51 protein-coding genes and 2 pseudogenes (1 of these 53 only partly in view) are annotated in these 55,935 nt (G+C 64.1%); 28 read left to right on the forward strand and 25 right to left on the reverse strand.

Annotation, left to right across the window (positions count from 1 at the left end; translation table 11 throughout):
- The first annotated feature begins 63 nt into the window (after positions 1–63).
- Positions 64–1,074 (forward strand): IS30 family transposase, encoded by a 1,011-nt coding sequence (locus tag ACP15K_RS16215; protein ID WP_424990000.1) that lies wholly within the window; start codon positions 64–66, stop codon positions 1,072–1,074.
- A 103-nt stretch (positions 1,075–1,177) separates the two neighbouring features.
- Here the strand turns inward: ACP15K_RS16215 and ACP15K_RS16220 are convergent, their stop codons facing one another.
- Positions 1,178–1,639 (reverse strand): Lrp/AsnC family transcriptional regulator, encoded by a 462-nt coding sequence (locus ACP15K_RS16220; RefSeq protein WP_193142941.1) that lies wholly within the window; start codon positions 1,637–1,639, stop codon positions 1,178–1,180.
- Between the two features lie 173 nt (positions 1,640–1,812).
- Between ACP15K_RS16220 and ACP15K_RS16225 the strand changes: the two genes are divergently transcribed.
- Genes ACP15K_RS16225 through lpdA form a run of 4 tightly spaced genes read left to right on the forward strand, consistent with a single transcriptional unit; the run spans position 1,813 to position 6,763 of the window.
- Positions 1,813–3,048, forward strand: coding sequence for a thiamine pyrophosphate-dependent dehydrogenase E1 component subunit alpha (locus ACP15K_RS16225; RefSeq protein ID WP_193142940.1), 1,236 nt, complete (start codon positions 1,813–1,815; stop codon positions 3,046–3,048).
- 1 nt (position 3,049) lies between these two features.
- On the forward strand, positions 3,050–4,063 hold the full coding sequence (locus ACP15K_RS16230; RefSeq protein ID WP_424991002.1) for an alpha-ketoacid dehydrogenase subunit beta: 1,014 nt from the start codon (positions 3,050–3,052) through the stop codon (positions 4,061–4,063).
- Positions 4,064–5,380: a dihydrolipoamide acetyltransferase family protein gene (locus ACP15K_RS16235; protein ID WP_193142938.1), complete on the forward strand. Its 1,317-nt coding sequence runs from the start codon at positions 4,064–4,066 to the stop codon at positions 5,378–5,380. It abuts the gene before it with no gap.
- Between the two features lie 3 nt (positions 5,381–5,383).
- Positions 5,384–6,763 carry a dihydrolipoyl dehydrogenase gene (gene lpdA, locus ACP15K_RS16240; protein WP_424991003.1) on the forward strand — a complete coding sequence of 460 codons (1,380 nt, stop codon included), beginning with the start codon at positions 5,384–5,386 and terminating at the stop codon, positions 6,761–6,763.
- Between the two features lie 8 nt (positions 6,764–6,771).
- Here lpdA and ACP15K_RS16245 read toward each other — a convergent pair whose 3' ends face one another.
- From ACP15K_RS16245 to urtA, 7 genes and pseudogenes are all read right to left on the reverse strand, one after another.
- Positions 6,772–7,791 carry an NAD(P)-dependent oxidoreductase gene (locus ACP15K_RS16245; protein WP_424991004.1) on the reverse strand — a complete coding sequence of 340 codons (1,020 nt, stop codon included), beginning with the start codon at positions 7,789–7,791 and terminating at the stop codon, positions 6,772–6,774.
- A gap of 200 nt (positions 7,792–7,991) precedes the next feature.
- A pseudogene (locus tag ACP15K_RS16250) lies at positions 7,992–8,112 on the reverse strand (molybdopterin-dependent oxidoreductase); the annotation flags it as partial.
- A 162-nt stretch (positions 8,113–8,274) separates the two neighbouring features.
- Positions 8,275–8,970 carry an urea ABC transporter ATP-binding subunit UrtE gene (gene urtE / locus ACP15K_RS16255; protein ID WP_193142935.1) on the reverse strand — a complete coding sequence of 232 codons (696 nt, stop codon included), beginning with the start codon at positions 8,968–8,970 and terminating at the stop codon, positions 8,275–8,277.
- 3 nt (positions 8,971–8,973) lie between these two features.
- The gene (gene urtD, locus ACP15K_RS16260; RefSeq protein ID WP_193142934.1) at positions 8,974–9,720 is read right to left on the reverse strand and encodes an urea ABC transporter ATP-binding protein UrtD; all 747 of its coding nucleotides are present in this window, start codon (positions 9,718–9,720) and stop codon (positions 8,974–8,976) included.
- Positions 9,717–10,949, reverse strand: coding sequence for an urea ABC transporter permease subunit UrtC (gene urtC, locus ACP15K_RS16265; RefSeq protein WP_193142933.1), 1,233 nt, complete (start codon positions 10,947–10,949; stop codon positions 9,717–9,719). The genes urtD and urtC overlap by 4 nt, the downstream gene beginning before the upstream one ends.
- 3 nt (positions 10,950–10,952) lie before the next feature.
- Positions 10,953–12,908 (reverse strand): urea ABC transporter permease subunit UrtB, encoded by a 1,956-nt coding sequence (urtB, locus tag ACP15K_RS16270; RefSeq protein ID WP_424991005.1) that lies wholly within the window; start codon positions 12,906–12,908, stop codon positions 10,953–10,955.
- 57 nt (positions 12,909–12,965) lie between these two features.
- Complete coding sequence (gene urtA / locus ACP15K_RS16275; protein WP_424991006.1) at positions 12,966–14,246, reverse strand: urea ABC transporter substrate-binding protein; 1,281 nt, start codon at positions 14,244–14,246, stop codon at positions 12,966–12,968.
- Positions 14,247–14,694: 448 nt separating this feature from the next.
- Here urtA and ACP15K_RS16280 point away from each other — a divergent pair, with 448 nt between their 5' ends.
- Genes ACP15K_RS16280 through crcB form a run of 9 tightly spaced genes read left to right on the forward strand, consistent with a single transcriptional unit; the run spans position 14,695 to position 20,249 of the window.
- Positions 14,695–15,462 carry an urease accessory protein UreD gene (locus ACP15K_RS16280; RefSeq protein WP_424991007.1) on the forward strand — a complete coding sequence of 256 codons (768 nt, stop codon included), beginning with the start codon at positions 14,695–14,697 and terminating at the stop codon, positions 15,460–15,462.
- Between the two features lies 1 nt (position 15,463).
- Complete coding sequence (locus ACP15K_RS16285; RefSeq protein ID WP_424991008.1) at positions 15,464–15,766, forward strand: urease subunit gamma; 303 nt, start codon at positions 15,464–15,466, stop codon at positions 15,764–15,766.
- Between the two features lie 9 nt (positions 15,767–15,775).
- Entirely contained in the window at positions 15,776–16,081 is a 306-nt protein-coding gene (locus tag ACP15K_RS16290) for an urease subunit beta (protein ID WP_193142929.1), read from the forward strand.
- A complete protein-coding gene (ureC, locus tag ACP15K_RS16295) occupies positions 16,081–17,790 on the forward strand; it encodes an urease subunit alpha (RefSeq protein WP_193142928.1) in 1,710 nt (569 codons plus the stop codon). Before ACP15K_RS16290 ends, ureC begins: the two co-directional genes overlap by 1 nt.
- Before the next feature lie 8 nt (positions 17,791–17,798).
- On the forward strand, positions 17,799–18,242 hold the full coding sequence (locus tag ACP15K_RS16300) for an urease accessory protein UreE (RefSeq protein WP_193142927.1): 444 nt from the start codon (positions 17,799–17,801) through the stop codon (positions 18,240–18,242).
- Positions 18,232–18,879 (forward strand): urease accessory protein UreF, encoded by a 648-nt coding sequence (locus ACP15K_RS16305; RefSeq protein ID WP_424991009.1) that lies wholly within the window; start codon positions 18,232–18,234, stop codon positions 18,877–18,879. Before ACP15K_RS16300 ends, ACP15K_RS16305 begins: the two co-directional genes overlap by 11 nt.
- Positions 18,876–19,487 (forward strand): urease accessory protein UreG, encoded by a 612-nt coding sequence (gene ureG / locus ACP15K_RS16310; RefSeq protein WP_424991010.1) that lies wholly within the window; start codon positions 18,876–18,878, stop codon positions 19,485–19,487. The genes ACP15K_RS16305 and ureG overlap by 4 nt, the downstream gene beginning before the upstream one ends.
- A 25-nt stretch (positions 19,488–19,512) precedes the next feature.
- Positions 19,513–19,893, forward strand: a complete 381-nt coding sequence (locus ACP15K_RS16315) for a fluoride efflux transporter FluC (RefSeq protein ID WP_424991011.1) — start codon at positions 19,513–19,515, stop codon at positions 19,891–19,893.
- A complete protein-coding gene (gene crcB, locus ACP15K_RS16320; protein ID WP_424991012.1) occupies positions 19,890–20,249 on the forward strand; it encodes a fluoride efflux transporter CrcB in 360 nt (119 codons plus the stop codon). Before ACP15K_RS16315 ends, crcB begins: the two co-directional genes overlap by 4 nt.
- Here the strand turns inward: crcB and ACP15K_RS16325 are convergent.
- Positions 20,246–21,499, reverse strand: a complete 1,254-nt coding sequence (locus ACP15K_RS16325; protein ID WP_424991013.1) for an Hsp70 family protein — start codon at positions 21,497–21,499, stop codon at positions 20,246–20,248. The genes crcB and ACP15K_RS16325 overlap by 4 nt on opposite strands.
- A gap of 134 nt (positions 21,500–21,633) precedes the next feature.
- Between ACP15K_RS16325 and ACP15K_RS16330 the strand changes: the two genes are divergently transcribed.
- Positions 21,634–22,014 carry a nuclear transport factor 2 family protein gene (locus tag ACP15K_RS16330; protein ID WP_424991014.1) on the forward strand — a complete coding sequence of 127 codons (381 nt, stop codon included), beginning with the start codon at positions 21,634–21,636 and terminating at the stop codon, positions 22,012–22,014.
- A 276-nt stretch (positions 22,015–22,290) separates the two neighbouring features.
- Here the strand turns inward: ACP15K_RS16330 and ACP15K_RS16335 are convergent, their stop codons facing one another.
- Genes ACP15K_RS16335 through ACP15K_RS16355 form a run of 5 tightly spaced genes read right to left on the reverse strand, consistent with a single transcriptional unit; the run spans position 22,291 to position 26,029 of the window.
- Positions 22,291–23,124 (reverse strand): amidohydrolase family protein, encoded by an 834-nt coding sequence (locus ACP15K_RS16335; RefSeq protein WP_193142922.1) that lies wholly within the window; start codon positions 23,122–23,124, stop codon positions 22,291–22,293.
- A complete protein-coding gene (locus ACP15K_RS16340; RefSeq protein ID WP_193142921.1) occupies positions 23,121–23,549 on the reverse strand; it encodes an RbsD/FucU family protein in 429 nt (142 codons plus the stop codon). The genes ACP15K_RS16335 and ACP15K_RS16340 overlap by 4 nt, the downstream gene beginning before the upstream one ends.
- Positions 23,539–24,585: an aldo/keto reductase gene (locus ACP15K_RS16345; protein WP_193142920.1), complete on the reverse strand. Its 1,047-nt coding sequence runs from the start codon at positions 24,583–24,585 to the stop codon at positions 23,539–23,541. The genes ACP15K_RS16340 and ACP15K_RS16345 overlap by 11 nt, the downstream gene beginning before the upstream one ends.
- Before the next feature lie 8 nt (positions 24,586–24,593).
- Positions 24,594–25,304, reverse strand: a complete 711-nt coding sequence (locus tag ACP15K_RS16350) for a GntR family transcriptional regulator (protein WP_424991015.1) — start codon at positions 25,302–25,304, stop codon at positions 24,594–24,596.
- 2 nt (positions 25,305–25,306) lie between these two features.
- Positions 25,307–26,029, reverse strand: a complete 723-nt coding sequence (locus tag ACP15K_RS16355; protein ID WP_424991016.1) for a GntR family transcriptional regulator — start codon at positions 26,027–26,029, stop codon at positions 25,307–25,309.
- 131 nt (positions 26,030–26,160) lie between these two features.
- On the opposite strand from ACP15K_RS16355, the gene ACP15K_RS16360 reads away from it, so the two are divergent.
- The 8 genes from ACP15K_RS16360 to adh all read left to right on the forward strand — a co-directional run bounded on the left by ACP15K_RS16360 (position 26,161) and on the right by adh (position 36,382).
- Positions 26,161–27,684: a UxaA family hydrolase gene (locus ACP15K_RS16360; protein WP_193142918.1), complete on the forward strand. Its 1,524-nt coding sequence runs from the start codon at positions 26,161–26,163 to the stop codon at positions 27,682–27,684.
- Positions 27,685–27,709: 25 nt separating this feature from the next.
- A complete protein-coding gene (locus ACP15K_RS16365; protein ID WP_193142917.1) occupies positions 27,710–28,456 on the forward strand; it encodes an SDR family oxidoreductase in 747 nt (248 codons plus the stop codon).
- A gap of 30 nt (positions 28,457–28,486) precedes the next feature.
- Positions 28,487–30,007 carry a sugar ABC transporter ATP-binding protein gene (locus ACP15K_RS16370; RefSeq protein WP_193142916.1) on the forward strand — a complete coding sequence of 507 codons (1,521 nt, stop codon included), beginning with the start codon at positions 28,487–28,489 and terminating at the stop codon, positions 30,005–30,007.
- 1 nt (position 30,008) lies between these two features.
- A complete protein-coding gene (locus ACP15K_RS16375; RefSeq protein WP_193142915.1) occupies positions 30,009–31,019 on the forward strand; it encodes an ABC transporter permease in 1,011 nt (336 codons plus the stop codon).
- 62 nt (positions 31,020–31,081) lie between these two features.
- Positions 31,082–32,020, forward strand: a complete 939-nt coding sequence (locus tag ACP15K_RS16380) for an ABC transporter substrate-binding protein (protein WP_193142914.1) — start codon at positions 31,082–31,084, stop codon at positions 32,018–32,020.
- A 180-nt stretch (positions 32,021–32,200) separates the two neighbouring features.
- Positions 32,201–33,385: a M24 family metallopeptidase gene (locus ACP15K_RS16385; RefSeq protein WP_193142913.1), complete on the forward strand. Its 1,185-nt coding sequence runs from the start codon at positions 32,201–32,203 to the stop codon at positions 33,383–33,385.
- A 4-nt stretch (positions 33,386–33,389) separates the two neighbouring features.
- Positions 33,390–34,550 carry an acetylornithine deacetylase gene (gene argE / locus ACP15K_RS16390; protein ID WP_424991017.1) on the forward strand — a complete coding sequence of 387 codons (1,161 nt, stop codon included), beginning with the start codon at positions 33,390–33,392 and terminating at the stop codon, positions 34,548–34,550.
- 308 nt (positions 34,551–34,858) lie between these two features.
- Positions 34,859–36,382, forward strand: coding sequence for an aldehyde dehydrogenase (adh, locus tag ACP15K_RS16395; RefSeq protein ID WP_193142911.1), 1,524 nt, complete (start codon positions 34,859–34,861; stop codon positions 36,380–36,382).
- Positions 36,383–36,549: 167 nt separating this feature from the next.
- Here the strand turns inward: adh and kduD are convergent, their stop codons facing one another.
- Genes kduD through ACP15K_RS16410 form a run of 3 tightly spaced genes read right to left on the reverse strand, consistent with a single transcriptional unit; the run spans position 36,550 to position 38,419 of the window.
- The gene (gene kduD / locus ACP15K_RS16400; protein ID WP_193142910.1) at positions 36,550–37,278 is read right to left on the reverse strand and encodes a 2-dehydro-3-deoxy-D-gluconate 5-dehydrogenase KduD; all 729 of its coding nucleotides are present in this window, start codon (positions 37,276–37,278) and stop codon (positions 36,550–36,552) included.
- Positions 37,275–38,099, reverse strand: a complete 825-nt coding sequence (kduI, locus tag ACP15K_RS16405) for a 5-dehydro-4-deoxy-D-glucuronate isomerase (RefSeq protein ID WP_424991018.1) — start codon at positions 38,097–38,099, stop codon at positions 37,275–37,277. The genes kduD and kduI overlap by 4 nt, the downstream gene beginning before the upstream one ends.
- Positions 38,100–38,107: 8 nt before the next feature.
- Complete coding sequence (locus tag ACP15K_RS16410) at positions 38,108–38,419, reverse strand: cupin domain-containing protein (protein WP_193142908.1); 312 nt, start codon at positions 38,417–38,419, stop codon at positions 38,108–38,110.
- A gap of 302 nt (positions 38,420–38,721) precedes the next feature.
- On the opposite strand from ACP15K_RS16410, the gene ACP15K_RS16415 reads away from it, so the two are divergent.
- Both ACP15K_RS16415 and ACP15K_RS16420 read left to right on the forward strand, forming a co-directional pair.
- Complete coding sequence (locus ACP15K_RS16415) at positions 38,722–39,426, forward strand: GntR family transcriptional regulator (protein WP_193142907.1); 705 nt, start codon at positions 38,722–38,724, stop codon at positions 39,424–39,426.
- Positions 39,423–40,331, forward strand: a complete 909-nt coding sequence (locus ACP15K_RS16420) for a sugar kinase (RefSeq protein WP_424991019.1) — start codon at positions 39,423–39,425, stop codon at positions 40,329–40,331. Before ACP15K_RS16415 ends, ACP15K_RS16420 begins: the two co-directional genes overlap by 4 nt.
- A 477-nt stretch (positions 40,332–40,808) precedes the next feature.
- Here ACP15K_RS16420 and ACP15K_RS16425 read toward each other — a convergent pair whose 3' ends face one another.
- Together ACP15K_RS16425 and ACP15K_RS16430 are read right to left on the reverse strand one after the other, a co-directional pair.
- Positions 40,809–42,881, reverse strand: coding sequence for a hypothetical protein (locus ACP15K_RS16425; RefSeq protein ID WP_424991020.1), 2,073 nt, complete (start codon positions 42,879–42,881; stop codon positions 40,809–40,811).
- Positions 42,882–43,083: 202 nt separating this feature from the next.
- Positions 43,084–44,685: a DUF1254 domain-containing protein gene (locus tag ACP15K_RS16430; RefSeq protein ID WP_193142904.1), complete on the reverse strand. Its 1,602-nt coding sequence runs from the start codon at positions 44,683–44,685 to the stop codon at positions 43,084–43,086.
- 369 nt (positions 44,686–45,054) lie between these two features.
- On the opposite strand from ACP15K_RS16430, the gene ACP15K_RS16435 reads away from it, so the two are divergent.
- A complete protein-coding gene (locus tag ACP15K_RS16435; protein WP_193142903.1) occupies positions 45,055–46,098 on the forward strand; it encodes a helix-turn-helix transcriptional regulator in 1,044 nt (347 codons plus the stop codon).
- A 33-nt stretch (positions 46,099–46,131) separates the two neighbouring features.
- On the opposite strand, the gene ACP15K_RS16440 is transcribed toward ACP15K_RS16435, so the two are convergent.
- Complete coding sequence (locus tag ACP15K_RS16440; RefSeq protein ID WP_319022495.1) at positions 46,132–46,680, reverse strand: class I SAM-dependent methyltransferase; 549 nt, start codon at positions 46,678–46,680, stop codon at positions 46,132–46,134.
- A 613-nt stretch (positions 46,681–47,293) separates the two neighbouring features.
- Between ACP15K_RS16440 and ACP15K_RS16445 the strand changes: the two are divergent.
- Positions 47,294–48,688 (forward strand): annotated as a pseudogene (locus tag ACP15K_RS16445) (NCS1 family nucleobase:cation symporter-1).
- Positions 48,689–48,799: 111 nt separating this feature from the next.
- On the opposite strand, the gene ACP15K_RS16450 reads toward ACP15K_RS16445, so the two are convergent.
- On the reverse strand, positions 48,800–49,942 hold the full coding sequence (locus tag ACP15K_RS16450; protein WP_424991021.1) for an alanine racemase: 1,143 nt from the start codon (positions 49,940–49,942) through the stop codon (positions 48,800–48,802).
- Between the two features lie 124 nt (positions 49,943–50,066).
- Here ACP15K_RS16450 and ACP15K_RS16455 point away from each other — a divergent pair, with 124 nt between their 5' ends.
- Complete coding sequence (locus ACP15K_RS16455) at positions 50,067–50,984, forward strand: pseudouridine-5'-phosphate glycosidase (RefSeq protein WP_193142900.1); 918 nt, start codon at positions 50,067–50,069, stop codon at positions 50,982–50,984.
- A 114-nt stretch (positions 50,985–51,098) separates the two neighbouring features.
- On the opposite strand, the gene ACP15K_RS16460 is transcribed toward ACP15K_RS16455, so the two are convergent.
- The 4 genes from ACP15K_RS16460 to glyA form a co-directional block, all read right to left on the reverse strand.
- Positions 51,099–52,256: an MFS transporter gene (locus ACP15K_RS16460; protein ID WP_424991022.1), complete on the reverse strand. Its 1,158-nt coding sequence runs from the start codon at positions 52,254–52,256 to the stop codon at positions 51,099–51,101.
- Positions 52,257–52,515: 259 nt separating this feature from the next.
- The gene (gene purU / locus ACP15K_RS16465; RefSeq protein ID WP_193142898.1) at positions 52,516–53,367 is read right to left on the reverse strand and encodes a formyltetrahydrofolate deformylase; all 852 of its coding nucleotides are present in this window, start codon (positions 53,365–53,367) and stop codon (positions 52,516–52,518) included.
- 22 nt (positions 53,368–53,389) lie between these two features.
- Complete coding sequence (locus ACP15K_RS16470; RefSeq protein ID WP_193142897.1) at positions 53,390–54,811, reverse strand: L-serine ammonia-lyase; 1,422 nt, start codon at positions 54,809–54,811, stop codon at positions 53,390–53,392.
- A 3-nt stretch (positions 54,812–54,814) separates the two neighbouring features.
- Positions 54,815–55,935, reverse strand: partial view of a serine hydroxymethyltransferase gene (glyA, locus tag ACP15K_RS16475; protein WP_193142896.1) — the 3' portion only. It continues 154 nt past the right edge of the window; 1,121 of the gene's 1,275 nt are visible here — the last part of the coding sequence; its start codon lies off the right edge, out of view — the gene reads right to left on this strand; its stop codon occupies positions 54,815–54,817.

The raw sequence follows: 55,935 nt of genomic DNA on the forward strand, positions 1-55,935 counted from the left end.
GGTGGATTCACAAACGAAGTGCAAATTTTGTACGAATACAGAGAGTTGCATGGAGTATGAAGAATGGGAACCCACTATTGTCACCTGAAGCTGGACGAACGGCGCAAGCTCGCAAAGTGGCTGGAAGCCAAAATGCCGGTCTCAGAGATTGCGGATAGATTGTGCCGCGACCCCTCGACGATCTACCGGGACATTAAGCGGAACCGATATACTGACGAAGAAATACCGGAGCTGAACGGCTATCACGCTCTCGTCGCTCAAGACAAATACGAGCAGCGCCGTGCTGTCCATCGCAAGATGATCGCTCATCCTGAACTCAAGGCCGCCATCGAGGATCGGCTGAAGGCTGGCTGGTCGCCAGAGCAGATAGCCGGTCGCATGCGATTGGAACGTCATCCGATCCGCGTGAGCCACGAGACGATCTATCGCTTCGCCTATTCCAAGGACGGTCGCGAGGAGCAGTTTTATCGGCACCTTCCCGAACATCGCCGCCGCCGCAGGCCGCGTGGCTATCGCAAGCATAACCGGACCCACATCTTCGACGTTCAAAGCCTGTCCCACAGGCCTGAGCGCATCTCTGAGCGTGCCGAGTTCGGCCATTGGGAGTGCGACCTGATGATGTTCCGCAAGGAGCATGGAAAGGTGAACGTGACGTCTCTGGTCGAGCGCGTCAGTCGTTTCGCCGTTGTCATGCGCAATGAGGATCGCCAATCCAAACCGATCATGGAGGCGCTGATCCAGGGGCTAGCTCCCCTGCCCGCCGATGCACGCCAGTCGATCACCTTTGATCGCGGCACCGAGTTCTCCGCCTGGCGGCACCTGAAAGCCGGGATAGGTGCAGATGCATGGTTTTGTGACCCACAAGCTCCGTACCAGAAAGGCACAGTCGAGAACACGAACAACAGGCTGCGGAAGTATCTCCCCAGATCCACCGAACCGACGGCGCTGACAAATCGATACTTGAGGTCGATTTGCCACCGCGTCAATTCCACGCCGCGCAAGTGCCTCGGCTACCGAACGCCCGCTGAGGTGTTTCAAAGCGAGCTGATGGAGTTACAGAACCGGCTGGAGTAAAACGACATATCAGGAACTGCACTTCACCGTGAGCTCACATCAGAGCCGTCCTGTGCGCCCACCACAACGTCGCCCCTGATCTTGCGCTGCGCCGCGCCGCGCGTCACAGCGGCAGCGCGGTGGTGTTTTTCACCACCTCCAGAATGACCGAGCTTTGCATTTCCTGAACGCCGGGCAAGCTCACGAGGCGATCCTGCATCAGCGTCTGGTAGTGATCGATATCCCGCACCACCAGCCGCATGTGGAAGTCGAACTCGCCCAGCAACAGCACGGCGGACTGGATTTCGGGGATCGCGCGGATCTCGCGTTTGAAGGCCTCCAGCGCCTTGCGATCATGGCGCTTCAGCTTCACCCGCGTCACGACCACGGCGTTGAACCCCAGCTTGCGGCGATCCAGTTCCACATGGCGGCGCAGGATCACGCCGGCTTCCTGCATCTGGTTGATGCGGCGGGAACAGGGCGACTGCGAAATGCCGGCGATCTCGGCGATCTGGGTGACGGTCAGACTGCCATCACGCTGCATCGCCCGCAGGATTCTCAGATCGGTTTCGTCGAGATTGAGCATGAATTCCCTAAATTACCGCGTTTCTTGGCTGAAGTATGCGCACACCCTAGGGATCCCGGCCCAATCGGGCAAGAATGCACCGGAAAATCGGCTATCATGGGGAAAGGCGGCGATTCTCGTGGGAGGAGACATGAGATCCCGCACCCCGGCCGTCGTTCAGGGAGGACGCAACCATGACCGAAACCCCCAAGCTGACCTTCCCGCATCCCCCGGCGCGCCCGGATCAAAGCCCGGATTTCTCGGCGATCGAGGTGCCAGAGGCCGGGATTCTGGACGTGCCGCCGCTCGACCTGACCTCCATCGACGCCCGCCCCTATGCCAATGGGATGGTGCGGGTGCTGAACGATGCGGGCGAGGCCGTGGGCCCCTGGGCCGACTATATCGCCGACATCGACGCCGAGGCCCTGTTGCAGGGTCTGCGGGACATGATGACCATGCGGGTGATCGACCAGCGGCTTCTGAACGCGCAGCGGCAGGGCAAGACCTCGTTCTACCTGCAATGCACCGGGGAAGAGGCCATCGGCTGCGGCTTCCAACGCCAGTTGTCCAAGGGCGACATGAACTTCCCCACCTACCGCCAGCAAAGCCTGCTGATTGCGGCGGGCTATCCGCTGGAAGTGCTCATGGGGCAGGTCTATTCCAACCAGCTTGACCCGCTGGAGGGGCGTCAACTGCCGGTGCTGCATTCGTCGCGCGACTATGGCTATTTCAGCATCTCGGGCAACCTGGGCACGCAGTACATCCAGGCGGTGGGATGGGCGATGGCCAATGCCCTGTCGGGCGATGGCACCATCGCGGCGGCCTGGATCGGCGACGGGGCAACGGCGTCGAACGATTTCCACTCGGCGCTGCTGTGTGCCTCGGTCTATCAGCCGCCGGTGATCCTGAACATCGTCAACAATCAGTGGGCGATCTCTACTTATACCGGCGTCGCCTCGGGCATGGCCCGCACCTATGCCGCCCGTGCGCGTGGTTATGGCGTGCCGGCGTTGCGGGTGGATGGCAACGACTATCTGGCGGTGGCGGCGGTGTCGCGATGGGCGGTGGCGCGCACGCGGGCCGGTCACGGACCCGTGGCCATCGAATGGTTCACCTACCGGGTGGCGGCGCATTCCACCTCGGACGACCCTTCGGCCTACCGGCCCAAGGACGAAGCCCTGGCCTGGCCGCTGGGCGATCCGATCACCCGCCTGAAGGATCATCTGGTCCTGACCGGTCAATGGTCCGAGGAACGTCACACGCAGGCAGAGGCCCAGATCCGCGACGAGATCATCGCGCTGCAACGCAAGGTCGAGGCCGAGGGCACCTTCGTGAACCCCAAGCCGATCTCGCCCGCCACCATCTTCAAGGGGGTCTATGCCGAGATGCCCCCGCATCTGCGCCGCCAGCGGCAGGAAATGGGGTACTGACATGGCCCGGATGTCGATGATCGAGGCGCTGCGCGACGCCATGGACGTGATGCTGGACCGTGACCCGAAGGTTCTGATCTTTGGCGAGGACGTCGGTTATTTCGGCGGCGTCTTCCGCTGCACCGCCGGATTGCAGAAGAAATACGGCGAGGAACGGGTGTTCGACACACCGATCAACGAAAGCGCCATCGTCGGCATGGCGGTGGGCATGGCGGCGCAAGGGATGCGCCCCTGCGTCGAGGTGCAATTCGCCGATTACGTCTTTCCCGCCTACGACCAGATCACCCAGGAAGCCGCGCGCATCCGCCATCGGTCGAACCAGATGTTCTCTTGCCCGCTGGTGGTGCGGATGCCCACCGGCGGCGGCATCTTCGGCGGTCAGACCCACAGCCAGAGCCCCGAGTCGCTGTTCACTCATGTGGCCGGGCTGAAGGTGGTGCTGCCCTCGACACCTTATGACGCCAAGGGCCTGCTGATCGCCGCCATCGAGGATCCCGATCCGGTGATTTTCCTGGAGCCAAAGCGCATCTACAACGGCCCGTTCTATGGCAATCACACCGGCAAATCGGTGACCTGGGCCGGCCATCCCGGCGGCGAGGTGCCCGAGGGGCATTATTCGATCCCCATCGGCAAGGCCGACATCCGCCGCGAGGGCACCGCCGTGACCGTGCTGGCCTATGGCACCATGGTCTACGTGGCCGACGCGGCGGTGGAACAGACCGGGATCGACGCCGAGATCATCGACCTGCGCAGCCTGCTGCCGCTGGACGTGGACACCATCCGCGCCTCGGTCGAGAAAACCGGACGTTGCCTGGTGGTGCATGAAGCCACCCGCACCAGCGGTCTGGGAGCAGAATTGATCGCCGAGGTGCAGGAAAGCTGCTTTTGGCACCTGCACGCGCCGATCCTGCGGGTGACGGGCTGGGACGCGCCCTATCCGCATGCCGCCGAATGGGATTATTTCCCAAGTCCCGCGCGCATCACCCGCGCCCTGCACCAAGTGATGGAGGCTTGAATGAAGGTTCTCCCGGTAAAACTTCCTGACGTGGGCGAAGGCGTGACCGAGGCCGAACTGGTCGAATGGCACGTCAAGGTCGGCGACATCGTGCGCGAGGATGACGTGATCGCGGCGGTGATGACCGACAAGGCGACGGTCGAGATCCCCTCGCTCTATTCCGGCAAGATCACCGAACTGGCGGGCGAGATCGGGCAGGTTCTGCCCATTGGCACCGATCTGGTGATGATCGAAACCGAGGCCGATGCGGTCGAGGATCAGACCTTGGCCGCCGATCCTGGCGAGCCAGCAGCAGACAAGGGAGCGGTCAATCCCGAGACCACTAAATCGGCTGAATCCAAGCCACCTGCTCAAACCGAAAAGGCGGCGAAACCCGTCCAACAGACCCGCCCCCGTCCGGTTGCCGGAACCAGCGCCAGCGCCCCCCGCACCGAAGGCGCGTTGCCCTTGGCGGCCCCGTCCGTCCGCGCCCGGGCGCGGGATGGCGGCATCGATCTGCGGCAGGTGCCCGGCACCGGACCGGCGGGTCGCATCACCCATCAGGATCTGGACGCGGTGTTCAGCCGGGCCGATCACCCGGCAGCCAGCAGCGGGCCGGGCCTGCCACGCAGTCCCCGCATCGGCAGCGAGGATATCCCGGTGGTCGGGATGCGCCGCAAGATTGCCGAGCGCATGGCGCTGGCCAACGCCCGCATCCCCCATATCACCGTGGTCGAAGAGGTGGATGTGACTGCCCTGGAAGACCTGCGTGCCAAGTTGAACGACAGCCGGGGCGAGCGGCCCAAGCTGACCCTCCTGCCCTTTCTGGCCGCCGTACTGGCCCGCGCCCTGCCCGACCATCCCGAGATGAACGCCCATTACGACGACGAGGCCGGGGTCATCACCCGGCACGCGGGCGTCAATCTGGGCATGGCCACCATGACCGACGCCGGGCTGGTGGTGCCGGTCCTGCGCCACGTGGAAGCCCTGGGCCTGTACGACATCGCCACCGAGATCGCGCGGCTGTCCGAAGCCGCCCGCACCTCGAAAGCGCGGCGCGAGGAACTGACCGGCTCGACCATCACCGTGACCTCGCTGGGGCCTCTGGGGGCGCTGGCCACGACCCCGATCATCAACCCCCCCGAGGTGGCCATTCTGGGTGTCAACAAGATCGCCACGCGGCCCATGTGGGACGGCACCCAGTTCGTGCCCCGAAAGATGATGAACATCTCGGCCAGCTTCGACCACCGGGTCATCGACGGCTGGAATGCGGCGGTCTTCGTGCAGAAGATCAAGTCCCTGCTGGAAACCCCGGCCCTGATTTTCGTGGAGGTGTGAGGCATGAGACAGGACAGTTGCAAACTGCTGATCCTTGGCGCCGGTCCCGGCGGCTATGTCTGCGGCATCCGCGCGGGCCAACTGGGCGTGGACACCATCGTCGTCGCGGCCGACAAGCCCGGCGGCACCTGCCTGAACGTGGGCTGCATCCCCTCCAAGGCGCTGATCCATGCAGCGGATGAATTCCACGCCGCACGCAGCCTTGTGGGCGGCAATGCTCTTGGCATTTCGGCAGGCGCCCCCAGCATCGACCTGGCCCGCACCATGGCGTGGAAGGACGGGATCGTGAGCCGTCTGACCGGCGGCGTCGCCTCGCTGCTGAAGAAGGCCGGAACGCGCCATGTGCAAGGCTACGCCCGCGTTCTGGACGGCAAATCGGTCGAGGTCACGACCCCCGAAGGCCCCCTGCGCATCGACGCCGAGAACATCGTCATCGCCACCGGCGCGCGGCCCTTTGAACTGCCGTTCCTGCCCTTCGGCGGCCCGGTGATCTCTTCGACCGAGGCGCTGGCGCTGCCCGAACTGCCGAAACGGCTGTCGGTGGTGGGCGCGGGCTATATCGGGCTGGAAATCGGGATGGCCATGGCCAAGCTGGGGGTGCGGGTCACCCTTGTGGAAGCCGCCAAAAGCATCCTGCCGCAATACGATGCCGAGTTGAGCAAACCGGTGCTGGCCCGGCTGCAGGCGCTGGACGTGGCCCTGCATCTGGATGCCAAGGCGCAAGGTCTGACCGAGGACGGCACCGCATTGCGGGTGGAAACGCTGGGCGGGCCGCAGGAAATCCCGTCGGACAAGATTCTGGTGACCGTGGGCCGCGCGCCCGTGACCACCGGCTTCGGGCTGGAGGATCTGGGGCTGTCGATGACCGGTCCCTTTATCGCCGTCGATCGCTTCGGTGCCACCTCGATGCGCGGGGTGTTTGCCATCGGCGATGTGACCGGAGAGCCGATGCTGGCCCATCGCGCCATGGCGCAGGGCGTGGTGGTGGCCGAGCATCTGGCCGGCCTGCCCACGGTCTGGGACAAGCGCGCCATCCCGGCGGTCTGCTTCACCGATCCCGAGATTGTCACCGTCGGTGCCCTGCCCGATGCGCAGGAGGGGTTGGCCGTCACGAAGTTCCCGCTGGCCGGCAATGGCCGGTCAATGACGCTGGGCCGCAGCGATGGCTTCGTGCGCATCGTGCATGATCCTGACAGCGGGTTGATTGCGGGCATTCAGGCGGTGGGTGCCGGGATCGCGGAAATGGCCGGCGAGTTCTCGTTGGCGATCGAGATGGGCGCGACCCTGACCGACATCGCCGCCACGATCCACGCCCATCCGACACTGGGCGAAACCACGCAGGAGGCCGCCTTGAAGGGCCTCGGTCAAGCGCTGCACATCTGAGACCGGGCTCAGGCCGGCTGGCTGCGCGCCGGGGCGTCGTGGCCCCCCGAAACCCCCGGCACCTTTTCGACCGACAGTCCCTGGCCCTGGGCGGCCTCGGCCAGCGCGTTGGCCGTCGCGCCACCGGTCAGCCACACAACGTGGTGGCCTTGGTGGGCCTCGGACAGGATCACATCGGCAATGCGCGCCTCGGGCCATGCGATGGCACCGGGGCGCGGGCCGACGCAGACCCGCTCGGCATCGCGGCGGGCCAGTTCCAGCACCGCATCCATCCCGGCATCATGGAATATCACATCGCATTCCTGCAGCTTGCGCACCGCCCGCAGGGTCATCAGATCGGCGATCCCGCCGCTGGCCGCGATCACGGCTATGCTGCCCAGCCCGGTGTCATCCGGCGCTTGTCCCTGCGCGATGGCCTCTTTCAACGCCTGCGCGGCCTCGCGTTCATTGCCGATGGCGTGCAGCTGGCGCGGAGGGCCGTCGAACACCCATCGCCAGAAGGCACGCCGACGCGCACGGTCGACCCCGCGCGCCACCGCCGGGCGCATCCGTCCCGCAAGGCTGGCCAGATGACCAAGGCGTGGCTCCAGCATCTGTTCGATGGCGGTCTTGACCTGGCGGCCCAGAACCGGCGCGGTGCCCTCGGTGCCGATGGCCACGACCAGCGGGTCGCGATCCACGATGGACGGCGTGAAGGCGTCGCAAAGCTCGGGCTGATCGACCACGTTCGCCGGCACCCTTGCCACGCGCACCAGATCGGCAAGTGCGGCATCCATGCCGGGACAGCCCGTCGCCACGAACGCCAGTGCGGCTCCGTCGATCAGATCGGGTGTGATGGCCCCGTCATGGTGCTGAACACGGCCTTCGCGCACCAGTTCGACCAGTTCATCGTCCAGATGCGGGGCGCAGAGCACCACCTCGGCCTCGGACTTCAGGATCAGGCGCGACTTCTGCGCGGCCTGTTCGCCGCCGCCCAGAACCATCACGCGGCGCCCGGCCACTTTCAGAAACATCGGAAAAGTCTTCATGGCGGTCGCCTCCCTGCTGCGCTCAACCTAGCGCAAGACTGTTCCGCCGCAAGATCATGTCGCAGCCCTTCCAGAAGCGCCTGCATCTCCGGCCGACAGGAGCCGCAATTGCTGCCCGCGCCCAGACGGTCCGGGATCAAAATCCGTAACAGGGCGCTACCGCGCGGCCTGTCCACCTGCGCCAGACCGGTGGGCTGCGGACCCAAGCGGGCGGCATCCGAGATGATCCGCCAGTCGGGCCGCGCTTTCCCCCGGTGCAGGCAGGAATTTGCGCTGGCGGCTGATGGTCCGGGCGAAACTGGTGAAGGTGCCGTCCTTCTCAACTCAGCCGGCAGCACGCAGCGATTCCATGATGAGAAGGGCCCGTTCCCGGTCCTTCTCGACAGCAACGTTGGTCAATCGATCTTTCATGTTTCGATCCGGGCCCCTAACATGCCCCAAACCCCCTGCCCGGTTCCACGGCAATTCATTGCGCCGGTCCCGTCAGACGGACACCAGCGCCTGCACTTCGTCGCGCGGCGAGTCTGCCTTGGTGCCGGAATGCACGACCTCGCCCCGGCGCAGTACGACGATGCGGTCGGCCAGTTCGTAGGCGAAGTCGAAATACTGCTCGACCAGCACGATCGCCATGTCTCCGCGAGCGCGCAGCTGCTTCAACACCTCGCCGATCTGCTTGATGATGTTGGGCTGGATGCCCTCGGTCGGCTCGTCCAGCAGCAACAGCTTGGGCCGGGTGATCAGCGCCCGCGCGATGGCCAGTTGCTGTTGTTGCCCGCCCGACAGGTCGCCGCCGCGCCGATGCTTCATCTGGTCCAGCACCGGGAACATCTCGTAGGTTTCAGGCGGGATCCTGTGTTCGGAGCGCGGCAGGCAGGAAAACCCGGTTTCCAGGTTCTCGCGCACCGTCAGCAGCGGGAAGATCTCGCGCCCCTGCGACACCAGCCCGACGCCCTTGTGCGCCATGCCATGCGCCGGCAGCACGCCCAGATCCTCGCCATCCAGCGCGACCTTGCCGCCCGATCTTGCGTGCCGCCCGGCGATGGCGCGGATCAGGCTGGTCTTGCCGACGCCGTTGGTGCCCATGACGCAGGTGATCTCGCCCTTCTCGGCGGCCATCGAGACATCGTACAAGATTTGCGAATGCCCGTAGTGCAGGGTCAGGTTTTCGACGTTCAGCATGGTCTAGCGCCCCAGATAGACGTCGATAACCTGCTGGTTCGACGTGACGTGATCGAGACTCCCCTCGGCAAGGACCGAGCCTTCGTGCAGGACCGTGACGCGGCAGTTCAGCCGTCGCACGAAATCCATATCGTGTTCCACCACCACGACCGCGCGGGTCTTGGCCGCTTCAACCAGCAGCGCCGTGGTGCGTTCGCGTTCGGCCAGCGTCATCCCGGCGGCCGGTTCATCCACCAGCAGCAGACGCGGTTCCTGCGCCAGCAACATGCCGATTTCCAGCCACTGCTTCTGGCCGTGCGACAACTCCCCCGACTTGCGGGCCAGTTCGTCGGTCAGCCCGATGGTGGCGGCAAGCTCGTTCACCCGGTCCAGATCCTTGCCGCCAGCCCGGTAGAACAGCACCGCCAGCGGCCCGCGCTTGTTGCGCTGCGCCATCAGCAGGTTCTGGTGCACGGTCTGGTCTTCGAACACCGTTGGCTTCTGGAACTTGCGGCCGATGCCTTCGCGGGCGATGCGCGCCTCGGACATGCCCCGCAGCGAGATGTTCTTTTCGCCCCAGGTGATGCGGCCGTCGTCCGGCTTGGTCTTGCCGGTGACGATGTCCATGAAGGTGGTCTTGCCCGCGCCATTGGGCCCGATGATCGCCCGCAGCCCGTGGCTGGGCATGGTGAAGGACAGGTTGTTGATGGCCCGGAAGCCGTCAAACGAGACGGAAACGCCGGAAACCTCGAGAAGGCGGGTGCTGCTCATTCCTGCGCCTCCTTCTCCTGAAGCGCGCCCATGTCCGGCCCAAGCGGGGCCCCATGACGATCCGGGTGGGTGCGATGGGCGATCAGATCGAACAGCCCGCCGATGCCCTTGGGCGCATACAGGGTGACCAGAACAAAGCTGAGGCCAAGCACGATCAACCACCAGTCGACCCATTTCACCGTGTAGAAGCCCAGGTTGACGTCGGGCACCTGCCCGCCGGTGAACAGCGACGAGAACAGCGTCACGAAGATTGCCCCGATCACCGCGCCGTACAGCCGCCCGCGTCCGCCGATGGCAACCCAGACCGCGAGGTAGATCGAGGCGATGGGCGCAATCTCGGCCGGGTTGATGATGCCCGCCTGCGGATAATACAGCGCCCCCGCGATGCCCGAGATCATCGCCGTGCCGGCAAAGATCACCAGCTTGTAGACCTCGACCTGGTAGCCAAGGAACCGCACGCGGGCCTCGTTGTCGCGAATGCCGCGAATGACCGAGCCGAATTTGCCCGACACCACCCAGGCGGCCAGCAGATAGCCCAGCCCGAGGGCTGCCGCCGAGGCCCAGAAGAACCACAGGGACACCAGCGCCTGCGGCACGTCATCGAGACCCGGCAGGTTTTGAAGCCCCGACAGCCCGTTGTTGCCACGCAGCCCGCTGTCGTTCTGGAACAGGTACAGGGCCAGCGCCAGCGTCATGGCTTGGGTCAGGATCGACAGGTAGACGCCCGTCACCCGTGCCCGGAACGCCAGCCAGCCGAAGACCAGCGCCAGCAGGCCCGGCACCGCGACCACCAGGATCAGCTGGATCACCAGACTGTCGGCGAAGCTCCAGACCAGCGGGAATTCGTTGGACCCCACGACGCCGAAGATCTGGGTGGCGATGGCCTCCTGTATCTCGGTGACAGTGGCCGGGATCGGCGCTTCGGCCAGCGAAGTGGCGACGATGTCGCGGGTGCGCTCGTACATCAGCCACATGCCGATCATGTAGCCGCCCAGCCCGAAGAAGGCGAAATGCCCCAGGCTGAGGATGCCGGTGTAGCCCCAGACCAGATCCATCGCGACAGCGATCAGGGCCAGGCACAGGGTCTTGCCCAGTGTCTTGACGAAGCTGGTGGACAGGAACCCGTTGCCGACGGCCTCGGACAGGACGGTCACGCCCAGAACGAACAGGCCAAGGCAGGCGAGGAAGATCAGGACAGATGGATTTCTGGCGACGAAACTGCGTTGCATGGCTCAATCCCCCGCTGCGCGGCCCTTCAGGGCGATGATGCCCCGCGGCCGGAATTGAATGAAGATGATGATGAAGACGATCATGTAGGTCTGCGCCGCCAGCGTGTTCGAGGGGTTCATCCATTCGATGCCCTTTTGCAGCCCGCCGATCATCGCAGCGCCCGCAAGGGTGCCCCAGATGTTGCCGACGCCGCCCACGACCACGGTCATGAAGCTTTGCACGATGTAATCCGACCCCAGTTCCGAGGTCACCTTGGCAAACAGGCCGATGGCCACGCCCGCGACACCGGCGATGCCCGAACCCAGCCCGAAGGTCAGCATGTTGACCCGGTCGGGGTTGATCCCCATCGAGGCCGCCATGGCCCGGTTCTGGGTGACGGTGCGGGTTTCCAGCCCCAGCCTTGTGCGCCGCATGATGAACAGGAACAGGCCCAGGAACAGCAGTGCAAGCACGAAGATCGCGATGCGGATGTAGGAAATCGACACCACGTCGTTGAGCACCAGCGCGCCGTCCAGCCAGCCCGGAGAGGTCAGCGGCCGCGCCTGCGTGCCGAAGATGTTTTTGGCCAGCTGCTGCAGCGCGATCGAGATGCCGAAGGTCGCCAGCAGGGTTTCCAGCGGCCGGTTATAGAGCCAGCGGATCACCAGCCGCTCCATCAGCACCCCGGCGCCGAAGGTCACGGCAAATGCCAGCGGCAGCGCGACAAGGATCGAGATCGTGTGATCGGGGATGAACTGCTGCACCACGTATCCGGTGTAAGCGCCCATCATGATGAATTCGCCATGGGCCATGTTGATGACCCCCATGACGCCAAAGGTGATGGCCAGCCCAATGGCGGCGAGGAAATAGATCGACGCCAGCGACAGCGCGTCCAGCCCCAGGTCGATGGCCTGGTTCACACCGACCTTCAACTCGATCTTGGTCAGCGCATCCTGTGCGGCGGTGGTCACGGCGGGATCAGCCACCTGATAGATCTCGGCAAAGCGGTACCCGGCCAGGCTGGCCTCCACATCGCTTTCGGTCACCAGCGGCGGCACCAGACCCGCCTCGGACAGGGCCACATAGGCGCGGGCGCGTTGGAATTCGTCCGACAGGGTGTGCACCGAAATGCCACCGACCTTGCCATCGACGATATTGGCCGCCAGTGCGTTGCGGATGTCCGCGCCCGACACGCGCGGTGGCGCAAGATCCCCGTCAACCAGCAGCGCATAGGCGTCGTCGATGCTGAGGGCATCGTCGCCCGGCTTGAGTTCCGCGCGGACATTCACGCCCTCGGGGATCGCTCCGGGAAAGGCCGCAAGATCGGTCACCAGCAGCGGGTTCAGGGTGGCCCGCACATCAACGCCCAGATCGCCCGCCATGTCTTCGATGGCGGCAACGCGGGTCGGTGTGTCGGCGTCATAGGCAATCGTCAGAAGCCGCTCGATCCGGGTCTTGCGGGCGGCAATATCCGGGTCGATCTCGCCCTCGATCGACAGGCGCAGCGGTGCCAGAAGCGAGGCTTCGGGCGCGCGTTCGATGGCGATCAGCGCCTCCATCCGGCGCGTGGGGTCGGGATCGGTCAACTGGAAGCGCACCAGCGCGGTCGAGATCATCGCGCGAACACCGCTGTTGGGCTTGATCTGCTTGATATCCGATTTGTCCGCCGTGCCCATGTCGGCCCCGGTGTCGAAATCGATCAGGCGATAGGTCTTGGAGTCCACCTTCTCGGCGCGGAAAAACAGCCCGTCATCCTTGCGGTACCACATGTCCTTGGTCACCCAGGCTTGCAGCACATCTTGCGCCGCCGGCGCCTTGCTGGCCACCACCGCGTCGATGGCCGGCCCGATGGTCTTGCGGGAGCTTTTCACGATCGTCTCGCGCTGCTCTTGCAGAACGGGTTGGATCAGGACGTCATCGGCCCAGGCAATGTTAACCTGTGCCAGGACGCACAGGCCCAGCAGGAGAAGTAATTTCATGATGGTATCTGTCCCCGATGCCAGAGGGGCGCGACCGCCCCTCTGGCGTGGTTGGGATTAGTAGTTCGACTTGGTCTGAACGCAGGTCTCGGTTTCGGTGTTGTACATACCGCAGCCGAGATCTTTCCAGTCGGACACCAGAACCGCGCTTTCCGGCAGGAAGTCGGTCCAGGCGTCGCCCGGCACCACGTCGGTTTCGCTGATGATGTCGAACTGGCCGTCGTCCAGGATCTCGCCGATCAGCACCGGCTTTGCCAGGTGGTGGTTCGGCAGCATCACCGCGGTGCCGCCGGTCAGGTTCGGGAATTCCTGGCCGTACATGGCGCTGCGCACCGCATCCACATCGGTCGTGCCGGCAGCTTCGGCGGCGTTCACCCACATGTTGAAGCCGATGTAATGGGCTTCCATCGGATCGTTGGTCACGCGCTCGTCACCCATGCGGGCTTTCCACGCGGCAACCCATTCGGCGTTGGCTTCGGTGTCAGCCGACTGGAAGTAGTTCCAGGCCGCCAGGTGACCCACCAGGTTCGAGGTGTCCAGACCCGACAATTCCTCTTCGCCGACCGAGAAGGCCACGACCGGAATGTCATCGGCCGAAATGCCAGCGGCAGCCAGTTCCTTGTAGAAGCCGATGTTGGCGTCGCCGTTGATGGTCGAGATGACGCCGACCTTCTTGCCGTCGGCGGCCAGGGCGACCACATCGGCCACGATCTTGGACCAGTCGGAGTGACCGAAGGGGGTGTAGTTGACGAAGATGTCGTTTGCCGACACGCCCTTGGACTTCAGATAGCTTTCAAGGATGTTGTTCGTTGTGCGCGGATAGACATAGTCGGTGCCCAGCAGCGCGAATTTCTCGACGCCCAGTTCTTCCAGGAAATAGTCGGTGGCCGGGATCGCCTGCTGGTTCGGCGCAGCCCCGGTGTAGAACACGTTCTTCGAGCTTTCCTCGCCCTCGTACTGAACCGGATAGAACAGCAGGCCGTCGAGTTCCTCGATCACCGGAAGGACCGACTTGCGCGACACGCTGGTCCAGTTGCCGAAGATCACGTCCACATCGTGCACGGTCAGAAGCTCGCGCGCCTTTTCGGCAAACAGCGGCCAGTCGGACGCCGGATCGACAACCACGGCTTCCAGGTCGCAGCCCAGCACGCCGCCTTTTTCGTTCTGCTGTTCAATCAGCATCAGCATGGTGTCTTTCAGAGTGGTCTCTGAAATCGCCATGGTGCCCGACAGCGAATGCAGAACGCCGACCTTGATCGGGCAGTCTTCGGCGATGGCGGCGGTGGCCATGGCGGCCAATGCGGTGGTCGTGCAAAGCGCAGTTTTCAGGATGGTCATCTGTGTCTCCCCAGGGAAGGTCTGGTCCCGGTTGCGCGCACGCCCCCGAAGCCCTACCCAGGCCCCGCAATTGTATTGCATCCGTGTGACGGTCGGTCCGTTTCCAGTCGTCTGACCGTCACACACCTGTTCGCTCGGCCCCTCAGCCGCAGGCAGGCCCACCGTTTTGACACAGCCGCTTTGAAGGCAACGAAACCGGAGGGAATTCCGGCAAGGCTGCAGCGGTTTGCGGAATACTTCACCTTTAACGGCTGTTGATGGCTCTTTTTTGGGCATTCGTCGCTTTGCGCAGCGCTCAACTGCGGATCCTTTTGGCACTCCAGCCCCAAGCTGCCATCAAACCACCACATCAGGACACGGACGGCTGGAGGGGCCTATCACACAGTTCAACACCATAACCCACGGTCAGCCCGTCAGCCCCGCGCCCCGCGCGCGTGGCACCGTGGTGGTGGCGACCAAGCCCACCGCGCGCGGAACCGGACTGGACGCGCTGCGGCAGGCGGGATCGCTGAAATGCGTGTTTCCGCGCCCGGTGGCCAAGGGCATCGACGCGGTTCTGGTCAATACCGCGGGCGGCATCACCGGCGGCGACAGGTTCGATGTGACCGCGACGGCCGGGTCCGGCACCGCCCTGACGCTGACCACCCAGGCCGCCGAACGCGCCTATCAGGCCAGTCCCGGCCAGCAGGGCCTGTTGCAGACCCGCCTGACCGTCGAAGCCGGGGCCCGCCTGCATTGGCTGCCGCAGGAAACCCTGCTGTTTCAGGGCTGTGACATGAACCGCCGTCTGACCGCCGATCTGGCCCCAGACGCCCGCCTGTTGCTGTGCGAGCCGGTGATCTTCGGCCGCGCCGCCATGGGCGAAGTTCTGACCGGCGCCCGGTTCCGCGACCGGATCGAGGTGCGCCAGGATGGCAAGCCGCTGTATCTGGACGCAATGACCCTGTCGGGCGATATCGCGGCGCATCTGTCCGGCAAGGCCATCGCAGGCAAGGCCGGGGCGATGGCCAGCCTTGTCTATGTTGCCCCCGACGCCGAGACCCGGCTGACCGCCCTGCGCAAGTTGCTGCCACCCTCTGGCGGTGTCAGCCAGCCCGGCCCCAACCACCTGGTGATGCGCTTGCTGGCCCCGGACGGCTATGCCCTGCGCAAGCACCTGATCCCGATCTTGACCACTTTGAGCCGATCCGTGCTCCCGCGATGCTGGATGATCTGACATGAACCTGACCCCGAGAGAAAAAGACAAGCTGCTGATCGCCATGTGCGCCGAGGTCGCCCGCAAGCGGCTGGCGCGCGGCGTGAAGCTGAACCACCCGGAAGCGATCTCGCTGATTGCCGACGCGGTGGTCGAAGGCGCCCGCGACGGCAAATCCGTGGCCGACATGATGGAACAGGGCGCGCAGGTCGTGACCCGCGCGCAATGCATGGAAGGCATCCCCGAGATGATCCACGAGGTGCAGGTCGAAGCCACCTTTCCCGACGGCACCAAGCTCGTCACCGTTCACGACCCGATCCGCTGAGGTGTCCCGATGATTCCAGGAGAAATCTTTCCCGCCGAGGGCGTGCTGCTGCAAAACGCCAACCAGACATCCATCACCCTGCTGGTTGCCAACACCGGGGACCGCCCGGTGCAGGTCGGCAGCCACTATCATTTCGCCGAGGCCAACAGCGCGCTGGACTTCGACCGCGCCGCCGCGCGGGGCTATCGGCTCGACATCACCGCCGGGACCGCCGTGCGCTTCGAGCCGGGCCAGAAACGCGATGTTCAGTTGATCCGGATCGGGGGCGCCCGCCGGGTGTTCGGGTTCAACCAAGACGTGATGGGGAACCTCTGATGCCCGTCGAGATCAACCGGGCCGACTATGCGGCGATGTTCGGTCCCACCACCGGCGACAAGCTGCGGCTGGCCGACACCGATCTGGTCATCGAGGTCGAGCGTGATCTGACCACCTATGGCGAAGAGGTCAAGTTCGGCGGCGGCAAGGTCATCCGTGACGGCATGGGGCAGGCCCAGACCACCCGCGCAGAAGGGGCCGTCGACACGCTGATCACCAATGCGCTGATCGTCGATCACACCGGCATCTACAAGGCCGACGTCGGTCTGAAGGACGGTGCCATTGCCAAGATCGGCAAGGCCGGCAACCCCGACACCCAGCCCGGTGTCGATATCATTGCCGGGCCGGGGACCGAGGTCATCGCCGGCGAGGGCCGCATCCTGACCGCCGGTGGCTTCGACAGCCACATCCATTTCATCTGCCCGCAGCAGATTGACGATGCGCTGCACTCGGGCCTGACAACCATGCTGGGCGGCGGCACCGGCCCGGCCCATGGCACGCTGGCCACCACCTGCACGCCGGGGCCCTGGCACATCGGGCGGATGCTGCAAGCGGCGGATGCTTTCGCGATGAACCTGGCGTTTGCGGGCAAGGGCAATGCCTCGCTGCCCGCCGCGCTGGAGGAACAGGTGCTGGGCGGCGCTTGCGCCCTGAAGCTGCACGAGGACTGGGGCACCACCCCCGGCGCCATCGACTGCTGCCTGACCGTGGCCGACGCCATGGATGTGCAGGTGATGATCCACACCGACACGCTGAACGAAAGCGGCTTTGTCGAGAACACCATCAAGGCCCTGAAGGGCCGCACCATCCACGCCTTCCACACCGAGGGCGCGGGCGGCGGCCATGCCCCCGACATCATCAAGATCTGCGGCGAGCAGCATGTGCTGCCGTCTTCGACAAACCCCACGCGGCCGTTCACGGTGAACACGCTGGAAGAGCATCTCGACATGCTCATGGTCTGCCACCACCTTGACAAGTCGATCCCCGAGGATGTGGCCTTCGCCGAGAGCCGCATCCGGCGCGAGACCATCGCGGCGGAAGACATCCTGCACGACATGGGCGCATTTTCGATCATCGCCTCGGACAGCCAGGCCATGGGCCGTGTCGGCGAGGTGATCATCCGCACCTGGCAGACCGCCGACAAGATGAAGAAGCAGCGCGGACGTCTGGCCGAGGAAACCGGCGAAAACGACAACATGCGGGTACGCCGCTATGTGGCGAAATACACCATCAACCCGGCGATCGCCCATGGTCTGGGCCATGCCATCGGCTCGATCCAGGAAGGCAAGCGCGCCGATCTGGTGCTGTGGTCGCCCGCGTTTTTCGGGGTGAAGCCCGAGATGGTGCTGATTGGCGGCTCTATCGCCTGTGCCCAGATGGGCGATCCGAATGCCTCGATCCCGACGCCGCAGCCGGTCTATTCGCGCCCCATGTTCGGCGCCTATGGCCGGTCGGTCGAAAACTCGGCGGTGACCTTCGTGTCGGCCGCGGCGCAGGCGGATGGCCTTGGCGCGCGGCTCGGGCTGGCCAAACAGACCATGGCCGTGGAAAATACCCGGAATATCGGCAAATCGGACATGATCCTGAACGCCGCGACCCCGGTGGTCGAGGTCAATCCCGAAACCTATGAGGTTCGCGCCGATGGCGAGCTTCTGACCTGCGAACCGGCCAGCGAATTGCCCATGGCCCAACGCTATTTCATGTTCTGAGGTACCCCATGACCGTTCCCGTCTGTCACGACATTCGCCGCAAGGGCCATTGGACCGAGGCTTCGGCCCAGGTGGTGCTGAGCTATGAAGACCGTTTCCTGCGCCGCAAGCTGCTGGAGGCCGGCAGCACAAGCTTCCTAGTCGATCTGGCGCAAACCACCTCGTTGAACCAGGGCGATGCTTTCGCGCTGAACAATGGCAGCTTGATCGAAGTGATTGCCGCCCCCGAAGCCCTGCTGGAGGTGAAGGGCGATCTGGTGCGGCTGGCCTGGCACATCGGCAACCGCCACATGCCCTGCCAGATCGAAACTGACCGGCTGTTGATCCAGCGCGACCATGTCATCACCGAGATGCTGCGCCTGCTGGGGGCCAGGCTGCGCGACGTGACCGAGCCCTTCACCCCCGTGGGCGGTGCCTATGGCCATGGCCGCACCCATTCCCATGCCCATTGATCGGGGCGTTCTGACGCTGACGCAATGGCTGTCGCCTGCCTATCCGGTGGGCGCCTTTGCCTACAGCTGCGGGCTGGAGGGGGCGGTGGATCTTGGACAGGTCGCGGAGGAGGCCAGCCTTGAGGCGTGGCTGCGGGATATGCTTCACCACGGCGCGGGCCATGGTGACGCGCTGTTTCTGTCGGCGGCCTATCGCGCCGACACGCCCGAGGACGTGGCCGAGGTGGACGCCACCGCCCGCGCTTTCGCCCCGTCGCGCGAACGCCTGCAAGAGGCCGCGCATCTGGGCGCGGCCTTCGGCAAGATCACCGGCGCGGTCTGGGCGCAAGATATTGACGGGCTGACCTACCCGGTGGCCGTGGGCCGCGCCGCCCGTCTGGCCGGGCTGCCGCAGGACCTGACCACAGCCATGTATCTGCAAGCGATGCTGAGCAACCTTCTGGCCGCCGCACAGCGCCTGATGCCGCTGGGCCAAAGCGCGGCGCAGGCGATGCTGCACCGGCTGACGCCCCTGTGCAGCGCGATTGCGGTGCAAACCGCGCAGGGCGATCTGGACACCTTGTCCTCAACCAGCTTTCTGGCTGATATCGCCTCCATGCATCACGAAACCCAATATTCGAGGATATTTCGCACATGAGCAGCCCCAACGGCCCGCTGCGGATCGGCATCGGCGGCCCCGTGGGCGCTGGCAAGACCACCCTGACCGCCGCGCTCAGCGCGCGTCTGAAGGATGCCCATTCGCTTGCTGTCATCACCAACGACATCTACACGCGCGAGGATGCCGAGGCCCTGATGCGGATGCAAATCCTGCCCGAAAGCCGGGTGCTGGGGGTGGAAACCGGCGGCTGCCCGCATACGGCGATCCGCGAGGATGCCTCGATCAACCTGGCGGCCGTGGCGGAACTGTCGGCCCGCCACCCGGACCTTGACCTGGTGCTGATCGAATCCGGCGGCGACAACCTGTCGGCCACCTTCAGCCCGGAACTGGCCGATCTGACGATCTATGTCATCGACGTGGCCGCAGGCGAGGAAATCCCGCGCAAGGGTGGTCCCGCCATCACCCGCTCGGACCTGCTGGTGATCAACAAGACCGATCTGGCCCCCTACGTGGGCGCGAACCTTGACGTGATGGCCCGCGATGCCGAACGGATGCGCGGCGACCGCCCGTTCGTCTTTACCAACCTCAAGACCCGCGAGGGGCTGGAAGTGGTGGCCGACTTCATCCGCACCGCTGGCGGTCTCTGACCCTCGCCCCCGAAAAGGCGCGCCCATGACCACTTTCCTGATGTGTATGGCCGTGTTTATCGGCGGTGCCGCCGGATCGCTTCTGCGCGAGCTTTTCGGGCTGGAAATCCCCGGCCTGCCCTTCCTGACGGCCACCTTCGGGATCAACGTCGCGGCCTCGCTGGTGCTGGGGTTTCTCTATGCCATCCGGCACCGGGTGCACGCCCATGTGCTGCACATGGGGGCTGTGGGGTTCTGCGGCGGGCTTTCGACATTTTCCGCCTTCATGGCTGAAATCGCGCGGTTCGCCGAAGCCGGCAGCATCCACGTCCTGACTGCGCCTGCACTGGAAATCGCCTTTGGCCTTGGCGCGGCGGTTCTGGGCGAGGCCGTTGGGCGGCATTTCTACGGCGGGGACCGGGCATGAGCGAGATCTACCTGCACGCGATCTTTGCCCTGGGCGGCGGCCTGGGCGCGGTGCTGCGCCATGCGGTTTCGCGCATGGTCACGCACGAGTTGCCGCTGGCAACCTTGATCGTCAACGTGCTGGGCAGTTTCCTGCTGGGGCTGTGGATCGCCTATCTGGGCGAATTGCCTGACGTCAGCGAGGAACAGCGCCGCATGGTCTTTGGCTTCTGCGGCGGTTTCACCACCTTTTCCAGCTTCGCCTACCAGACCCTGAGCCTGCATCGCGAGCGCACGCTGATCCATGCCGCCGGAAACATCCTGCTCAGCCTGCTGTTGTGCGGGATCGGCTTCTGGATCGGGTTGGTGCTGGGCTAGGCGCGCGGGCCCTCGCCGGTGGCCAGCGCCAGGCCGTCGACCACGGCGGTGAACGCCTCGCTGCGTTCCAGCCGGGCCTGCGGGCAGACCGCCTGTGCCTCTTGCGCCACCAGCGCCATCAGGCTGGAGCCACCGACCAGCACCACGGCGTCCGCCTGCCCGGCGTCCACTCCGGCCTGAAACAGGGTCTGGCGCATGGCCGTCTGAAGATCGGCGCGGAAGCCCTGCAAAGCGGCGTTCAGCGAGGCGGGCGAAATCGGTGCCGCCAGCCCGCGTTCGATCACCCCCATGTCGATCCTTGCCTCCCGCTCGCCGCCATTGGCCGCGATCTTGCCGCGTTCCACGGCGAAGGCCAGGTCGTGGCCCAGATGATCCTCGATCACCGATTGCAACCGCGCCATGGGCTTTGGTTCGACCGCATGGGCGTGCATGTCCTTGACCAGTTTCAGCGTGTCACGGGTGTAGAGGAAGGGGATCTTGGCCCAGGTCGCCAGATCGGAATAGATCGCGTTGGGCACCGGCAGCAGCCCCTCGCCGAAGGTGCGCCGCAACTGGCCGCCATGTCCCAGCAGCGGCATGGCATGGGTCATCGACACCGCGTGGTCGAAATCGGTCCCGCCCAGCCGGATGCCGTGGCTGGCCAGGATCTGCCCTCCGGTCCCGGTTCCGCGGAACACCGAGAAATCCGAGGTGCCGCCGCCGATGTCGACGATCAGCCCGATCTCGCCGTCGCGCCCCTGCCCTTGGCTGGCCCGCGCGGCGGCTTCGGGCTCGAACAGGAACTCGACCGTCTTGAACCCCGCCGCATGCCAGCAGCCACGCAGATCGGCCTCGGCCTGCGCGTCGCGCGCCGGGTCGGCGGTGTGGAAATGCACCGGACGCCCGGACAGCACGCGGGACAAGCTGTGGCCGCATTCCGCCTCGGCCCGCGCCTTCAGCCGCGCCAGAAAGGCCGCGACGACATCGGCCAGGGTCTGACGCCGCCCACCGACCAGCCGGGATTCGTGGAACAACGCGGTGCCAAGAATGCTCTTCAGCGCCCGCATATAGCGCCCCTCGTCGCCGTCGATCAGCGCCCGCCCTGCGGCGCGCCCGATGCGCATCGAACCACCCCCCGCCGGGAAAAACACCGCCGTCGGCAAGGTCTCGCCCCCCGCCTCGATCGCCAGGCGGCGCGGGCGGGCGCCGTCAAGGATCGCGGCGGCGGTGTTCGAGGTTCCGAAATCGACGGCAAGCACGGGGGCGGACATGGCGCATCTCCAGTCACGGGGAAGGCAAGGCTGCTACCGCATCGGACGGGGGAATGGCAAGGGCGAGGACCGACAGCGCCTGACCCGGCGCAGATTTCGCGCTAGGCTGGGCACGGCAAACTGCAGGAGCCACCATGACCCCCGACCAGAAGAAACAGGCCGTCATCGCCTTCTACGAGATGATGTTCAACGACAACCGCCCGCGCGACGCAATCGAGCGCTATGTCGGTGCCGACTACATCCAGCACAACCCGCATGTGGCCAGTGGCAAACAAGGGTTCATTGACTATTTCGACCGCATGGCCGCCGAGTATCCCGGCAAGAGGGTCGAGGTGAAACGCGCCTTCTGCGACGGCGATCATGTCATCCTGCATTGCCACCAGATCTGGCCCGGCGGGCTGGAATATGCCGGCATCGACATCTTCCGGCTGGATGAACAGGGCAAGGTGGTCGAACACTGGGATGTGTTGCAGGAGGTCCCCGACCACAGCGCCCATGACAACGGCATGTTCTGACCGCGTGGGAATCCCGACCATGTAGGTGTTCCGGGTTCGGCCCCGGAACCCGTCGAAATACCCGGCGTGCGCTTGGCCATGCCGGTCCACTGGACGTGGTTGAAGATCAGGATGCGGTCGCCAAGCTTGCAGATGCGACCCGCATCATTGCCTTCGGTCAGCAGCACGCTGTCGGGAAAAGCCATGAAGGGACCGGCGATGTCTTCGGTGTGCCCGAAGTGGGTCCTGGTGTCCGCGCGGATCGAGCCGCCGCACGGACGCCGCTTGTCGCTTCGGTCAGACCCGCAAGCGCGGATAGGCCCGCCGCGCGGTGTTTCCCCAGATTGCGTGACGCTGATCCGGGGTCAGTTCCCCCAGAAGCGCCTCGGTCGCCGCCACCCAATCGCCATAGCTGCCCGCCAGCGTGCACACCGGCCAGTCGCTGCCCCAGATCAGGCGCTCGGGGCCGAACACGTCCAGAAGATGCGAGACATAGGGCGTCAGGCTGCGGGTGGTCCAATCCGGTCCGGCCTCGGTGATCAGGCCCGACAGTTTGCAGAACGCGCCGGTGTCCGCCGCCAGACGCGCCATATGGTCGGCCCAATCCTCGATCCGGCCTGTCGCGATCTCGGGCTTGGCGCCATGGTCGATCACCACGCGCAGGCCGGGATGGCGCGCCAATAGGGCCAGCAGCGCGTCAAGATGCCGGGGCAGAACCAGCGCGTCGAAGGTCAGCCCCGCCCCGATCATCGCCTCGAACGCCGGGGCCAGAGTGTCGCGCAACATCCATGTGTCGTCGGGCAGATCCTGGATCATCGGGCGCAAACCCAGCAGCCACGGGTTTTTCGCCAGCCGCGCGATCTTTTGCGCGGCGTCCGGGGCTTCGAAATCGGCCCAGCCGACGACGCCCGCGACCAGATCCGAGGTGTCCGCAATGCCCAGCAGAAATTCGGTTTCCGCCACCGTGGGCGCGGCCTGCACCAGCACCGTCGCCCGCACATCGGCTTGCGCGGCCAGCGGGTGCAGATCCTCCGGACCGAAATCGCGGTAAAGCGGCGCAAGGTCCGGCGTCAACCAGCCATAGTCGCCGCGATCCAGACGCCAGAAATGTTGATGCGCGTCGATCCTCATCCGATCACGCCCTTTGTCAGAAGGATGTTACCGTACAGCCGCCGCTCGCCGGTCTGCACCACGGCAAAGGCCGCGCGGGCGCGATCGTAGAAGGCGAACCGCTCGACCGAGCCCAGCCGGACCGGTTTGTCGGCGCAATCGGTCACCACCTGCTGAAAGGCGGCCACGGCCTCGGGCACGGCGGTCGGATCGCCCACCACTTGCATGGTCACCGCCGGTTCCTGCACGAATCTGTCCAGCGGCAACAGGCTGAGCACCGCGCGCAGCATGTCGGTGGCATTGCTCGCCTCGGCCCGGATCACGCGCTGGCCCATGCTGGCGGCGGGGAAATTCGCGTCGGCGATAACGATCGTGTCGCCATGGCCCATTTCGGCCAGGGTAAACAGCAGATCGGGTGACAGGATCGGGTCGATGTTACGCAGCATTGGAAGTCTCCTGGGGAAGGGGCGCGTCGGGGCGGATCAGCCCCTCGCTGCGCAGATCGGTCCACAGCGCGGGCGGGATCGCGCGCTCCAGCAGCGCCACGTTCTGCGACACCTCCGCCGCCGAGGTCGCGCCCGGCACCACCGTGCGCACCGCCGGATGGCCCAGCACGAATTGCAGCGCGGCCGCGATCAGGGGCGTGTCATGGGCCGCGCAGACGGCATCGATACGCGCCACGCGATCCAGGATTTCCGGCGGGGCTTCGGCGTAGTTGTACTTGGCGCCCGGCACCGCACCGGTGGCAAGGATGCCCGAGTTGTACGGCCCGCCCAGAATGATCCCCACGTCCCGCTTCACGCAGAGTGGCAGGAAGCTGTCCAGCGCCGCCTGCTCCAGCAGGGTGTAGCGGCCCGCCAGCAGGAAGCAGTCGAAATCGCCCAGCCCCAACAGCCGCTCGCAGACCTGCCATTCGTTGACCCCGGCGCCGATGGCCTTGACCTGCCCTGCCTCGCGCAACTCGATCAGCGCGCGGTAGCCGCCATCATCGAACAGCTCGCGCACCCGCGCATCGCTGGCCTCTTGCGAGCCCTGCGAGAAAGCGCAGACGTCGTGAACCAGCAGGATATCGATGTGGTCGGTGCGCAGCCGGGCCAGGCTTTCCGCGTGCGAGCGCATGACCCCGTCGTAGGAATAGTCGAACTGGATGCGTTTCTGCGGCACATCGACGAAGGCCTCGGGCGTGACCTCTTCCGGGGCGCAGTCCAGCAGCAGCCGCCCGACCTTGGACGACAGCACGATGTTGTCGCGGCCATGGCGCGCCAGCCCTTCGGCAAAGCGCATTTCGGACCGGCCCAGCCCGTATTGCGGGGCGGTGTCGAACAGGCGGATCCCGGCGTCGAAGGCTGCCGAGAACGCACCCTGCGCGTCTTCCTCGGGCAAGGCCCGGTACAGGTTGCCCAGCGGCGCACCGCCAAACCCCATGCGGGTAACAGCCAGACCAGTGCGATCTGTCAGGGAAACTGGGTCGGATACACGCATGGGATACCTCAGGGTTTGAACAGTCCGGGCTGGCTTTCGGACAGGGCGTCGATCAGCTTGGTCACCTGGTTCAGATGCAGCGCCATGGCGGCGCGTGCGGCGGCACCATCCTGTGCCTTGATGGCATCGAAGATCGCCTGATGCTCGGTGATCGTGTCTTCGATGCGGCGCTGGCCGGGCAACAACAGGCGGCGGGCGCGGGTCATGTGCAGGCCGACGATCTCGGTCTGGGCCGACAGACGGGCATAGCCGGTGGCGGCGTGGATCAATTCGTGAAACGCCTCGTCGGCAAGGTAGAATTCCTCGCGCGCACCATCGGCTGCCAGCAGTTTCTGGCGGTGCATCGAACGGGCCAGCGCGCCCAGATCGGCTTCGCTTCGGACCTCCGCCACCCGTTCAGCCGCCGCCTGTTCCAGTGCCGAGCGCATGAAGGCGGCCTCGTGGAAATCGGACAGCGACAGATAGCACACCCGCGACCCCGATTGCGGCGTGACCTCGACCAGCCCTTCCGCCGACAACCGCGCAATGGCCTCGGCCACCGGCGAGCGCGACACTTCGAACCGCGTGCACGTCTCGGGCTTGCGCAGGGCCACGCCCGGCGGCGCATCCAGCGACAGGATCGCCTGTTTCAGGGATTGATAGACGCGCGCCGCCAGCGAGCCCTCAAAGTCCGACAGGTCGGCAAGTTTCTTGACATCGAACTCGGTGGACATGGCCATGGTTATCCCTCCCTGAAATAATGGGGATAGGTCTGTTCCAGCGGCTTCAGACGCGGCACCAACTGCCCAAGGTGAAAGCGCATGGCTTTGACGGCAGCGGGCGCATCCTGGCGGCGGATCCCCTCAAGCACCTCCCTGTGCTCGACAATCGTTTCGGTCGGACGCCGTGCTTCGGGAAGCAGGAGTTGTCTTGCGCGATGCAATTGCAATGTCACCTGTGCCGCAAATCCCGACAGTCGGTCAAGGCCGGTGAATTCCTGCAACATGGTATGAAACTCTTCATCAGCCTCGAAAAAGCCGCGGGTGTCGCCATCTTCGACCAGCAATTCCTGCAGCCGCAGGTTGCGCCCAAGCCGTGCCAGTTGCGCATCGGTTCTTGTTTTTGCCAGCCGTTCGACAACCGCGCCCTCGATCGCACACCGCAGGAAGGTTTCTTCGCGCAGGGCGGCCATGGACAGGGGTGTAACGCGGGCGGTCACTTGCGGCATGGCCTCGACCAGACCTTCGGCGGCAAGGATCGCGATGGCTTCGGTCACCGGCGCGCGCGAAACGCCGAACCGATGGGCCAGTTCGGCCTTGCGCAACGGCGTGCCGGGCGGGAAGGTCAGGTCTAGGATCGCGGTATGCAACACATGGTGGATACGCTGCGCCAGCGAGCCTGTGGAACTGCGCAGGTCGGGCAATTCGTCTACCCGGGACAGCTCGGCAACCGGCTTCACCCTCATGCGCTGTGTTCCTTTTCAAACGTGATAAAATCCTGCCATGGGCTTCCGCACCTGTCAACTGACATGCCAGTTGACAGGTGCGACGGCTTTCGTTTACGAGTCGTCAAGCTGCTGCAAAAAAGGGAAGCTCCATGCCCGCAAGTTCCCGCGTGATCAGACTAAGCCCGCAAGACAATCTTGTCGTGGCATTGGCCGACCTGCCGCAGGGCACCGTGATCGACGGGCTGGACACTGCACTGCCGCAACCGGTCGCGCGCGGTCACAAGATCAGCACCCAGACCATCGCCGCCGGCGAGAACGTGCTGCGCTATGGCCAGATCATCGGCCAAGCCAAGGCCGCCATTGCGCCGGGAGAACACATCCACACGCACAACCTCGGCATGGGCGAGCATCACCAGGACTATGCCTTCTGCGCCGATACCCGCGCGCTGCCTGCGGCCACAGGGACGGACACGTTCCAGGGCTATGCCCGCGCCGACGGGCGGGTCGGCACGCGCAATTACCTGGGCATCCTGACCTCGGTGAACTGCTCGGGCTCGGTGGCGCGTTTCGTGGCCGAAGCGGCCGAGAAATCCGGCCTGCTGGACGAGTTTCCCAATATTGACGGCATCGTCCCGATCACCCATGGCACCGGCTGTGGCATGTCGGGATCCGGCGAGGGCTATGCCACGCTGTTTCGCACCCTTCAGGGCTATGCCCGGCATCCCAATTTCGGCGGCATCCTGCTGATCGGGCTGGGCTGCGAGGTCATGCAGGTGGCCGATCTGGTGGGCAACCGGCCGATCCGGGCCGACGGCGCACTGCGCTACATGACCATTCAGCATCAGGGCGGCACCCGCGCCACCATCGACAAGGGGCTGGAAGAGCTGCGCGGCATTGCCGAGATCGCCAATCGCGCCACCCGCAGCCCTGCCCCCGCCTCGGCGCTGACGCTGGGCATGCAATGCGGCGGCTCGGACGGCTATTCCGGCATCACCGCCAACCCGGCGCTTGGCGCCGCCTCGGACCTTCTGGTGCGCCAGGGCGGCACCACGATCCTGTCGGAAACCTCGGAAATCTATGGCGCCGAACATCTTCTGACGCGCCGTGCCGTCAGCCCCGAGATCGGCGAAAAGCTGATCGCCCGTGTCCGCTGGTGGGAAGACTATTGTGCGCGCAACGGCGGCGAGATGGACAACAACCCCTCCCCCGGCAACAAGCGCGGCGGGCTGACCACCATTCTGGAAAAATCGCTGGGTGCCGTTGCCAAAAGCGGCACCGCGCCTCTGAACGGCGTCTACCTGTTCGCCGAGGCCATCGACACATCCGGCTTCGTCTTCATGGACAGCCCCGGCTTTGATCCCTGTTCGGTCACCGGGCAGGTCGCCTCGGGCGCCAACCTGATCGCCTTCACCACCGGGCGCGGCTCGGTCTCGGGCTACCAGCCGGTGCCGGGCATCAAGATCGCCACCAACAGCGAGATGTACGCCCGCTTGAAAGACGACATGGACGTGAACTGCGGCGACATCGTGACCGATGGGGTCTCGATCGAGGCCAAGGGACGTGAAATCTACGACCTGTTCCTGCGCATCGCCTCGGGCGAGCAAACGAAAAGCGAAGAGCTGGGCTTTGGCGGGGTGGAATTCGTACCCTGGCAAATCGGCGCGGTGATGTGAGCCCAATGGACGAGAGACAGACACAATGACACTTGCCGGAAAAACCATCCTGATGACCGCCTGCGGGCAGGGTATCGGCCGGGCCTCGGCACTAGCAGCCGCCGCGCAAGGCGCACGGGTCATCGCCACCGACATCAATGCAGCCGCGCTGGACAGCCTCTCGGGCACCGAGGGCATCGAGACCCGCCCGCTGGACGTCACCGACGCCGCCGCCATTTCCGCGCTGGCCGCCGATCTGCCGGATCTGGACGGGCTGTTCAACTGTGCGGGCTTCGTCCACAACGGCACGATCCTGGACGTGTCGGACGAGGATTGGGCCTTTTCCAACGAGATCAACGTCACCTCGATGGTGCGCACCTGCCGCGCTTTCCTGCCCGGCATGTTGCGCCAGGCCGAAACTACCGGCACCGCCGCGATCCTGAACATGGCCTCGATGGCCTCTTCGGTGAAGGGCTTTCCGAACCGCACCGCCTATGGCGCCACAAAGGCTGCCGTGATCGGGCTGACCAAGGCCATCGCTGCCGATTTCGTGACCAAGGGCGTGCGCTGCAACGCGCTGTGCCCGGGCACGGTGGATACCCCGTCGCTGCGCGGCCGGATCGCCGCCGCCGCCGATCCGGTGCAGGCCGAAAAGGACTTTATCGCCCGCCAGCCCATGGGCCGGCTGGCGACGGTGGATGACATGACCCCAACCGTCCTGCATCTGCTGGGCGACGGCACCCGTTTCGTCACGGGGCAGGCCATTTTGGTTGACGGAGGCGTCACAATCTAGGCGCAGTTCTGGCAGGGGAGGGCTTGAACGATGACACCACTGGTTGAGATGACAGGGATCGAAAAGCGCTTTCCGGGCGTGCATGCCCTGCGCAACGTGCAATTCGATCTGTATCCTGGCGAGGTTCACGCCCTGATGGGCGAAAACGGTGCGGGCAAATCCACGCTGATGAAGATCCTGTCGGGCATCTACCCGCGCGATGGCGGCGAGATCCGGGTGGCTGGAAAACCCGCCGCCCCGTCCTCGCCGCGCGAGGCGCAGGATCTGGGCATCGGCATCATCCATCAGGAACTGAGCCTGATGAACGACCTGACCGCCGCACAGAACGTGCTGATCGGGCGCGAACCGCGGCGCAGCTTCGGACGTCTGGACGAGGCCGAGTTGAACCGGCAGACCGCCGAGATCTTCGACGCCATGAACCTGAAGATCGCTCCGAAGTCCCATGTCGGCGGCCAGACCATCGCGCGCCAGCAGTTGATCGAGATTGCCAAGGCGCTGTCCTATCGCCCCCGTGTCCTGATCATGGACGAACCCACGGCCGCCCTGAATGACGCCGAAATTGCCGAGTTGTTCGAGGTTATCGCGCGGCTCAAGGCCGATGGCGTGGGCATCGTCTACATCAGCCACCGCATGGACGAGATCAAGCGCATCGCCGACCGGGTGACGGTCATGCGCGACGGCTCCTGGATCGACACCGTGCCCGCCGCCGAAACACCGCTGTCGAAGATCATCGCGCTGATGGTCGGGCGCGAGGTTTCGGAAAAGCCGCCCGTTGTGCCCGACCTGTCCGGCGCCGAGGTGGCGCTGAAAGTCGAGGGGCTGAGCCGGGGCCACGAGATCAAGGATGTCGGCTTCGAAGTGCGGCGCGGCGAGATCCTGGGCTTTGCCGGGCTGATGGGCGCCGGACGAACCGAGGTCGCGCGCGCCATCTTTGGCGCCGACCCCAAGGACGCGGGCACCATCACCGTTCACGGGCGCGAGGTCCGCATCCGCGCCCCGCATGACGCGGTGGCCGCCGGCATCGGCTACCTGTCCGAGGATCGCAAGCATTTCGGCCTGGCGCTGGACATGTCCGTGCGCGCCAATATCGCCATGGCCAGCCTGGAGCGGTTCACCTCGCGCATGGGGGTGCTGGACGAAGCGCGGATGGAAACCACCGCCAAGGACTATATCCAGCGGCTGGGCATCCGGACTCCGTCGGACCAGCAACCGGCGCGGCTTCTGTCGGGCGGCAACCAGCAAAAGGTTGTCATCGCCAAATGGCTGGAGCGCGACTGCGACATCCTGATTTTCGACGAACCCACGCGCGGCATCGACGTCGGTGCCAAATCCGAAATCTACCGCCTGCTGGAACAGCTTGCCGCCGAGGGCAAGACGATCATCGTGATCTCGTCGGAACTGCCCGAGGTGCTGCGGTTGAGCCATCGCATCGCGGTGATGTGCGAAGGCCGGCTGACCGGAATCCTGCCCGGCGGCGCCGGGACATCGCAGGAACAGATCATGGAACTGGCGACACGGCGCGACGCCGTCATGGCGCCAACGGGAGACTGATATGACCGCAACCACAAATGCCCCAAACTCCCAAACGCTTCTGGGCCGCATCGGGGCCGCCGTGGCGCACCAACGGGTGCTGGCCTTTGCCTCGCTGATCGTGCTGCTGGTGGTATTCTCGCTGGCGTCGCCCAACTTCATGCAGATGTCGAACATGATCGCCATCCTGCAGGCCACCAGCGTCAATGGCGTGCTGGCGGTGGCGGCAACGCTGATCATCATCACCGGCGGCATCGACCTGTCGCTGGGCACCATGATGACCTTTACCGCCGTGATCGCGGGCGTGGTGCTGACCTATGCCGGGCTGCCCCTGCCGCTGGGCGTGGCGGCGGCCATCGGCGCGGGCGCGGCCTGCGGCTATTGTTCGGGCACCTTCATCGCGCGGATGAAGATCCCGCCCTTCATCGCCACGCTGGGCATGATGCTGATCCTCAAGGGCATGTCCCTGATCATCTCGGGCACCCGGCCGATCTATTTCAACGACACGCCGGGGTTCTCGGACATCTCGCGCGGGTCGCTTATTGGCGAGATCCTGCCCTTCGCCCCGATCCCCAACGGCGTGCTGATCCTGTTCCTTGTCGCCGGGGCCGCGGCCTATGTGCTGCAACGCACAGCCCTTGGCCGCTATACCTTCGCCCTGGGTTCCAACGAAGAGGCCGTGCGGCTGTCCGGCGTCAACACCGACCGCTGGAAGATCGCCATCTATTCGCTGGCCGGTGCCATCGTCGGCATCGCCGGGCTGCTGATCGCCTCGCGCCTGAACTCGGCGCAACCGGCGCTGGGGCTGGGCTATGAACTGGAAGCCATCGCCGCGGTGGTCATCGGCGGCACCTCGCTGTCGGGCGGGCGCGGCTCCATCATGGGCTCGCTCATCGGGGCGCTGATCATGGCGGTCCTGACCAACGGGCTGCGGGTGCTGTCGGTGGCCCAGGAATGGCAAACCGTTGTCACCGGCGCGATCATCATCCTGGCGGTCTATGCCGACATGCTGCGCCGCCGCAAATCCGCTTGAATTCATCACAAGACGGGGGACCCAACCCCTGCGTCCCAGACACGCAACAGGAGGAAAATCATATGTTGTCTCGTCGTACCCTACTTGGCGCTCTTGCCATTTCCGGTCTCGTGGCCAGCCCGCTGGCCGCCCAGGAGATCTATATTCCGCTGGTTTCGAAAGGCTTTCAGCACCAGTTCTGGCAGGCCGTGAAAGCCGGCGCCGATCAGGCCGCCGCCGAGGCCGGTGTTCGCATCACCTTCGAAGGCCCCGACAATGAAACCATGGTCGACCGCCAGATCGACATGCTGTCGGCAGCCCTGGCCAATTCGCCCAAGGCCATCGGCTTTGCCGCGCTCGACAGCCAGGCGGCGATCCCGATCCTGCGCGAAGCCCATGAAAACGGCATTCCGATCGTGGCCTTCGACAGCGGTGTCGACAGCGACATCCCGGTGACCACCGCCACCACCGACAACGTCGCAGCCGCAGCCCTGGCCGCCGACAAGATGGCCGAGATGATCGGCGGCGCAGGCAAGGTGGCCGTGGTCGCCCACGACCAGACCTCGCGCACCGGGATCGACCGTCGCGACGGCTTCCTCAACCGCCTGGAAGAAGCCTATCCCGACGTCGAGGTCGTGACTGTTCAATATGGCGCCGGCGACCAGCTGCAATCGACCGAGGTGGCCAAGGCCATCCTGGTGTCGAACCCCGACCTGAAGGGCATGTTCGGCACCAACGAAGGCTCGGCCATCGGCGTGGTCAACGCGGTGCGCGAACTGGGCACCGAGGGTCTGGTGGTGATCGGCTATGACAGCGGCAAGGCACAGAAGGACGCCATCCGCGAGGGCCTCATGTCCGGCGCGATCACCCAGAACCCGGTGGGCATCGGCTATGAAACCGTGATGGCGGCCGTGAAGGCGATCAACGGCGAAACCCTGCCCCCGATCATCGACACCGGCTTCTACTACTACGATGCCACCAACATCGACGATCCCAAGATCCAGGCGGTTCTGTACGACTGATCCGACCTTGGCCATCGGCGGGCTTCGTCCCCGCCGGTCGCGACCATCCTACCAGACGGGCCCGCGCCACTGCGGGCCCGTTTTTCGTTTCACCTTGTCGCCCGGTCCCTGATTTCCGGTTGACGCGCTTTCGCCGTGCCTTCCACTGTGCAGGGGCACTTGCCGCAACCGGAGGTCGCGATGCCGATCGAAAACGCTCCCTTCTCGCAGGCCGAATACGACCGGCGTATCGCCCTGACCCGCACCGCCATGCAGGCCGCGGGCATCGACGTTCTGTTCCTGACCAACCCGTCGAACATGCACTGGCTGACCGGCTATGACGGCTGGTCCTTCTATGTGCATCAGGGGGTGATCCTGACCATGGAGGGCGCGCCGTTCTGGTGGGGCCGCCTGATGGATGGCAACGGCGCGCGCCGCACGGTCTGGATGGAGGATGGGCAGATCCTGCATTACGCCGACCGTTACGTGCAGGCGCCCGACATTCACCCGATGGACGATCTGGCCTCGCACCTGCGGATCATGGGCTTCGGCGACAAGAACATCGGCGTCGAGATGGAGACCTATTTCTTCACCGCCCGCGCCTTTGCCGCGCTGGCCGAAGGGCTGCCCAAGGCGCAATTCATCGACGCCTCGACGCTGGTGAACTGGCAGCGGCTTGTGAAATCCCCTGACGAGTTGGACTTCATGCGCCGCGCCGCGCGGATATCGGAACTGGTGATCGGGCGGGCGATGGAGTTGGCCGAACCGGGGATGCGCAAGCATGAATTGGTCGGCGAACTGTTCAAGACCGCCGTGCAGGGCGAGGATGACAGCTGGGGCGACTATCCGGCCATCGTGCCGATGCTGCCATCGGGCGAAGACGCCTCGGCGCCGCATCTGACATGGAACGGCGAGGCGCTGAAACAGGGCGAGGCCACCTTCATCGAGCAATCGGGCTGCTATCGCCGCTATCACGCGCCGCTGTGCCGGACGATCTTCTTCGGCAAGCCGCCGCAATTCATGCGCGACGCCGCCAGCGCGCTGACCGAAGGGCTGAACGCCGGGATCGAGGTGGCCCGCGCCGGCAACCGCGCCTGCGACATTGCCCGCGCACTGGACGCGGAACTGGTGAAGGTCGGCATCGATCGGCCCAACCGCTGCGGCTATGCCGTGGGGCTGAGCTATCCGCCGGACTGGGGCGAGCATACGGTGTCGCTGCGCGCCTTCGATGAAACCGTGCTGGAACCCGGCATGACCTTCCATTTCATGCCCGGCCTGTGGATGGACAACTGGGGGTTGGAAACCACCGAAACCATCCTGATCCGCGACAGCGGCCCGGCCGAGCCGCTGTGCAACGTGGCCCGCAAGCTGTTCGTGAAGGATTAGGCGGATGGACGATCTGGAGCGATGCCGCCAGATCCTTGGCGATCTGGTGGGATTCAACACGGTCTCGTCGCGCCCCAACTTGGAGGCCATCCACTACATCGCGACCCTGCTGGAAGCCGCCGGCGCGCGGGTCGAGGTCATGGTGGATGCCAGCGGCACCAAGGCCAACCTCTTTGCCACGCTGGGGTCGGAGGCGCCCGGCGGGCTGGTGCTGTCGGGCCATACCGACGTGGTTCCGGTGGCCGATCAGCCCTGGACCACCGATCCCTTCACCCTGACCGAAGGCGACGGGCGGCTCTACGGGCGCGGCACCTGTGACATGAAGGGGTTCATCGCCGCCTGCCTGACCAAGCTGGACGTGCTGCGCGACGCCGCCCGCACCCGCCCCATCCATTTCGCCTTCACCCATGACGAGGAAGTCGGCTGCCTTGGCGCTCGCCACCTGGTCGAGGTTCTGGCCGCCCGCGAAATCCGCCCCGGCCTTGCCCTGATCGGCGAGCCGACCTCGATGCAGGTGATCGACGGCCACAAGGGCTGCTGCGAATACACCGTGACCTTCACCGGGACCGAAGGCCACGGCTCGGCCCCGCACCTTGGCGTCAACGCGGTGGAATACGCGGCGCGCTACATCGCCCATCTGCTGGAGTTGCGCGAGACCCTGAAGACGCGCGCCGCCGGGGCCACGCAGTTTGATCCGCCCTACACGACCATCAACGTCGGGCGGCTGTCGGGTGGCCATGCCCACAACGTCATCGCCGGGCACGCCGAACTGGATTGGGAAATGCGCCCCACCCTGCCCGGCGACATGGACTTCGTGAAGGATCAGGTCGCCGCCCATGTGCGCGAGGTGCTGCTGCCCGCGATGCGCCAGGTGTCCCCGCAGGCGCAGATTCGCACCGAGATCGTCGGCGAGGTTCCCGGACTGACCCCGATGGAGACCAACGCCGCCCGCGACCTGGTGTTCCGGCTGACCGGTGCCAATGGTGCGGGCACCGTTCCCTTCGGAACCGAGGCCGGATTGTTCCAGCAGATCGGCATGGATGCGGTGATTTGCGGCCCAGGATCCATCGACCAGGCGCATAAACCCGACGAGTTCGTGACTCTGGATCAATTGGGCCAGTGCCTGTCCATGCTGGACCGTCTGGGCCAAGGTTTCCGCGCGTAACACCCCCAACCACCTGAGAAATCAGCCAGACTTCCGCCCGGCGGGGCCTGCGACCGATGTTCGACCTTTGGCCAATATCGCCGCGTGATCTGGCGCTCTACCATCCTTGGCAGAGCAACCCTGCGGAGCACACCGCCATGCCCACCGACACTGCGTACCCCCAGCGGGCGATGACCATCGTCCGATCCTTCCCGGCTGCGCGCCACGTGTCTTTCTGGGTCTGGACAGCTGCCCCAAAGCGGTGCCGCGACGACAAGATGACACTTTAAATCCGGGATTTCTGGCCCGGAAACTTGAGGAGGAACCCCATGAACGAAATGACCCATACCGATACCGGCACCTATCAGTCGCCGTTCAAGCTGCGCTATGACAACTACATCGGCGGCAAGTTCGTCCCCCCGGTCAATGGCCGCTACTTCGAAAACGTCACCCCGATCACCGGCGCGATGATCAACGAAGTGGCCCGCTCGGATGCCGCGGACATCGAACTGGCGCTGGATGCGGCCCATGCGGCCAAGGGCGGCTGGGGCAGCACCTCGGCGGCGGAACGGTCCAACGTGATTCTGAAGATCGCCGATCGTATCGAGGAAAACCTCGAACTGCTGGCACAGGCCGAAACCTGGGACAACGGCAAGCCGATCCGCGAAACCATGGCCGCCGACATCCCGCTTGCGGCGGATCACTTCCGCTATTTCGCCGGGGTTCTGCGGGCGCAGGAAGGCAATATGTCGGAGATTGACGCCGACACCGTGGCCTATCACTTCCACGAGCCGCTGGGCGTCGTCGGCCAGATCATTCCGTGGAACTTCTCGATCCTGATGGCAGCCTGGAAACTGGCGCCCGCACTGGCGGCAGGCAACTGCATCGTGATGAAGCCCGCCGAACAGACCCCGGCCGCGATCATGGTTCTGGCAGAACTGATCAACGACCTGCTGCCCGCTGGCGTGCTGAACATCGTCAACGGCTATGGCGGCGAATGCGGGGCCGCGCTGGCGACCTCCAAGCGCATTGCCAAGATCGCCTTCACCGGCTCCACCGCCACCGGCCGCAAGATCATGGAAGCGGCCACCGTCAACCTGATCCCCGTTACGCTGGAGCTGGGCGGCAAGTCGCCGAACATCTTCTTCTCGGACGTGATGGCCAAGGACGACGCCTTCCTCGACAAGGCCGTCGAAGGCTTCGTGCTGTTCGCCTTCAACCAGGGTGAGGTTTGCACCTGCCCCAGCCGCGCGCTGATCCAGGAAGACATCTATGACGAGTTCATCGCCCGCGCTATCGAACGGGTGAAGGCCATCAAGCACGGTGACCCGCGCCATCCCGACACCATGGTCGGCGCACAGGCTTCGAAAGAGCAGCAGGACAAGATCCTGTCCTATCTGACCATCGGCCGCGAGGAAGGCGCCGAGGTTCTGGTGGGCGGTGATGCAGCCCGCTTCAACGGCGAACTTGCCGGCGGCAACTACATCCAGCCGACCATCCTGAAGGGCCACAACAAGATGCGGGTCTTCCAGGAAGAGATCTTCGGCCCGGTCGTCTCCGTGACCACCTTCAAGGACGAAGAAGAGGCGCTCGCCATCGCCAATGACACCATGTACGGCCTGGGCGCCGGCGTGTGGTCGCGCGATGCCAACACCTGCTATCGCTTTGGCCGCGCCATCGAGGCCGGTCGTGTCTGGGTGAACAACTACCACGCCTACCCGGCCCATGCGGCCTTCGGCGGCTACAAGCAGTCGGGCATCGGGCGTGAAAACCACAAGATGATGCTGGACCACTACCAGCAGACCAAGAACATCCTGATGAGCTACAACCCCAACAAGCTGGGTTTCTTCTAGGCTCCTCCCCGGCGGTGGCCCTTGCCGGGGCCGCCGCCAAAAAGTTTCCCCCCCTTCACCGCCGCCCCGAACGGGACGGCGGTGTTTTCGTTGCCGGATCAGGCCCGCGCGGCGGTGGCGTTTCGGGCGTGGGCCCGGCACGTCGCCACCACATCAGGGGTCAAGGGTCAGCGGGCAAGCCAGCCGCCATCCACGTTCAGCACCGCGCCGTGGATATAGCGCGCGGCGGGCGAGGACAGGAACACCGCCGCCTCGCCGATGTCGGAGGGTTCGCCCCAGCGCCCGGCCGGGATCCGTTCCAGGATCTGGCGGGAGCGTTCGGGATCGTTGCGCAGGGCTTCGGTGTTGTTGGTCTCGATATAGCCCGGCGCAATGGCATTCACGTTGATGCCTTTCGCGGCCCATTCATTGGCCAGCAGTTTGGTCAGCCCGGCCACCCCATGTTTCGACGCGGTGTAGGAAGGGACCCGGATGCCGCCCTGAAACGACAAAAGCGAAGCGATGTTGACGATCGCCCCCTTGCCCTGACGCGCCAGAACCGCCCTGGCGAAACTCTGGCAGGTGAAGAACACCGCCTTGAGGTTCACATCCATCACGTCGTCCCAGTCGGCCTCGCTGAAATCGGTGCTGTCGTCGCGCCGGATGATCCCGGCGTTGTTGACCAGTATGTCGATCTTGCGCCCCGCGAAGACGTCGCGCGCCGCCATCGGGTCGGCGAAATCCAGCAGCATCTCTTCGCCCGAGGAAATCTGCCCGACCGTCTCGGCGCAACTGCGGCGCCCCGCACAGATCACATGCGCCCCGGCCTGCCCCAGCGACACGGCAATGGCCTGCCCGATGCCGGTGTTGGCGCCAGTCACCAGCGCCGTGCGCCCTTCCAGCGAAAAGGGGGTCAACGCAGGTCCTCCATCGCCACCATGTCCATGTCGGTGAAATCGGCGTTGTCCCCGGCCATCGCCCAGCAAAAGGTGTAGGATCCGGTGCCAGCGCCCGAGTGGATCGACCACGGCGGCGAGATGACCGCTTCTTCGTTGGCCATGACCAGATGCCGGGTTTCCTCGGGGCGGCCCATGAAGTGGAACACGCGCGCATCGGCGTCCAGATCGAAATACAGATAAGCCTCCATCCGGCGATCATGAAGGTGGCAGGGCATGGTGTTCCAGACCGATCCCGGCAGGAACTGGGTATAGCCCATGGTCAGCTGGCAGGTTTCCTGAACGTCCGGATGCAGAAACTGGATGATGACCCGCTCGTTCGCGGTGTCCTTGCTGCCCAGTTCCAGGCGCTTGGCCTCGGACGGTTTGATCAGCCGCGTCGGGCAGACCCGATGCGCCGGGGTCGAGACCAGGTAGAAACGGCCCTCACCGGCGAATTCGACCGCGCCCGAGCCCATGCCGAGGTACAGAACATCGCCGGCCTCCATCGCATGGGTCTGGCCCGCCGCCGACACGGTGCCCGCGCTGCCGATGTTCAGAACCCCAAGCTCGCGCCGTTCCAGAAGGCTTTCGGTGCCGGTGTTTTCGACCTTGTCCAGGGTCAGCGGCGCGCCGTCGGGCACGACCGAACCAAGGATCATCCGGTCATAATGGCTGTAGACCAACTTGATCTGTCCCGGCTGAAACAACCCGCCGACATGGAAATGATCGCGCAGGGCCTGGGTATCCAGGGTCTTGCCGGTGGCAGGGTCGATGGCGTGGCGGATGGCAACAGGTGTCATGGTGGACCTCACAGAAAATCGTCGCGGCGGGGGGTGAAACAGTCGATCAACTCGCCGCTGTCCAGACAGCGGCAGCCATGTTCGGCGCCCGAGGGGATGACAAGGCTGTCCCCCGCGCCCACGTCGATGGTCTTGCCATCAACCTGAAACGAGAACCGGCCGGATTTGACATAGGTTGCCTGCACATGTGGATGGCTGTGCAGCGCCCCTACGCGCCCGGCCTCGAACGTGACAGACACGACCATCATGTCAGGCGCGTCGGCCAGAACCTGACGCATCACGCCCTCGTCGGCTTGCACTACGGGAAATACGGTTGTCATGGGGGAAACCTCGATTGGCGGTATGAGACGGGGGGCGGGTCAGCATCACGGCTGTGCATGTGGCGCACGCCTTGGACAAGGATGCGGATCGGGGAAACTGGCAGGTTGGGGGCATGCGGCACCCGCACTAAAACCAATGGTCCGGCGCTGCAAATCCGGCAAGCCTCGGTCACGATCCCGAACAGCCATGCATGTCCCCCATATTCGGGCTCTGGTTCCCGCTTGAAGAAGAGCGATCCGACCCGACGGTATGGACTAATATTCTAGTATGCTGTAGTTGTCAATCGGAAGGGAGGGCACCCATGGCCAACAGCGATCCCGGCGCATTGCCGATCGAACCGCGCCGCCCGTCGGTGGCGGATCAGATCTTTGACGACATGCAGCGGAGAATCCTGACCCTGGATCTGCCGCCAAACACCAAGGTGTCCGAGATCGAGATCGCCCGACAAGCCAATGTGTCACGCCAACCCGTAAGGGATGCCTTCTATCGCCTGTCCGAGCAAGGATTTCTGAACATCCGGCCGCAACGGGCCACGCTTGTCACCCAGATCTCGGCCCGCGCCATCCGCGAATCGCGCTTCGTGCGCACCGCGCTGGAACTGGAAACTTCGCGCATCGCCTGTGAAACCTTCGGGCACGAGGATATCGCCGCGCTGGACTGGATCATCGAACAGCAGGAAGAGGCGACCGTGCAGGATGACCCGGATCGATTCCATGAACTGGACGACGCCCTGCATGCCGCCATCTGCAATCGGGGCGGTCAGGGCTTTGCGTGGAAACTGATCCAGTTGCAAAAGGCTCACACCGACCGCGTCCGCTACCTCTCGCTGGCCTTCGCAGCCAAGGAAGCCATCGACGACCACAAGGCCATCGTTGACGGCATCCGCCATCACGACATTGACGCGTGCCACGCCGCCGTGCGACGCCATCTTGGCCGCATCCAGGGCCAGATCGCGCAAATCCGCGCCCAACACAGTGCCTATTTCGAACCTGAGGACACCCCATGACCCAACGATTTGTCAGCCTTGGCGAATGCATGGTCGAACTTGCCCCGGCCGGCGAGGGCAACAAGTTGCTGCAAGGATTTGCCGGCGACACGCTCAACACCGCCTGGTACATGCGCAAGCTTCTGCGCCCCGACTGGCAGGTCGACTATGTCACCTGCGTCGGCAGCGATGCGATTTCGGGCAAGATGCTGGAGTTCTTCCAGAATGCCGGGCTGAACACCGATCACGTGAAAAGCCGCAAGGACAGCACCGTTGGCCTGTATCTGATCACCCTGGACAACGGCGAACGCAGCTTCTCCTACTGGCGCAGCGACAGCGCCGCCAAACGGCTGTGCCAGGATCCGGGACTGGTGCCGGGGGCTTTGCAGGATGCCGCCGTCGCCTATTTCTCGGGGATCACCCTGGGGATCCTGTCCGCGGCCGATCGCGCAATTCTGCTGGATCACCTGCGCACCGCCCGCGCCGCCGGGGTCGAGATCGTCTTCGACCCCAACCTGCGCCCGGCGCTGTGGGACAGTCCGCAGACCATGTGTACCGCCACCATGCAGGCGGCCGAGGTGGCCGACGTGGTCCTGCCCTCCTACGACGACGAAGCGTCATTTTTTGGGGATGCCGACCTGAAGGCCACCGCCGAACGCTACGCAAAATGCGGGTCGGGGCTGGTGGTGGTCAAGAACGGCGGCGCGGAAATGCTGACGCTGGACCGGGGGGCGTTTGCTGCGCATGTCTCCACCGCCCCTGAGGCTATCGTCGACACAACCGCCGCCGGTGACAGCTTCAACGCGGGCTTCCTGGCCACCCGCGCCCAGGGCGGCGCCCTGGCCGAGGCTATGCGCGGCGGCGCTGACCTCGCCGCAAAGGTCATCGCCCATCGCGGGGCGCTGGTGCAGGGGATCGCGCTTTAGCCAACTCGCGCCGGTCGCTGCAGCGCATTCCCTTTGTCAACGGTCTTGCGCCCCGCCAGCGCGCAGGGGCGCACCCCGGTTGATCCGACCGAGGTGCGCTGCAGGACCTTCCCTGACCCCCGTAACTGTCGGCTCGATGGCGGCAACATGATGCGGGTCTACGCGCAGGTCTGGGAAGGCAAGCCGCCCAAGCAGTTCTTGCAGGAATATCCTGAACGGCTGCCCCTGCGAGTAGAACTGCACAACGCGTTCTTCTCCCGGTAGATCCTCGTTCCCGAACACCCCGACGCGCAGGCCGGTTCAGCAATCACCACAAAGACACGATGCCTCGCCCCTCGCCTGCTTGCCACCGCCGCGTCGGCGGGTGCCCAAGAGCGCGGCTTGTCCGGTCCGCCCTTCGTCGCATCCGAGCTGACGCCGGGCGGCCGTTTGCCAGACCCGTAGCCGGGGTGATTTCCGCCGCAACTCCCTGTTGGGCTACTGCGCCTCAACCGGCCCGATCAGCGGGGTTTTCACCGGTTTGGCGACCCCGAAGAAGACCACGATGGTATGGGCCGAGAACCGGGTGGATTGCGCCTCGGGCGGGTCTTGGCTGAAGCCCGCGTCGGTGTCACTCCAGCCGTTGCCGACCCAGGCATTGCCGGCGGGGTCGATGGCGATCGGGGCCACCGTTTCCAGCCCGCCGATGAACCCAGCAGCAGGGGTGATCGCATCGCCGGTTGTCAGCCCCTCTGGGCAAGTCTCGGTACGGACACCACAAAGTTGGGTGACCGAATGGCTGGTCGAACTTGCCACCCAAATGTTGTCGTTGCCGTCGATGGCAACGCCCCAGGGGCCGGTGATCGCGCCATTCGCGTTGAAGGGTCCGTGTACCGTGCCGTCGGGGGTGATCATCGAGATATCGCCGCCGGGATACTTGCTGATGATGTCCCACAGGTCGATCCACATGTGGGCAGCGATGTCATCCGCCGACATCGTCCCTTTCCGCGCTTCCAGCTTGGCCTTGATCGTCTGCTGAACCAGATCCAGCTTTTCATGCGTGCCCGGATGCCCGACGAGGTTGCCGACCCAGGCGTTGCCCTGGCTGTCGATGGCAATGGCATGGGGGCTGAAGCCGACCTTGATTTCCTCGGCCTTGCCGGGATCGCTGGCCGGAAAGCGGGTCACCGTGTCCCCGCCACTGTTGGTGATCCAGATCCGATCCTGCTGGTCGATGGCGATGCCGAAGGGCGATTTGACCTTCAGCGTGCCATCCACGGGCTTTCCGTCAACGGTCTGGCCAAGGATGCGGCCCTTGGAGGGATCGCCGCCAGGGATATGGACGATCTGGCTGTTGCCATTGTCGACGGTCCAGACATCGCCATTGGGCGCAACCAGAATGCCCTGCATCTGCCCCAGCTTGCCATCGAAGTCATAGCCGCCCTCCGGCGACAGCGGCTTGCCGGTCTTGCGATCCAGCACCGAGATCGTGCTGCCGATCAGGTTGGTCAACCAGACCTTGTCATCGGCGGAAAAGGCCACGCCCCAGCCGGGACTGTCCAACCCGCCGCCGCGAAAGCCGGTGATCGCCGGGGACAAGGGTTTGCCGTTCGGGGCGAACTTGCCGCTGCCGGCGCCGAACTGGTGGAAGATCGTGGTCTGCGAGCCGACCAGCCAGTTGTTGTTGGTCCAGAAGTTGCCCTCGACATCAATGGCGGCCCCGCCCACGGCAAAAAAGCCGCCGCCGGAATAGACCAGCGACAGGGTCCAGGAACTGGGCGGATAGAAGAGGTAGGGGATCAGCGCCACGTCGCGATACCGCTTGCCCTCGGGGACCGGATAGAACTTGTCCAGAAGTCCAAAGAGCTTGGCGGCGTTATGCGCCGGGTGGCGGGCGATGTTCTGCGCCGCCTGCAGCGTGTCGGTTGGGGCGGCCCCGCCCGGCGGGGTGGCGGCCTCGAACAGCCTGGTGCAGGCGTCGGGGATCTGCGTGACGCAGGCCGACAGCAGCAGGCCCAGCGTGTTGAACTTGGCCAGCGTGGTGGTTTGCGGCGCGTTCAGCGGGTCCACGATCACCGGCCCAAGACCGCCGGATTCCAGATCCACGAGGTTCGGCACATTGCCGGCGGCAATCCCCAGGCCGGTCGCGTTGCCCTGCAAGGCGCTGCCGTCCAGAAACTGCGCCGCTGTCCACACCGAGGCCACGGTGGTCAACGCGTTGATCGTCACCCGCGCGGGCGGCTTTGCCCCAAGGGTGGCCATCAGGGCCGTGGCCTTGTTTGGCCCCGTCCCGGCAGCGTCCTGCGCGGCACCGCCTCTGGCGATCACGTAGACCACGCCGGTGTCGTCCCGCCCCTCGGCAAGGGTCAGCGCATAGGTGCCATCCTCTGCCGTGGTAGCCGTGGCCAGCCTCTGCGGGGTGTCGGGACTGGCCAGCCAGGCGGTCACTTCGGCCCCGGAAATCGGCAAGCCGCCGACTTGGACCTGCCCGTCAATACGCTCCTGCGCAGAGGCTGACAGGGCTGTCAGAGACACCGATGCGGCGAGGGTAAAACGTTGAAAGCGTCGCATCACGATGGTCTTCCTTTTTCTGCGATCTGAAACGGGCGTGATCCCGTGCAAGGGCGATAAGCAAACCGGCAAAAAGACGAACGGGGCTCATTGCGCTGTGCCTGTAGGAAAGCGACGACTGGTCAGGTGAACACCGCAGGGTGGTGGGCCCGCCAGCAAGCTGCACCTCGCGGGCAGGTTGTTTGTCTGGCGGGTCACCCGATCATTCCACGGGCGTGATGTCGGTCGGTTGCCAGCTCTTGTCGAAGAAGGCCGGCATCGGGCTGTAAAGCCGCAACAGGGTGACCCAGCCCTTCTTGGGATCGGTCTGGATCCAGTTGCCGCGGGCAACGCCCTCGGGCTGCTCAGGCGCGAACCAGATGGTGGTGGCGCCATCTTCGGCCACCTCTGCCGCGGGCGAAGGATAGCTCTGCGACCCCGCGCGCGGATACTTTTGCGGCGTCTTCAGCATCGACCGGGTCTGGTTGTCATAAAGGGTGAAGGACCAGAACGCCTCGGCCGGGATGCCCTTGGGAAGGGTCACCTTGTAGGTTCTGGCCCCGTCGAACCAGTTGCCGCCCGCATCCTTCGTGGCGAACAGATATTGCGAGCCGACGCCGGTCAGACGCATCGCCATTGCCGGGGTGATCCCGGTGGCGTTGTAGAAGAACGACGTGCGCGCATCGTTGTGCTTGTAGCCCGTCGGCGGATAAGGCTTGGCGCCGTCCTTGGTGATTTCGGGCAGCGGGGCCTCGAAGTTGTAGCCGCCCTGGAACAGGGGGTTCCACCACTGCAAGCCCTCGTACCAGAACCAGTCCGGATCGCGCGGTGCGAAACCCAGCGTCCGGCCGGTGGCATTGCCCAGTTTCACGGCCTCTTCAAGAATGCCTTTCATCCGGTCGTCGGGGGCAAATGCCTGTCCCTTCCGGATCCCGATGGCCGCGACCGGCCCCATCAGTTCGGGATCGATCACCGTCGCGGGGTTGTCCTGCACCAGCCGGTTCAGCATCTCGAAATAGCTGTAGTCGCTGGGCGGGATGGTGTTGATCGCAAGCCCCGTGCCCTCGTGGAAGACCGTCGCCTTGGGCTCGGCATTGCGGCCCAGTTCGACCCCGCCCTCAAGGAAACGGGCGATGGACATGCCGACGCCACCGGGCGCGTAGGGATAGATCTTCAGACTGTCCTTGACGACCTTGACCGTCGGCGCCGGATCATCCTTTGTCAGGAACGACCGGCCCAGCACCAGCACGCGGTTGGTCTGGGAACGGCTAAGGTAGAAGCCGTCTTCCGGCAGGTAACCGTCGTAATCCGGCCCTACCAGAAGGTATTTGCCACCCTCGCCGCGATCCGGTCCCGGACGGCCAAAGTCGGTGACCCAGCGAAACCACATGTCATCGATGGTGCCAAGCGCATCGGGCGGTGTCTCGATCACCATCGGCCCGTCGGCCAGGTTGACGAAACCAAGATAGTACACTGTGTCGGCATTGGCGGTCAGAAACAGCGATTCCGAATCCATCAGTTCCGAGAACAGCAGCATCTCGTTGTCCTTGATGCCCGCCGCCTGGAACCCTTCCAGCGCCGCCTGCACGCTGACCCCCTTGAAGGTGTCGGTGAAGGCCCGGAAGGCATAGACCGTATCAAGATTGTCATAGACCGCCGAAACCGTATCGGCACTTGGCGCGCCATCCTTGAAGCTGAGCGGTCCGATGGTCGACTCGACACTGTCCGGGGTCGAGATGGAGGCCAGCGACTGTTCGGAGACCTGCGCGACCGCCGTCGTCGCGGCAAGGAGAGAGGCGGCAGCAAGCGGTGAAATCAGCTTCATTCGGGGTGATCCTTGGTGAGTGTTCATTCAATTGCGCAACGGTAGCGCCACAATCGCGCACCGTGCACGTGTTTTCCCTTCGACAGGCGCAAGGCCGATGGCGAGAAATTCCGGGAAATTGTTAACAGAGGCATCGCGATCCCCCTTACCATTTCCCGCCAAATTGTCGTTGCGGACACCAGCGCAACCGTGACCGGACCCTGTCGTCATGGTCGACACCGGCCCCAGCCGCCCCGCCCCTGAAACGCGCCGGAATACCAGCCACTATCCTGTCGCCTTTGACCCGCGTCGGCCTTATAGTTACCCGGCGTCAGAAAAGCGTTTTCCGTTTGTCCTGCCGTGCCACGCGGCAAGTTCCTGGAGACCCCCATGCGCAAAGTGCCGCTTGTCCGGGCCGCACATCTGAATGTCTACCTGGAGGTCCTTCGCGATCTGGGGGTGCCGGTCCACAAGGGCCTTGATCGCGCGCGGCTTCCGACAACCGTGGATGAGACCCCGAACTACTATCTCAGCGTGCCGCTTGTGCTGGATTTCGTGTCCGCCCACGGCGGCTACGGCGCCGCCATGGAACTTGGCTTTGCCGCCGCACAGTCGATGGGACTGGAAGGACTGCGACCGCAAACCCAATCGGCCATCCTTGCCGCGCCCAGCGGGCTGGCGCGGGTGCAGGCTGCGGCAACGCGCGCACAGCAGGAAAACGGCGCCCTGTTCGCCCGCATTTACGCGCATGGAGATGACCTGCGCGTGGTGTGCGATATTGCCGGCTTTGATGACAGCCCGGCGCTGGCCTATGCCGAGTGGTTGCAGGTGCAGGCCTTCGTGTCGATCGTGCGCAGTGTTGCCGGCCCGTTCTGGTGCCCTGCCGAGATGACCTTCATTTCGAAACGCGCCCCGCCCGCCGCCGCGTGCGAGGCCTTTCCGAACACCCGCATTCTGATGGGCCGCCCGCATACCACCATCCTGGTTCCACGGGAGCTGCTGGGCCGCCCCTGCCCCGTGGACCCCGCAACATTGGCCTTGGCGAAGACACCGCCGGCGCCGGGATATCTGGCAACGGCCGAGATGATCCGGGAAATCCTGAAGACCTATCTGCACGACCGGCCCCTTCGCATCGGCGACCTGGCAGAGATCCTGGGCACCAGCGAACGCTCCCTGCAACGCCACCTCGGCGCGCAAGGCCTGAAGTTCTCGCAACTGGTTGCCGAGGCCCGCTATCAGGTGGCCTGCGAGATGCTCGCGCAGCACGACGTGAGCATCACCGATGTCGCCTACTCGACGGGTTACGAGAACCCTTCGCATTTCTCACGTGCCTTCCGGCGGTTTTCGGGGGTGTCGCCCAGGCAATACCAGTGTTCCCTTCATCCGCATCCCGCGGAGCGCCGCAATATCGGCGCGTCGGCCAACGGGCGCTGACAGCCCGTCGTGCAGTAGGGGCGGGCCGCTGCCCTAGACCGGCGCCGCACCGTTGCGGACCACGTAGATGAACGCGGGTGGCAAGTTTCGAAGTTCAAAACCAATCTCAGGTTCGGTGCCAAAAAGATCCCGAAGATCGTTCCGCGACACCAGGGAATACTGAAACTGAAGGAGTTTTCCGTTGGGCCCAAGATGTTCGCGGATTTGGGAAAACACGTTCAGCGACACCTGCCTTGGCAGCGACGCAAAGGGCAAGGTCGATACGATGTTGTCAAACCTCTTGCCCGGAAAATGGTCGGATATCCTTTCGGCGGATGCCTCGACATAGGTCACCCTGGGATCGTCAACCATGAAGGCCCGGCATCTCTCGTCAATCTCGAAGACGGTAACGGTGCTGCGCGGCGTCATTCTCCTGACAATTCCTTCGGTGAAGACCCCTGTACCGAACCCCAGTTGCAGCAGCTCCATGTCCTGGGAAAAGTCCAGCCTTTCCAGCATCCTGCGCACCAGGAATCTAGAACTCGGGGCGATGGTCCCGCGTCGTCTGAACCAGTCGAAGCGGTTTGCAACATGAGTCAACACGGGGTGCCTCCTTGTGCTTGTGGCCTGCCCCCAGGCATCCCTCGTTCAAACGAAAACATGCATATGGAATTCTGGTAGTCCGGCGTGCCGTCCCGTGCAAGCGTTCGATCCGGCACTGTGCTCCACTTGGGCGGTGGCGGCAGGAATTGGCCATTTCCGAACATCAGGAAAAGTTGGGGATATGGGATCCGGGCCAGGGTGACGGGTGGTGACAGGTCCAAATGGCTTGGCCGCTGGTTCGGGCCTTGTTGCACAAATCGGCCGATGTCCGAACTTCACTTTCCCCCGGCCCGGCGCATCCCACGGCATCTGCGACGGATATGCGCGGGGCGGTCTAACGGTTGAGTAGGGGAACACGAGCGATCTTCTGTCCGGATCACGCTTGGCAAGGCACGTCGATGCCCCCTTCCCGAAAGCCCGTCTGTGTCCAACACCGGAACCAACGACGGGGTTCCGCCAAGACCTGCTTATAGAAGCATTGATACTATAAATGCTGAAAATGTCCCCCCCTGTGCGAATAAGTGGCGGAATCGTTAACTCCGCCTCGTTGGCGGGACATTGGGAGGACAGCATGGCTTCGATGGATACTGGGCAAGTGACGCATGGCGGCACGATGGATGCAGAGGGCAACACCCTCAACCCAGCGGGCGCTGATGAAAAGACATGGGGATCGTTTGCGATCTTCAACATCTGGGCCAACGATGTTCAGTCTCTGTTTGGGTATTCGCTTGTTGCGTCGCTGTTCATTTCGTTCGGTGTCGGTGGCTAGCCCGCCTTTGCCGCGCTGATCACAGCTGGCCTGTTCGTCATGTGGATGGTCAACCTGTCCGGTGCGCCGGGTGAAAAATACGGCATCCCCTACCCGGTTGTCGCCCGCGCAAGCCTTGGCACGCAGGGCGCGAAGCTGCCCGCCATTCTACGCGCCATCGTTGCCGTGTTCTGGTACGGCGTGCAGGTCTATTTTGCGTCAACAGCCGTTGCCCTGCTGATCTATTCCGTCACCGGCGTGACCGGCGGAACGGAGTACTTTGGCTTGACGGTCGTTGACTGGATTTCGTTCCTGATTGTCTGGTTCTTCCACATCGTCATCTTCTGGCGCGGCATGAACTGGGTCGAGACCTTCCTGAACATTGCGGGGCCGTTCGTGTACCTTGTGATGATCGGCCTGGTTATCGTGCTGTGGCAGCGCTCTGACGGTCAGCTGCTTGAGGCAACGGCCACGATCTTTGCCAATCCCGAAGGCACCTTCTGGACCGAAGCCAAGGGCTTTATCGCGATTGTCGGTACCATGGTGGCCTATTTCGCGGCCGTCATGATCAACTTCAGCGACTTCTCGCGCTATGCCAAAGACAAGAAAACAATGGTCGTTGGCAACCTGCTGGGCCTTCCCTTCAACATGATCCTGTTCTCGGCGCTTGCGCTGTTGACCACCGGCGGCGCGGCCGTCGTGTTCGGGGAAGAGATCATCAACCCCACCGAAATCGTCGAGCGGACCGACAGCGTTCTGCTGGGCATCATCGCCGCGATCACCTTCTTCGCGGCAACGGTCGGCATCAACCTCGTTGCGAACTTCATCCCGGCGGTCAACGGCATTGCCAACCTGTCGCCCGAGAAGATCAGCTTCCGCAAGGCCGGCCTGATCACGTCGGTGTTCGCCCTGGTGATCGGTGGCATGTGGGTCAGCTTCATCAGCCAGGTCGGCATCGGTGGCTTTGTGAACACGCTTGGCGCGGTGCTTGCCCCCATCTTCGGCATCATGATCGTGGACTACTACGGTCACCGCAATCAGCAGTTGAGCGAAGCCGACCTCTACAACATGAACGGTGGCATCTATCACTACAACAACGGCTGGAATTCGGCCGCGGTGAAAGCCTTCGCGGCCGCAGCGATCTTCTCGGTCGCGACGGTCTGGGTGCCCTGGTTCTCCGTCCTGTCCGGTTTCAACTGGGTGATCGGCGCGGTTCTTGGTGGCGTCATCTACAACGCGATTGCGAAAAAACCTGCCTGACGACGGGCGCAGGACCTAGCAAGAAAATGGCCGATGGGGAGGCATCCCCATCGGCCTTTTCAATGAAAACGGAACGTCTTCCCAAGCCGGCCGGCAGACCGCTCGGCCTTGCTACCAGCCGCCGAACCGCGACCACGTGGCCAGCGGCGCGCCATCCTTGGCGGGAATGACGTGGTACTGACCATGTTGCGCCGCCGTGGCGCAGGCGTGATTGGGCAAGATACGCAGTTTCGTACCCAGCGGCAGATCCGGGGCCGTGCCGTCGAACCCAGGGCGCGGCGCGATCACCCCATGCTCCTGATTTGCCTGAATGACGATCAATCCCGGAATGACACGGCCCGCGTCATCACAGACAATCCCATAGCCCTGATCCACCTGTTGGCTTGCTGTACCACGATCCCGCGACATCGCCATCCAACCTGCATCGCAGATCGTCCAGCCGCGCTTTGCCTGGTGCCCTATGACCGTGGTCAGCACGCTCAACGCGATGTCATCCACGTCGCAAACGTCAATCCCCGCCATGACCAGATCAAAGAACACATAGACGCCGGCGCGCAGCTCCGTGACGCCGGTCAGATCATGGGCCGCATGGGCCGTGGGGGTGGAACCGACGCTGACCACCTGACAGGGCAGCCCCACCGCGCGCAGCCTGTCGGATGCATCGACCACCGCGCGCCGTTCCTGTTCGGCAAAGACGGCCTGTGCGCCGCGCCCAACAGCGCCATAGCTTTCGCCGGCGTGGCACAATACGCCACACAACGCTGCACCCCCTGCATCCAGGACGCGCCCGACGTCGATCAATGCCGGATCGTCCGCCGTCAACCCGCTGCGATGACCATCGCTGTCGATTTCTTTCATGGCCGGGATCGCGACCCCGGAGTCCCTGGAAGCCGCCGCAACGGCTTCGGCCTGGGCGACGCTATCCAACAGGACGATCAATCGACACCCCGCACGGTGCAGGGCAACGACGCGCTCCAACTTGTCCGGGCTGATGCCCACCGCATACAGGATGTCTGTGATCCCTGCGTCGGCAAAGACCTCCGCTTCCGCCAGCGTCGACACCGTCGCGGGACCATTGCCGTCCGCCAGAACATAGCGTGCGGCCGCGACGCTCTTTGTGGTTTTCAGATGCGGCCGCAAAGCGACACCAAGAGACGCCGCATGTTGCGAAAGGCGATCAATGTTGCGCTTCATGCGGGCTTCGTCGACCAGCAGGCAAGGGGTGGGCAAAGCAGACAGGCGGGCGTCGGGCATGGGGCACTCCGGCATGGTGGGTTCGAGAGATCATATCGGCAAATCAAGCCGGAACCACACAAGAGTTTCTTTCTGTAACGCTTGCCAATAGACTTTCGAAAACCTGCTGAAAGAGAAGAAGAACATGGCTCCCCTACCCGGCTTTATCGATATCCACGCGGATGTATTGAACGCCCTGGACAACGGCAAACCCGTCGTCGCCCTTGAAAGCACCATCATCACACATGGCATGCCATTTCCCGACAATGTCGACATGGCAAAGAACGTCGAAAGCATCATACGCGACCGCGGCGCGGTTCCCGCCACCATTGCCGTGCTTGATGGTCGCCTGAAGATTGGCCTGAGTGAGGATGAATTGCAGCGTCTGGCCAGAACCGAAGACGCGCTGAAAATCTCGCGCGCAGACATGGCCTTCGCGATCTCTCAGGGGAAAACAGCCGGAACAACCGTTGCCGCCACAATGATCGTGGCACGGATGGCTGGCATTCGGGTGTTTGCGACGGGCGGAATCGGCGGCGTTCACGCCGGCGCCGAAACCAGTTTCGATATCTCGGCAGATTTGACCGAACTTGGCAGAACGGATGTGATTGTCGTGGCAGCGGGCGCCAAGGCCATTCTTGATGTTCCCAAGACACTGGAAGTGCTTGAGACGCAGGGCGTCTCGGTCGTCGGCTACAAGACGGATACCCTTCCGGCCTTCTGGACAAGCGGCTCTGACCTGGCGGTTCCGCTCAGGTTGGACAATGTCGCTGATATTTCCGCATTTCAGAAGGTTCGCGACGAGCTTGGCCTTGGGGCGGGGCTTCTGGTCGCAAACCCAATTCCGACGGCAGATGAAATCCCGGTCGATATCATCAATGGATACATCCGCACGGCGCAATCAGAGATGGAAGCGCGGGGTATCTCGGGCAAGCAGGTGACGCCGTTCCTGCTGCAACGGATCTTCGAGCTTTCGGATGGGCAAAGTCTGAAGGCGAACATTGCCTTGGTCGAGAACAATGCCCGGCTGGCCGCTGACATCGCGGTCGCGTTCCACGCCTAGGATCCATCGTTGTCCCAGCCCAGCGTGCGGACAACGACCCAGGCATCTTCCGTAACGTGCCCTGTGCTGCGGGCAGCAATCGCGTGAAGCCCGCTGGCCGCCGCGCAGAAGCGCCTAGGCCAAGGATCGTCGAAGCGCCAAGGTTGCCTCGATCAAGGCCAGAACCGCAATGAAAACCAGCAGTGGCCATGTTCCGAATTCTACGATCATCCAGCCTGCAATCAGCGGGAACCCGAATATGCCAATGAAATAAGTGAGTGCGAAGAGTTGAAGGGTCTGTGCACCCAGGCTCTCGTCGGCATCGTTGGCGGCCATGGTGACAAGGATCGGATAGGATATTCCGTACCCAATCCCAAAAAGGACTGCCACGACCATGTACAATGGGAAACTTGTTCCGCTGAAAATAAAGATCACCACGCTGAAACACATCACGTACAAAAGAAGTGCAATCGTGCGATAGGGGTTATTGCCCCCCTTGAAGCGTGCCAGGATCAGACGGAAAATCACCACCGTAACGGTGTAGAGCAGAAAGAAGCTGGCGTAGTTCAGACCTCTTGCGTCGGCGAATACCGTTTGAAAATTGATCATTCCCGCAAAGACACTTGCGCCGAGACAGATCATCAAGATCGGCAGAAGAGAACGCGACGCCATCACGCCGGAGAGCGATGCCAATGTAATCCTGGACGGCGCCTCGGCACGGGGGCTGATCGCATGAGCCTTGATCGGAAGATCAAGAACCAGAAACAGGAAAGCGCTGATGACACAAAGGGCTGCGGTCACATAGAAGGCATGGCGGACGGAGTATCCCGCCCCCTCAAGAACAGAGGCCAGGACCGGAGAAAGGCCAAAGCCCGCCATGACGAATACTGAAAGCAGTGTGAAATAGCGCACCCGTGCGTCTGCGCTGACCAGCCTTGACAGAACAACCGGGCCCAAAGAATACGTAAGCCCCCATCCAAATCCCAGAAGCAGGCTGGCCGTGACCAGACCGACCCCTACCGTATCAAGGTAACCATAAAGAAAAAGGGACGCGGCAATCGCAATGCAAGCCCCGCTCAATGTGCGAAGCCGTCCGAAGTAATCCGATAAATGCCCCGAGAAGTAGACGGTCACGACCGTTGAGATCGTCGTCGCAAACAACATGCCGCCGACAATCTTTTCGTCGGCCCCGAAACTGTCAAACAGTCTGGGCAACATGAAGGTCAGCCCATAGGCTCCGGCTTGCAGGAAAATGGCGGTGAAGAATAGGAAGAAGAGAAATCCTCGTGACATGTTCACCGCCCTGAAGTGTGCTTTTCGCACAGCAAATCGAATGTAGACGTGCGGACCGGCAACGTACCGAATTTTCGAATCTGCGGAACTCGCCTGAACAAGACCTATCCCGGTCCGCCCTTGAACATCCACTTCCCTTTTGGAATTCGCCCCTCAATTGTCGGGAGTCGATCAGAGTCCATACCCTGCTTCCGCGGACACAGCCCGCAGCAGCATTGTTGTCCCCTCCCCCAGGACATTCGTCAATGATTGTCTCGGGTCACATGAAGACCAGCGTCCGTTGCCCGCTGAGCATGACGCGTCCTTCAAGGTGCATCTTGACTGCCCGCGCCAGAACCCGCGCTTCGATGTCACGTCCGACAGCGACCAGGTCGTCCGCCGTCATGGAATGGGCGACGCGTTCTGCCTCTTGCTCGATGATCGGCCCTTCGTCGAGATCTGCGGTAACATAATGCGCGGTGGCCCCGATAAGCTTGACCCCTCGTTCATGTGCCTGGTGATACGGCTTGGCCCCCTTGAAGCTGGGCAGGAAAGAGTGGTGAATGTTGATCACCCGCCCCGACAGCGCGCGCGTCATTTCGTCGGACAGCACCTGCATGTAGCGCGCCAGAACCACCAGATCAGCGTCTGTTTCTTCGACCAGCGCCAGCAGTTCCGCCTCGGCCTCGGCCTTTGTCGCGCGGGTGACCGGCAGGTGGTGGAAGGGCAGCCCCTCATGCTCGGCGATGCGGCGTGCATCGGGATGGTTCGAAACGATGGCAACGACTTCCGCATCGAGCCAGCCAACACGCACCTGGTAGAGAAGATGCAGCAAAGCGTGATCGAAGCGCGACACCATGATGAGGATGCGAGGCTTGCGCGCTGTATGCGTGAGGGTCATCTCCATCTCGAAGCGCGCCTTGATCGGGGCAAGCGCGTCGACGATGCGGCTTTCGTCGTCTTCCGGGGCCAGAAACGCCACGCGCAGGAAAAAGCGATCGCTCTGGCGATCCCAGAACTGCGCAGTTTCGACAAGGTTCGCGCCCTCGGCTGCCAGTGCGGACGTGACCGCCGCCACGATCCCCGGTGCGGCGTCACAGGACAGTTTCAGGATGAACTGCGGCTCGGTCATGACACCTGTGTCCGATCTGGATTCAGCATTCGGGCAGGTTGACGGCAAGGCCTCCAAGGCTCGTCTCCTTGTATTTGGTGTTCATGTCTTCGCCGGTCTGGCGCATGGTCTCGATGCAATTGTCGAGCGGCATGAAATGCGTGCCATCCCCGCGCAAGGCCAGACTTGCGGCGCTGACAGCCTTGATGGCCCCCAGACCGTTGCGTTCGATGCAGGGCACCTGCACCAACCCGCCCGCCGGATCGCAGGTCATGCCCAGGTGATGCTCCAGCGCAATTTCGGCCGCATTTTCGATCTGCTCGTTGGTGCCGCCAAGGGCTGCGCACAGCCCCGCCGCCGCCATGGCTGAGGCGCTTCCCACTTCTGCCTGACAACCGCATTCAGCGCCCGAGATCGAGGCCCGGTGCTTGATCAGACCGCCGATGGCCGAGGCTGTCAGAACCATGATCTCCACGCCCTCTTCGGTGGCACCGATGCACTGGTCGCGATAGTAGCGGATCACCGATGGCACCACGCCCGCCGCCCCGTTGGTGGGTGATGTCACGACCCTGCCCCCGGCCGCGTTTTCCTCGTTCACGGCCATGGCGTAGACCGACAGCCAATCCGTCGCCGCGTGCGGCTGGCGCAAGTTGCTGCCCTGTTCCGCCAGAAGCTGTTCGTGGATCGCCTTGGCGCGCCGCTTGACGCTCAGCCCGCCAGGCAAGATACCCTCCATCCGCAAGCCGCGGTCGATGCAGGCATTCATCACGTCGCAGATGCGGGTGATCTGGGCCGACAGTTCACGCGCCGAGATGTTCTGATGAGCACATTCATTGGCGCGTTTCATCTCGGCAATGCTCTTGCCCGAAGCGCGGCCCATTTCCAGCATCTCTGCCGCCGACCCGAACGGATAGGGATAGCCCATTGCCTCTTTCTCGGCATGCAGCGTCTGGGTCTTTGCGGATTTTTCGGCCTCAAGCTCGGCCTCGGTCAGGACAAACCCACCGCCGACCGAATAGTAGGTCTGCGTCAGGTAGGGATTGCCGCGCTCGTCGAAGGCGCGCAGCACCAGGCCATTGGCGTGGCCGGGCAGTGGCGGGCCATAGTCGAACACGAGGTCGGTTTCAGGGTCGAAATCAAGCGTGCCAAGCCCCGGCGGGCTGATGCGCTTGGTCTTCCTGACCTCGGCTACCAGCGCTTCTGCCGCGTCCGGATCAAGCGTGGCAGGCAGATAGCCGATCAGCCCCAGGATCACCGCGCGGTCGCTTGCATGGCCCTTGCCGGTGAATGCGAGAGAGCCGTGCAAGGAAGCACCCAGGCGGGCAAGCGTGCCCGCGCCGGGGATTTTTTCGGCCCCGACGCGCAGATCATCCAGGAAGCGCGCAGCGGCGGTCATCGGCCCCATCGTATGTGACGATGAGGGGCCGACACCAATCTTGAAAATGTCGAAGACCGACAGGAACATGGCTTACACGCCGTCGCTGTAGATCGGGTGCGCGGCACACAGGGCCTGCACCTCTTTCAGCACGGAAGCCTCGACATCGGCATCCCCTTCGGGATTCGCGGCGAGCGCGTCGATCACGCGCAGGATCAGTTCACCGACCTTGCGGAACTCTGCCTCGCCGAAGCCACGCGTTGTGCCTGCGGATGTGCCAAGACGGACGCCGGAGGTAACGAACGGTTTTTCGGGATCGAAGGGGATGGCGTTCTTGTTGCAGGTCAGCCCTGCCCGCTCTAGCGCGATCTCGGCGACCTTGCCGGTCACGCCCTTGGGGCGCAGATCGACCAGCACCATATGGCAATCGGTGCCACCCGACACGACGCCCAGACCACCCGTCACCAGCACGTCGGACAGCGCACGGGCATTGGCGACCACATCCTTTGCATACTGCTTGAACGAAGGCTCCAGCGCCTCGCCAAAGGCCACCGCCTTGGCCGCGATGACGTGCATCAGGGGTCCACCCTGATTGCCCGGGAAAACGGCCGAGTTGAACTTCTTGGCCAGGGCTTCGTCATTGGTGAGGATGATGCCGCCGCGCGGGCCGCGCAGGGTCTTGTGCGTGGTGGAGGTCACGACATGGGCATGGGGCACCGGATCGGGATACTCACCGGCCGCGATCAGACCCGCGTAATGCGCCATGTCGACCATCAGATAGGCGCCGACTTCATCGGCAATGGCACGGAACGCGGCGAAATCCATGTGCCGCGGATAGGCGGACGCACCCGCGACGATCAACTTGGGTTTCGTCTCCAACGCGACCTTGCGCACATTGTCCATATCGATCAGCAGATCGTCCTTGGACACTTCATAGCTGACCACGTCGAACCATTTGCCCGACATCGTGACCGGCGAACCATGGGTCAGGTGCCCGCCATGTGCCAGATTCAGGCCCATGATGCGGTCGCCGGGCTGAAGCAGGGCCAGGAAAACGGCCTGGTTGGCCTGCGCGCCGGAATGCGGCTGAACATTGGCAAAACCTGCACCAAACAACTTGCGCAGCCGGTCGATGGCGATCTGTTCGACGGTATCCACATGCTCGCAGCCACCGTAGTACCGGCGCCCCGGATAGCCCTCGGCATATTTGTTGG

The organism is Fluviibacterium sp. S390 (assembly GCF_049800695.1).
GTDB lineage: Bacteria > Pseudomonadota > Alphaproteobacteria > Rhodobacterales > Rhodobacteraceae > Meridianimarinicoccus.

What these genes read in the sequence shown, in the direction of transcription:
- urtD (WP_193142934.1), bottom strand. Translation starts at nt 9,720, where the DNA reads ATGAGCAGCACCCGCCTTCTCGAGGTTTCCGGCGTTTCCGTCTCGTTT.
- ACP15K_RS16415 (WP_193142907.1), top strand. Translation starts at nt 38,722, where the DNA reads ATGGCCAACAGCGATCCCGGCGCATTGCCGATCGAACCGCGCCGCCCG.
- ACP15K_RS16470 (WP_193142897.1), bottom strand. Translation starts at nt 54,811, where the DNA reads ATGTTCCTGTCGGTCTTCGACATTTTCAAGATTGGTGTCGGCCCCTCA.
- ACP15K_RS16300 (WP_193142927.1), top strand. Translation starts at nt 17,799, where the DNA reads ATGACCGTTCCCGTCTGTCACGACATTCGCCGCAAGGGCCATTGGACC.
- ACP15K_RS16360 (WP_193142918.1), top strand. Translation starts at nt 26,161, where the DNA reads ATGCCCGCAAGTTCCCGCGTGATCAGACTAAGCCCGCAAGACAATCTT.
- ACP15K_RS16220 (WP_193142941.1), bottom strand. Translation starts at nt 1,639, where the DNA reads ATGCTCAATCTCGACGAAACCGATCTGAGAATCCTGCGGGCGATGCAG.
- ACP15K_RS16355 (WP_424991016.1), bottom strand. Translation starts at nt 26,029, where the DNA reads ATGAGGGTGAAGCCGGTTGCCGAGCTGTCCCGGGTAGACGAATTGCCC.
- ACP15K_RS16225 (WP_193142940.1), top strand. Translation starts at nt 1,813, where the DNA reads ATGACCGAAACCCCCAAGCTGACCTTCCCGCATCCCCCGGCGCGCCCG.
- ACP15K_RS16430 (WP_193142904.1), bottom strand. Translation starts at nt 44,685, where the DNA reads ATGAAGCTGATTTCACCGCTTGCTGCCGCCTCTCTCCTTGCCGCGACG.
- urtE (WP_193142935.1), bottom strand. Translation starts at nt 8,970, where the DNA reads ATGCTGAACGTCGAAAACCTGACCCTGCACTACGGGCATTCGCAAATC.
- ACP15K_RS16455 (WP_193142900.1), top strand. Translation starts at nt 50,067, where the DNA reads ATGGCTCCCCTACCCGGCTTTATCGATATCCACGCGGATGTATTGAAC.
- ACP15K_RS16370 (WP_193142916.1), top strand. Translation starts at nt 28,487, where the DNA reads ATGACACCACTGGTTGAGATGACAGGGATCGAAAAGCGCTTTCCGGGC.
- ACP15K_RS16345 (WP_193142920.1), bottom strand. Translation starts at nt 24,585, where the DNA reads ATGCGTGTATCCGACCCAGTTTCCCTGACAGATCGCACTGGTCTGGCT.
- ACP15K_RS16235 (WP_193142938.1), top strand. Translation starts at nt 4,064, where the DNA reads ATGAAGGTTCTCCCGGTAAAACTTCCTGACGTGGGCGAAGGCGTGACC.
- ACP15K_RS16460 (WP_424991022.1), bottom strand. Translation starts at nt 52,256, where the DNA reads ATGTCACGAGGATTTCTCTTCTTCCTATTCTTCACCGCCATTTTCCTG.
- urtC (WP_193142933.1), bottom strand. Translation starts at nt 10,949, where the DNA reads ATGCAACGCAGTTTCGTCGCCAGAAATCCATCTGTCCTGATCTTCCTC.
- ureC (WP_193142928.1), top strand. Translation starts at nt 16,081, where the DNA reads ATGCCCGTCGAGATCAACCGGGCCGACTATGCGGCGATGTTCGGTCCC.
- ACP15K_RS16305 (WP_424991009.1), top strand. Translation starts at nt 18,232, where the DNA reads ATGCCCATTGATCGGGGCGTTCTGACGCTGACGCAATGGCTGTCGCCT.
- lpdA (WP_424991003.1), top strand. Translation starts at nt 5,384, where the DNA reads ATGAGACAGGACAGTTGCAAACTGCTGATCCTTGGCGCCGGTCCCGGC.
- ACP15K_RS16420 (WP_424991019.1), top strand. Translation starts at nt 39,423, where the DNA reads ATGACCCAACGATTTGTCAGCCTTGGCGAATGCATGGTCGAACTTGCC.
- urtA (WP_424991006.1), bottom strand. Translation starts at nt 14,246, where the DNA reads ATGACCATCCTGAAAACTGCGCTTTGCACGACCACCGCATTGGCCGCC.
- ACP15K_RS16315 (WP_424991011.1), top strand. Translation starts at nt 19,513, where the DNA reads ATGACCACTTTCCTGATGTGTATGGCCGTGTTTATCGGCGGTGCCGCC.
- ACP15K_RS16340 (WP_193142921.1), bottom strand. Translation starts at nt 23,549, where the DNA reads ATGCTGCGTAACATCGACCCGATCCTGTCACCCGATCTGCTGTTTACC.
- ACP15K_RS16425 (WP_424991020.1), bottom strand. Translation starts at nt 42,881, where the DNA reads ATGCGACGCTTTCAACGTTTTACCCTCGCCGCATCGGTGTCTCTGACA.
- ACP15K_RS16245 (WP_424991004.1), bottom strand. Translation starts at nt 7,791, where the DNA reads ATGAAGACTTTTCCGATGTTTCTGAAAGTGGCCGGGCGCCGCGTGATG.
- adh (WP_193142911.1), top strand. Translation starts at nt 34,859, where the DNA reads ATGAACGAAATGACCCATACCGATACCGGCACCTATCAGTCGCCGTTC.
- ACP15K_RS16330 (WP_424991014.1), top strand. Translation starts at nt 21,634, where the DNA reads ATGACCCCCGACCAGAAGAAACAGGCCGTCATCGCCTTCTACGAGATG.
- ACP15K_RS16215 (WP_424990000.1), top strand. Translation starts at nt 64, where the DNA reads ATGGGAACCCACTATTGTCACCTGAAGCTGGACGAACGGCGCAAGCTC.
- ACP15K_RS16285 (WP_424991008.1), top strand. Translation starts at nt 15,464, where the DNA reads ATGAACCTGACCCCGAGAGAAAAAGACAAGCTGCTGATCGCCATGTGC.
- ACP15K_RS16325 (WP_424991013.1), bottom strand. Translation starts at nt 21,499, where the DNA reads ATGTCCGCCCCCGTGCTTGCCGTCGATTTCGGAACCTCGAACACCGCC.
- ACP15K_RS16350 (WP_424991015.1), bottom strand. Translation starts at nt 25,304, where the DNA reads ATGGCCATGTCCACCGAGTTCGATGTCAAGAAACTTGCCGACCTGTCG.
- ACP15K_RS16410 (WP_193142908.1), bottom strand. Translation starts at nt 38,419, where the DNA reads ATGACAACCGTATTTCCCGTAGTGCAAGCCGACGAGGGCGTGATGCGT.
- ACP15K_RS16335 (WP_193142922.1), bottom strand. Translation starts at nt 23,124, where the DNA reads ATGAGGATCGACGCGCATCAACATTTCTGGCGTCTGGATCGCGGCGAC.
- kduI (WP_424991018.1), bottom strand. Translation starts at nt 38,099, where the DNA reads ATGACACCTGTTGCCATCCGCCACGCCATCGACCCTGCCACCGGCAAG.
- argE (WP_424991017.1), top strand. Translation starts at nt 33,390, where the DNA reads ATGGACGATCTGGAGCGATGCCGCCAGATCCTTGGCGATCTGGTGGGA.
- urtB (WP_424991005.1), bottom strand. Translation starts at nt 12,908, where the DNA reads ATGAAATTACTTCTCCTGCTGGGCCTGTGCGTCCTGGCACAGGTTAAC.
- ureG (WP_424991010.1), top strand. Translation starts at nt 18,876, where the DNA reads ATGAGCAGCCCCAACGGCCCGCTGCGGATCGGCATCGGCGGCCCCGTG.
- ACP15K_RS16385 (WP_193142913.1), top strand. Translation starts at nt 32,201, where the DNA reads ATGCCGATCGAAAACGCTCCCTTCTCGCAGGCCGAATACGACCGGCGT.
- ACP15K_RS16365 (WP_193142917.1), top strand. Translation starts at nt 27,710, where the DNA reads ATGACACTTGCCGGAAAAACCATCCTGATGACCGCCTGCGGGCAGGGT.
- ACP15K_RS16435 (WP_193142903.1), top strand. Translation starts at nt 45,055, where the DNA reads ATGCGCAAAGTGCCGCTTGTCCGGGCCGCACATCTGAATGTCTACCTG.
- ACP15K_RS16380 (WP_193142914.1), top strand. Translation starts at nt 31,082, where the DNA reads ATGTTGTCTCGTCGTACCCTACTTGGCGCTCTTGCCATTTCCGGTCTC.
- ACP15K_RS16450 (WP_424991021.1), bottom strand. Translation starts at nt 49,942, where the DNA reads ATGCCCGACGCCCGCCTGTCTGCTTTGCCCACCCCTTGCCTGCTGGTC.
- ACP15K_RS16230 (WP_424991002.1), top strand. Translation starts at nt 3,050, where the DNA reads ATGGCCCGGATGTCGATGATCGAGGCGCTGCGCGACGCCATGGACGTG.
- ACP15K_RS16290 (WP_193142929.1), top strand. Translation starts at nt 15,776, where the DNA reads ATGATTCCAGGAGAAATCTTTCCCGCCGAGGGCGTGCTGCTGCAAAAC.
- ACP15K_RS16375 (WP_193142915.1), top strand. Translation starts at nt 30,009, where the DNA reads ATGACCGCAACCACAAATGCCCCAAACTCCCAAACGCTTCTGGGCCGC.
- crcB (WP_424991012.1), top strand. Translation starts at nt 19,890, where the DNA reads ATGAGCGAGATCTACCTGCACGCGATCTTTGCCCTGGGCGGCGGCCTG.
- purU (WP_193142898.1), bottom strand. Translation starts at nt 53,367, where the DNA reads ATGACCGAGCCGCAGTTCATCCTGAAACTGTCCTGTGACGCCGCACCG.